The 57,671-nt window shown below is 34.5% G+C and carries 54 protein-coding genes; 51 read left to right on the forward strand and 3 right to left on the reverse strand.

Annotated features, from left to right (window positions below; all coding sequences use genetic code 11):
* Window positions 1-869 precede the first annotated feature (869 nt).
* From ACNQGN_RS06620 to traN, 13 genes are all read left to right on the forward strand, one after another.
* Window positions 870-1,148 carry a helix-turn-helix domain-containing protein gene (locus tag ACNQGN_RS06620; protein WP_417987055.1) on the forward strand — a complete coding sequence of 93 codons (279 nt, stop codon included), beginning with the start codon at window positions 870-872 and terminating at the stop codon, window positions 1,146-1,148.
* A 1,164-nt stretch (window positions 1,149-2,312) separates the two neighbouring features.
* Window positions 2,313-2,801 (forward strand): hypothetical protein, encoded by a 489-nt coding sequence (locus ACNQGN_RS06625; RefSeq protein WP_417987056.1) that lies wholly within the window; start codon window positions 2,313-2,315, stop codon window positions 2,799-2,801.
* A gap of 202 nt (window positions 2,802-3,003) precedes the next feature.
* On the forward strand, window positions 3,004-3,270 hold the full coding sequence (locus ACNQGN_RS06630; RefSeq protein ID WP_417987226.1) for a DUF4134 domain-containing protein: 267 nt from the start codon (window positions 3,004-3,006) through the stop codon (window positions 3,268-3,270).
* Between the two features lie 108 nt (window positions 3,271-3,378).
* Window positions 3,379-3,696 carry a DUF4133 domain-containing protein gene (locus ACNQGN_RS06635; RefSeq protein ID WP_417987057.1) on the forward strand — a complete coding sequence of 106 codons (318 nt, stop codon included), beginning with the start codon at window positions 3,379-3,381 and terminating at the stop codon, window positions 3,694-3,696.
* A gap of 39 nt (window positions 3,697-3,735) precedes the next feature.
* Complete coding sequence (locus ACNQGN_RS06640; RefSeq protein WP_417987058.1) at window positions 3,736-6,204, forward strand: TraG family conjugative transposon ATPase; 2,469 nt, start codon at window positions 3,736-3,738, stop codon at window positions 6,202-6,204.
* Between the two features lie 56 nt (window positions 6,205-6,260).
* Window positions 6,261-6,953, forward strand: coding sequence for a conjugal transfer protein TraI (locus ACNQGN_RS06645; protein WP_417987059.1), 693 nt, complete (start codon window positions 6,261-6,263; stop codon window positions 6,951-6,953).
* A gap of 12 nt (window positions 6,954-6,965) precedes the next feature.
* Complete coding sequence (locus ACNQGN_RS06650; protein WP_417987060.1) at window positions 6,966-7,595, forward strand: hypothetical protein; 630 nt, start codon at window positions 6,966-6,968, stop codon at window positions 7,593-7,595.
* Window positions 7,592-8,227: a TerB family tellurite resistance protein gene (locus tag ACNQGN_RS06655; protein WP_417987061.1), complete on the forward strand. Its 636-nt coding sequence runs from the start codon at window positions 7,592-7,594 to the stop codon at window positions 8,225-8,227. Before ACNQGN_RS06650 ends, ACNQGN_RS06655 begins: the two co-directional genes overlap by 4 nt.
* 144 nt (window positions 8,228-8,371) lie before the next feature.
* Window positions 8,372-9,433: a conjugative transposon protein TraJ gene (gene traJ / locus ACNQGN_RS06660; protein WP_417987062.1), complete on the forward strand. Its 1,062-nt coding sequence runs from the start codon at window positions 8,372-8,374 to the stop codon at window positions 9,431-9,433.
* 18 nt (window positions 9,434-9,451) lie between these two features.
* Window positions 9,452-10,072, forward strand: a complete 621-nt coding sequence (gene traK, locus ACNQGN_RS06665; protein ID WP_417987063.1) for a conjugative transposon protein TraK — start codon at window positions 9,452-9,454, stop codon at window positions 10,070-10,072.
* 13 nt (window positions 10,073-10,085) lie between these two features.
* A complete protein-coding gene (locus tag ACNQGN_RS06670; RefSeq protein ID WP_417987064.1) occupies window positions 10,086-10,583 on the forward strand; it encodes a hypothetical protein in 498 nt (165 codons plus the stop codon).
* 4 nt (window positions 10,584-10,587) lie between these two features.
* On the forward strand, window positions 10,588-11,889 hold the full coding sequence (traM, locus tag ACNQGN_RS06675) for a conjugative transposon protein TraM (protein ID WP_417987065.1): 1,302 nt from the start codon (window positions 10,588-10,590) through the stop codon (window positions 11,887-11,889).
* Between the two features lie 21 nt (window positions 11,890-11,910).
* The gene (traN, locus tag ACNQGN_RS06680) at window positions 11,911-12,756 is read left to right on the forward strand and encodes a conjugative transposon protein TraN (RefSeq protein WP_417987066.1); all 846 of its coding nucleotides are present in this window, start codon (window positions 11,911-11,913) and stop codon (window positions 12,754-12,756) included.
* A 225-nt stretch (window positions 12,757-12,981) separates the two neighbouring features.
* Here traN and ACNQGN_RS06685 read toward each other — a convergent pair whose 3' ends face one another.
* Window positions 12,982-13,722, reverse strand: coding sequence for a tyrosine-protein phosphatase (locus ACNQGN_RS06685; protein WP_417987067.1), 741 nt, complete (start codon window positions 13,720-13,722; stop codon window positions 12,982-12,984).
* A 191-nt stretch (window positions 13,723-13,913) separates the two neighbouring features.
* Between ACNQGN_RS06685 and ACNQGN_RS06690 the strand changes: the two genes are divergently transcribed.
* The 38 genes from ACNQGN_RS06690 to ACNQGN_RS06875 all read left to right on the forward strand — a co-directional run bounded on the left by ACNQGN_RS06690 (window position 13,914) and on the right by ACNQGN_RS06875 (window position 55,366).
* Entirely contained in the window at window positions 13,914-14,783 is an 870-nt protein-coding gene (locus tag ACNQGN_RS06690) for an ABC transporter permease (RefSeq protein ID WP_417987068.1), read from the forward strand.
* Window positions 14,784-14,840: 57 nt separating this feature from the next.
* Window positions 14,841-15,725 (forward strand): FkbM family methyltransferase, encoded by an 885-nt coding sequence (locus ACNQGN_RS06695; protein ID WP_417987069.1) that lies wholly within the window; start codon window positions 14,841-14,843, stop codon window positions 15,723-15,725.
* Between the two features lie 26 nt (window positions 15,726-15,751).
* Window positions 15,752-16,600: a glycosyltransferase family 2 protein gene (locus tag ACNQGN_RS06700; RefSeq protein ID WP_417987070.1), complete on the forward strand. Its 849-nt coding sequence runs from the start codon at window positions 15,752-15,754 to the stop codon at window positions 16,598-16,600.
* 143 nt (window positions 16,601-16,743) lie between these two features.
* The gene (locus ACNQGN_RS06705) at window positions 16,744-18,006 is read left to right on the forward strand and encodes an ABC transporter ATP-binding protein (protein ID WP_417987071.1); all 1,263 of its coding nucleotides are present in this window, start codon (window positions 16,744-16,746) and stop codon (window positions 18,004-18,006) included.
* 9 nt (window positions 18,007-18,015) lie between these two features.
* Window positions 18,016-18,771, forward strand: a complete 756-nt coding sequence (locus tag ACNQGN_RS06710) for an FkbM family methyltransferase (RefSeq protein WP_417987072.1) — start codon at window positions 18,016-18,018, stop codon at window positions 18,769-18,771.
* A complete protein-coding gene (locus tag ACNQGN_RS06715) occupies window positions 18,771-19,838 on the forward strand; it encodes a DegT/DnrJ/EryC1/StrS family aminotransferase (protein ID WP_417987227.1) in 1,068 nt (355 codons plus the stop codon). The genes ACNQGN_RS06710 and ACNQGN_RS06715 overlap by 1 nt, the downstream gene beginning before the upstream one ends.
* Before the next feature lie 6 nt (window positions 19,839-19,844).
* Window positions 19,845-20,591 (forward strand): dTDP-4-amino-4,6-dideoxyglucose formyltransferase, encoded by a 747-nt coding sequence (locus tag ACNQGN_RS06720; RefSeq protein WP_417987073.1) that lies wholly within the window; start codon window positions 19,845-19,847, stop codon window positions 20,589-20,591.
* Complete coding sequence (locus ACNQGN_RS06725) at window positions 20,584-21,435, forward strand: glycosyltransferase family 2 protein (RefSeq protein WP_417987074.1); 852 nt, start codon at window positions 20,584-20,586, stop codon at window positions 21,433-21,435. The genes ACNQGN_RS06720 and ACNQGN_RS06725 overlap by 8 nt, the downstream gene beginning before the upstream one ends.
* 6 nt (window positions 21,436-21,441) lie before the next feature.
* On the forward strand, window positions 21,442-22,287 hold the full coding sequence (locus tag ACNQGN_RS06730) for a DUF5672 family protein (RefSeq protein ID WP_417987075.1): 846 nt from the start codon (window positions 21,442-21,444) through the stop codon (window positions 22,285-22,287).
* Window positions 22,288-22,298: 11 nt separating this feature from the next.
* Window positions 22,299-23,078, forward strand: coding sequence for a glycosyltransferase family 2 protein (locus tag ACNQGN_RS06735; RefSeq protein ID WP_417987076.1), 780 nt, complete (start codon window positions 22,299-22,301; stop codon window positions 23,076-23,078).
* 1 nt (window position 23,079) lies between these two features.
* A complete protein-coding gene (locus ACNQGN_RS06740) occupies window positions 23,080-24,006 on the forward strand; it encodes a glycosyltransferase family 2 protein (RefSeq protein ID WP_417987077.1) in 927 nt (308 codons plus the stop codon).
* Window positions 23,996-24,826, forward strand: coding sequence for a glycosyltransferase family 2 protein (locus ACNQGN_RS06745; RefSeq protein ID WP_417987078.1), 831 nt, complete (start codon window positions 23,996-23,998; stop codon window positions 24,824-24,826). Before ACNQGN_RS06740 ends, ACNQGN_RS06745 begins: the two co-directional genes overlap by 11 nt.
* Window positions 24,823-25,758, forward strand: coding sequence for a glycosyltransferase family 2 protein (locus tag ACNQGN_RS06750; protein ID WP_417987079.1), 936 nt, complete (start codon window positions 24,823-24,825; stop codon window positions 25,756-25,758). The genes ACNQGN_RS06745 and ACNQGN_RS06750 overlap by 4 nt, the downstream gene beginning before the upstream one ends.
* A gap of 93 nt (window positions 25,759-25,851) precedes the next feature.
* Window positions 25,852-26,796, forward strand: a complete 945-nt coding sequence (locus ACNQGN_RS06755) for an NAD-dependent epimerase/dehydratase family protein (protein ID WP_417987080.1) — start codon at window positions 25,852-25,854, stop codon at window positions 26,794-26,796.
* A gap of 10 nt (window positions 26,797-26,806) precedes the next feature.
* Window positions 26,807-28,054, forward strand: a complete 1,248-nt coding sequence (locus ACNQGN_RS06760) for a glycosyltransferase family protein (protein ID WP_417987081.1) — start codon at window positions 26,807-26,809, stop codon at window positions 28,052-28,054.
* A gap of 11 nt (window positions 28,055-28,065) precedes the next feature.
* Window positions 28,066-28,977, forward strand: a complete 912-nt coding sequence (locus tag ACNQGN_RS06765) for a glycosyltransferase family 2 protein (RefSeq protein ID WP_417987082.1) — start codon at window positions 28,066-28,068, stop codon at window positions 28,975-28,977.
* 227 nt (window positions 28,978-29,204) lie between these two features.
* Window positions 29,205-29,918, forward strand: a complete 714-nt coding sequence (locus ACNQGN_RS06770; RefSeq protein ID WP_417987083.1) for an FkbM family methyltransferase — start codon at window positions 29,205-29,207, stop codon at window positions 29,916-29,918.
* 90 nt (window positions 29,919-30,008) lie between these two features.
* Entirely contained in the window at window positions 30,009-31,037 is a 1,029-nt protein-coding gene (locus ACNQGN_RS06775) for an N-acetylneuraminate synthase family protein (protein ID WP_417987084.1), read from the forward strand.
* A gap of 75 nt (window positions 31,038-31,112) precedes the next feature.
* Window positions 31,113-32,270 carry a UDP-N-acetylglucosamine 2-epimerase gene (neuC, locus tag ACNQGN_RS06780; RefSeq protein WP_417987085.1) on the forward strand — a complete coding sequence of 386 codons (1,158 nt, stop codon included), beginning with the start codon at window positions 31,113-31,115 and terminating at the stop codon, window positions 32,268-32,270.
* A 1-nt stretch (window position 32,271) separates the two neighbouring features.
* Window positions 32,272-32,970 (forward strand): acylneuraminate cytidylyltransferase family protein, encoded by a 699-nt coding sequence (locus ACNQGN_RS06785; RefSeq protein ID WP_417987086.1) that lies wholly within the window; start codon window positions 32,272-32,274, stop codon window positions 32,968-32,970.
* A complete protein-coding gene (gene asnB, locus ACNQGN_RS06790) occupies window positions 32,970-34,712 on the forward strand; it encodes an asparagine synthase (glutamine-hydrolyzing) (protein WP_417987087.1) in 1,743 nt (580 codons plus the stop codon). The genes ACNQGN_RS06785 and asnB overlap by 1 nt, the downstream gene beginning before the upstream one ends.
* An 82-nt stretch (window positions 34,713-34,794) precedes the next feature.
* The gene (locus ACNQGN_RS06795; protein WP_417987088.1) at window positions 34,795-36,231 is read left to right on the forward strand and encodes an MBOAT family O-acyltransferase; all 1,437 of its coding nucleotides are present in this window, start codon (window positions 34,795-34,797) and stop codon (window positions 36,229-36,231) included.
* Complete coding sequence (locus ACNQGN_RS06800; protein ID WP_417987089.1) at window positions 36,232-37,116, forward strand: hypothetical protein; 885 nt, start codon at window positions 36,232-36,234, stop codon at window positions 37,114-37,116.
* 228 nt (window positions 37,117-37,344) lie between these two features.
* The gene (locus ACNQGN_RS06805) at window positions 37,345-38,316 is read left to right on the forward strand and encodes a glycosyltransferase family 2 protein (protein ID WP_417987090.1); all 972 of its coding nucleotides are present in this window, start codon (window positions 37,345-37,347) and stop codon (window positions 38,314-38,316) included.
* A 95-nt stretch (window positions 38,317-38,411) separates the two neighbouring features.
* Window positions 38,412-39,809 carry a hypothetical protein gene (locus ACNQGN_RS06810; RefSeq protein WP_417987091.1) on the forward strand — a complete coding sequence of 466 codons (1,398 nt, stop codon included), beginning with the start codon at window positions 38,412-38,414 and terminating at the stop codon, window positions 39,807-39,809.
* The gene (locus tag ACNQGN_RS06815) at window positions 39,802-40,890 is read left to right on the forward strand and encodes a glycosyltransferase family 4 protein (protein ID WP_417987092.1); all 1,089 of its coding nucleotides are present in this window, start codon (window positions 39,802-39,804) and stop codon (window positions 40,888-40,890) included. The genes ACNQGN_RS06810 and ACNQGN_RS06815 overlap by 8 nt, the downstream gene beginning before the upstream one ends.
* A 31-nt stretch (window positions 40,891-40,921) precedes the next feature.
* The gene (locus ACNQGN_RS06820; protein ID WP_417987093.1) at window positions 40,922-42,355 is read left to right on the forward strand and encodes an MBOAT family O-acyltransferase; all 1,434 of its coding nucleotides are present in this window, start codon (window positions 40,922-40,924) and stop codon (window positions 42,353-42,355) included.
* Between the two features lie 127 nt (window positions 42,356-42,482).
* On the forward strand, window positions 42,483-43,358 hold the full coding sequence (locus ACNQGN_RS06825) for a hypothetical protein (RefSeq protein WP_417987094.1): 876 nt from the start codon (window positions 42,483-42,485) through the stop codon (window positions 43,356-43,358).
* A gap of 3 nt (window positions 43,359-43,361) precedes the next feature.
* Window positions 43,362-44,546: a glycosyltransferase family 4 protein gene (locus ACNQGN_RS06830; RefSeq protein ID WP_417987095.1), complete on the forward strand. Its 1,185-nt coding sequence runs from the start codon at window positions 43,362-43,364 to the stop codon at window positions 44,544-44,546.
* On the forward strand, window positions 44,518-45,327 hold the full coding sequence (locus ACNQGN_RS06835) for an FkbM family methyltransferase (protein ID WP_417987096.1): 810 nt from the start codon (window positions 44,518-44,520) through the stop codon (window positions 45,325-45,327). Before ACNQGN_RS06830 ends, ACNQGN_RS06835 begins: the two co-directional genes overlap by 29 nt.
* Window positions 45,328-45,331: 4 nt before the next feature.
* Window positions 45,332-46,867, forward strand: a complete 1,536-nt coding sequence (locus ACNQGN_RS06840) for a glycosyltransferase family 2 protein (RefSeq protein WP_417987097.1) — start codon at window positions 45,332-45,334, stop codon at window positions 46,865-46,867.
* Window positions 46,864-47,856 (forward strand): glycosyltransferase family 2 protein, encoded by a 993-nt coding sequence (locus ACNQGN_RS06845; RefSeq protein WP_417987098.1) that lies wholly within the window; start codon window positions 46,864-46,866, stop codon window positions 47,854-47,856. The genes ACNQGN_RS06840 and ACNQGN_RS06845 overlap by 4 nt, the downstream gene beginning before the upstream one ends.
* A 21-nt stretch (window positions 47,857-47,877) precedes the next feature.
* Window positions 47,878-49,161, forward strand: coding sequence for a hypothetical protein (locus tag ACNQGN_RS06850; RefSeq protein WP_417987099.1), 1,284 nt, complete (start codon window positions 47,878-47,880; stop codon window positions 49,159-49,161).
* Window positions 49,162-49,195: 34 nt separating this feature from the next.
* A complete protein-coding gene (locus ACNQGN_RS06855) occupies window positions 49,196-50,317 on the forward strand; it encodes a glycosyltransferase family 4 protein (RefSeq protein WP_417987100.1) in 1,122 nt (373 codons plus the stop codon).
* A gap of 8 nt (window positions 50,318-50,325) precedes the next feature.
* Window positions 50,326-51,336, forward strand: coding sequence for a glucosamine inositolphosphorylceramide transferase family protein (locus ACNQGN_RS06860; RefSeq protein WP_417987101.1), 1,011 nt, complete (start codon window positions 50,326-50,328; stop codon window positions 51,334-51,336).
* Window positions 51,303-52,397 (forward strand): glycosyltransferase family 4 protein, encoded by a 1,095-nt coding sequence (locus tag ACNQGN_RS06865; RefSeq protein WP_417987102.1) that lies wholly within the window; start codon window positions 51,303-51,305, stop codon window positions 52,395-52,397. Before ACNQGN_RS06860 ends, ACNQGN_RS06865 begins: the two co-directional genes overlap by 34 nt.
* Complete coding sequence (locus tag ACNQGN_RS06870; protein WP_417987103.1) at window positions 52,394-53,746, forward strand: O-antigen ligase family protein; 1,353 nt, start codon at window positions 52,394-52,396, stop codon at window positions 53,744-53,746. The genes ACNQGN_RS06865 and ACNQGN_RS06870 overlap by 4 nt, the downstream gene beginning before the upstream one ends.
* A 225-nt stretch (window positions 53,747-53,971) precedes the next feature.
* A complete protein-coding gene (locus ACNQGN_RS06875) occupies window positions 53,972-55,366 on the forward strand; it encodes an exopolysaccharide biosynthesis polyprenyl glycosylphosphotransferase (protein ID WP_417987104.1) in 1,395 nt (464 codons plus the stop codon).
* Between the two features lie 3 nt (window positions 55,367-55,369).
* Here the strand turns inward: ACNQGN_RS06875 and ACNQGN_RS06880 are convergent, their stop codons facing one another.
* Together ACNQGN_RS06880 and ACNQGN_RS06885 are read right to left on the reverse strand one after the other, a co-directional pair.
* Complete coding sequence (locus ACNQGN_RS06880; RefSeq protein WP_417987105.1) at window positions 55,370-56,509, reverse strand: lipoprotein N-acyltransferase Lnb domain-containing protein; 1,140 nt, start codon at window positions 56,507-56,509, stop codon at window positions 55,370-55,372.
* A 56-nt stretch (window positions 56,510-56,565) separates the two neighbouring features.
* Window positions 56,566-57,636, reverse strand: a complete 1,071-nt coding sequence (locus tag ACNQGN_RS06885) for a putative type IX sorting system protein PorV2 (protein WP_470303622.1) — start codon at window positions 57,634-57,636, stop codon at window positions 56,566-56,568.
* Window positions 57,637-57,671: the final 35 nt, after the last annotated feature.

The raw sequence follows: 57,671 nt of genomic DNA on the forward strand, positions 1-57,671 counted from the left end.
TAACCCAAAAAGAATCAGGTACCAAAAAGCCGAACCACCCTTGTAAAATGAAAATTTATTCATAATATTGGTATAGTTAAATGAAACGTTAGTTTTGTTAGCGATGGTCCTCTATTCTAGCTTGCAGGCGGGTTAGAGGGCCTTTTTTTATTTGTTTTTTATTTTGTCATAGGCGAGCGGTTTTTTGGGTTAATTTATGGTTGTTAGGATAATTAAATACCCTGCACCTTTTAACAAATTCAAATTAAATTAACTAGGTGTTCAAAGACCTTTCGGTGCAGGTGTTTATAATTATGAATACTTAGATAATCATAGGCGGTTTTTTTTAGTTTTCAGGCATTGTTTTTAGTTGGAATTAGGCATAAGTGTTTACTGCCGAATTAAGAAAGTGCTTTTTTCTGACGGTGATTTTGCGGTTTACTAGTTGAAACCACTGGTAACGCTGAGCGTGTGGCTGTTTTTAAGTGTGTCTTTTTATTTTACTCATAGGCATGCGGGTTTTAGCGGGTTAAACTGCTGCGAGACTATGAAAAATGAAGAAAGAGACGCTAAGAATATAAGGCAGTTAATGACCAAGAGAATAAAAAATGGCGCAGAACTCAGCTTATATCGTTTTTCAAGGTACTGGTATACCCTACGCACGAATAAGTGAGCCCACGCCATGGGACGTGAGCATCTTACTTATCATCTCGAGCGTTTAAAAATTACCAGTTTTTGAAAACGAGATTCTAAGCGAATGCTTCAAATATTTTATATGAAGAATCGCAAAAATAATACTAATTCTAATAGAATGAGGGTATAAAGATAAAAAATAAAATGACAAATACGTCATTGTGTGAAAATATTTTTCTGATTCAATTTGAAATACCATGGAACAGATAAAAAATGAAAGATTATTAAGTGCAGTAAAGGTAGTTTTAAAAGAACTTCGTGCTAAAATTGGTTTGACTCAAGAGCAAGTAGCAAACAATATAAAAGCGAATAGAGATTTGTCAATTCATATTGGTCGTAATGAAACCGGAAATCAGAATATGACTGTTAGTACTCTTTATGAATTGTGTGAGTATTATAAAGTGCCAATATCTGAGTTTTTCAAACGAGTTGAAGAAGTTGACAAAGGATTAAAAATAAAAGATATAAATAAGTAAGATGCTGAGAGGCATCTTTTTTGTTTTGTAGAGATACCGAATACTTATCAATACGGAATTAAAGCTTATCCAAAATGGAATTTTTGATTTAATGCCGAAACACAATTATTTTAAAAATACTGATTATTCCTTCTGCGTGAATAAACTAGTCCTTCATTTTATCATTAGCAAATCTTTTTACTTCTACAGTGCCTTTCTCAGTTTTTTACATACTTAAACAATAATGCCACTATTATGGCAAAGTCCCAACAAATGGGGTGAATTTAAATTGGGTCTGATATTTTCTCGTTTAAAATAATCTATGCATTCCTTAAATAATGCTATTACTTCATCAGTATTTTATATAGGCAATACTATAATGTCACTTTAGGTTAAATACCTGTCAGTTTTGGAAATAAATTAATTGTAATTAGAAATTGTCTAATGCATAATTATGCTTTTTCTGAGCATAAAATACAATTCCCTTTGTAAGATAAACGGAACCGATTAAAACATTATTCCTTGATTTTTTTAGTGTAGATAATACTGTCTGCATAGACCAGTTTTAAATTTTCGCACTGACTTTTCCTAAATCAACAGCGCACTCAAACTTGGTTCCCTAAGCAAAGAAACAGTAAAAATCGATACTTTTTTATCATTGGTAAAATAGGAAATAGGACTATTTTCTCTACAAAATCCTCTTTTAACGCAGCGAAAAGCCTCCGAAAACTGTCTTGGAATTTTTTTTCAATAAACAAGACAGAATGAATCGTAAGTAATTTATAATGAAGTGTTTGGTTAAAATAATGATGTATGGATTTCCATGAATAATGGTATGGATTTCCACGAAATCCATACCTAATGTGTTGCGAGATAGAAATTTGAATTCTAGTTTTACCCTTGAATTCAAAAACAAAAATATTAACCATCGTGCCAAATTAAAGTTTTGCTTACCCGGGTAAAATGGACTGACTGAAAAAGTACTTAATGGCATTTAACACATTTTTAATCATGAAAAATATTTTCTTTTTATCGAGTTTGCTGGGGGTACAACAAAAAGTTGTACTTGTGGAGCTTTACAGGCTATCGTTTCTTTGCCCTTTGACGAGAAAAATCTGGATTTTGGATACGTCCAATTATCCCTGATGAAAGAATTAATGTAGAACAATAAAAAATGAAGAGCGTATGTTTACAAACATTTCATGGGGCAATTATACAACTGTAGTTGTCCTGGTATTACTAAGTTGGTATTTGTTTATTGGGTTGCGATTTTACTTTGTAGAACTTAAAGACATCCTAACAGGAAAGCAGAAGTTTCTATTCCGTAGTATTGGCAATAAAGGGAATCCAGAAATCCCATCTAATTTAGATTATCAGGAATCTCCTGATATCATTTCATCTCAATCTTATGTAGAAGAATCCGATCAGACCTTTCAGGAGATTGAGATTCTGCTAAAAAAAATGAGAAATGTTGTCGCAGATGCGGCGCAAGGAAAACTTCTTAAACAGGAATTTATGGATGAAGTCGGACAAGTTCTAAAGGAATATCCATCCATAAAAAATTCTTCTTTTCGCTCCTCAATCAGCGAGGTGATTGTCTCTGAATGTGACAAACTCGAATCAATCCATTTAACCGAAGAGGAAGCGGAAGCTTTGTGGGATGAAAAAAACTAATACAACATAGCGGAGGAGGTACGCCCCGTTTCCTCATGCTGTCTGCTTTTATGGCATAGGAAAGAGAATTGAGACAGTGGTGAAACCTCCGCTTTTTTTATCTAATTATTTGAATTTTAAAATAGGTGTTATGAGAAAATGTATCTGGAATTGTAGAAAATTAACCCAACCAAAACTGGGTATTGCCATTGCCATTGTGGTAATGGTGGGCTTTAATTATCAAGTCTTTGCCCAAGACGGGCTTGCCGGAATTAATGAGGCCAATCAACTAGTGCGAAGCTACTTTGATGCAGGGACTGAACTAATGTATGCCGTTGGCGCCATATTGGGATTGATAGGTGCGGTCAAGGTGTATCAAAAGTGGAATGCGGGTGACCCTGATACTGGTAAAGTTGCTGCCGCCTGGTTTGGAAGTTGTGTTTTTCTGGTTGTTGTGGCAACTGTGATTCAATCCTTCTTTGGTATTTAAGTGTTCGGAAGGAAAAAAAACAGAATTGTTGCTTAAGAAGCGATTAGCTGCTCGATTGAAAAAACTTTTTTAGCAGCTTTAGAAGAATGAACCTTTAAAAATAGTGTAATGAACAACAGTGTGTATCAAATCAACAAAGGAATTAATCAAAGTATTGAATTTAAGGGCCTTAAGGCGCAATATATTTGGTATTTGGGTGGTGGCATTGTATTGCTTATGATTCTTTTTTCTGTGATGTACATCATTGGTTTGCCGTCACTTGTCTGCGTCGGCATCATCGGTGTTTCAGGAACACTATTGGTTGTGAAAGTTTATAGGATGAGTCATAAATATGGCGAGCATGGTATGATGAAAGCCTTAGCTAAAAGACAGATTCCTAAGGCCGTTAGAACGCAAAGCAGGAAGATTTTCAAAATGGAAAAATAGTATTTGTTAAAAATTATGAACAAGTAAATAGACTTAAAGATGGAAAAAAGAATGGACGATATTTTACCGATTATGGATGTGGAGCACGATTGTATCCTGTCTAAACAGGGTGATGTAACGGTAGTATTTAAGGCGGAACTACCGGAGATCTTTACTTTGTCAGACCAGGAGTATGAAGCATTCCACCAGACGTGGCTTAAGGCTATAAAATTACTTCCAAAGTTTAGCGTGTTCCACAAACAAGACTGGTTTATTGATAGCAAGTTTCAGGCTGACTTTACCAGTGAGGACACTAGTTTTCTTACGCGCAGCAGTGAGCGCTTTTTTAATGAGCGTCCTTTTCTGGATCATTCCTGCTATATTTTGCTGACCAAAAAACCAGCGGGCAGGAAAACATCCAGTTCCCTATTTTCTAATTTGCTCAAGAATTCAATAGTTCCCGAAGAAACATTAAAGGCTCAACTGCGTCAGGAATTTATAGACAGTACCGGGCAGTTCAAGCGAATATTGGAAGACAGTGGTTTTGTAAAATTAACCCGTCTGGGTAATGATGAGCTCAGAAGTCATAGCAGAAAGATTGGAATTATAGAGCGGTATTGTTCACTCTCTGAAAAAGAAGACTCTTTTATTTTCAAAGATATCGCTTTCAATGACGGTTTGCAGGTAGGGGATAAGCATTGTCAAATTTATACACTGGGTGATGCAGCTGACCTGCCTGCGCTTTGCGGTTCCAGAATCAACTATGACCGATACTCCACCGACAAGACCAAATTCAGTATAGGCTTTGCATCCACACTAGGACAGCTTCTTTCCTGTAGTCATATTTACAACCAGTATATCTTCATAGAGGATGCGCAAAAAACGTTACAAAAGCTAGAAAATAAAAGATTGAGATTGCAGTCCTTATCTGCCTATAGCAGAGAGAACCTAATTGCGCGCGATGCTACCAATGATTTCCTGAATGAAGCGATCAGTCAGCAACGACTGCCCGTAAAGGCCCATTTTAATGTATTGGCGTGGACAGAAGATACCGAAGAACTAAAAAATATAAAAAATAAAGTTTCTTCAGCACTGGCGCAAATGGATGCGGCTGCCAAGCAGGAAACCGTTGGAGCTGCCCAAATTTATTGGGCAGGCATTCCCGGCAATGCCGCCGACTTTCCCATGAATGACACCTTTGATACGTTCGCGGAACAAGCGGTCTGCTTCCTGAATATGGAAACGGGATACCGTTCGTCACTAAGTCCCATTGGAATACGTCTGGGCGACCGCCTGACGGGCAAACCGGTACATGTGGATATCAGCGATGAGCCGATACAAATGGGAATATGTACCAATCGGAACAAATTTATACTCGGACCTTCGGGAAGCGGAAAATCCTTTTTTACCAACCATATGGTCAGAAGCTATTATGAACAAGGAACCCATATTGTACTGGTAGATGTTGGACATAGTTACAAAGGCTTGTGTGATATGGTGGGCGGTTACTATTTTACCTATGATGAAAAGAATCCTATCCGGTTCAATCCTTTTTATATCAGTGAAGGGGACAGTCTGGATACAGAAAAAAAGGAAAGTATAAAAACCTTACTGCTGGCCCTTTGGAAAAAAGATACTGAAACCTTTAACCGAAGTGAGTATGTGGCTTTGTCCAACGCACTTCAGTTATACTATGAAAAGCTCGAAGCAAACAAAGAGCTGTTTCCATGTTTTGACAGTTTTTATGATTTTCTGAAAGGTGATTTTGTCAAGGTGTTAGAAGGAGATAAGGTAAAGGAAAAGGATTTTGATATCAATAATTTTATGTATGTATTACGTCCCTATTATAAGGGCGGAGAATTTGACTATCTGCTTAATGCCACGGAAAATCTTGAATTATTAAGTGAACGCTTTATTGTGTTTGAGTTGGATAATATCAAAGACCATCCGATACTTTTTCCGGTGGTGACGATCATCATTATGGAGGTCTTCATCAGTAAGATGCGCAAGCTTAAAGGGGTTCGTAAAATGATCTTAATTGAGGAAGCCTGGAAAGCAATTGCTAAGGAAGGTATGGCAGAATATATAAAATATTTATTCAAGACGGTAAGAAAGTTTTACGGAGAGGCAATAGTGGTTACACAAGAAGTAGAGGATATTATTTCATCTCCTGTGGTCAAACAAGCCATCATCAATAATAGCGATTGCAAGATCCTTCTGGACCAGAGTAAATACCAAAATAAATTCGATCAGATTCAGGAACTGTTGGGGCTGACGGAAAAAGAAAAAGCATTGGTGCTTTCGGTCAATAAAGCCAATGACCCTGATAAAAAATACAAGGAAGTATTTATCTCCCTGGGAGGAATGCTCTCTAAAGTGTATCGTACCGAAGTATCCCTTGAGGAATATTTGGCCTACACCACAGAAGAAACAGAAAAAGTAAAAGTACAGGCCTATGCTAAGAAATTTAATGGCGATATCAAAAAAGGAATAGCGGCACTGGCTAATGATTTGCGTGCACAAGCTTGAGGAAAAAAACATAACACTTTAAAATAAATACGAAATGGAAACTAAAATAAAGAATTATGAAAGCAAAGAAAAAAATGATAGTCTGCTTGCTGTGTCTTTTGCTGCTAAGCACTCCGGCAAGACCGGCAGCAACAGTTGCTGTTTTCCCAATACTAGAATTAATTAGGGAAGCCGTGAAGCAAGTCATAATAGCAATTGATCTTCGGATCCAAAGACTGCAAAACAGAACGATATGGTTGCAGAATGCTCAAAAGAAATTAGAAAATATACTCTCCAAATTAAAACTGGATGAGATATCGGAATGGACACAAAAACAAAAAGACTTATACAAAAATTACTATGATGAACTGATGAGAGTTAAATCCATTATTACCTATTACCAGCGCATCAGGGATATCACCCAAAAGCAGGTGCGGCTTGTGAAGGATTACGAAAAGGCCTGGAAGCTGTTTCGGCAGGACGATCATTTTAGTAAGGAAGAATTAGGCTATATGCAAAAAGTATACTCCGGTATATTGAATGAAAGTATAAAGAATATCGACCAGATCTTTTTAGTTCTGGATTCTTTTACCATACAGATGAGCGATGCCAAAAGGCTTGAAATCATCAATGCCGCAGCGGACAGGATTGATGATAACTATAATGACCTTTCGCTGTTCAACAGGCAGAACATACTATTAAGCCTTCAAAGAGCGAAAACGAAAAACGATGTGAATGCAGTAAAAAAATTCTACGGAATTCCCAATTAAAAACGTAAAGTCATGAAAAAAATAGTGCTATTGCTGCTGTTTGCAGGATTTTTAAATGGAAACATTTACGCACAGGAAAAACAAAGAGAAGCCCTCCTGAAACAAATTGCAGCGTTTAAAATGTATATCGAATACGCTCAAAAAGGATATTCGATCGCTCAAAAAGGCCTCAGAACAATAGGTGATTTCAAACGAGGGGAATTTAATCTTCATACCGATTATTTCAATTCGTTAAAAAGGATTAATCCGAAAATAAAAAACTATAGCAGAGTAGCTGAAATTATAGTTCTTCAGGTAAAAATCTTGAAAAGTTACAGTCGAATAATAAGACAAGTCCGGAAAGACGATTTATTTCACGGCAATGAGGTAGCCTATATCAAAAGGGTTTTGGAGCGCCTGATTGAAAATTGTGATGGTACTTTAGAGGATCTTATTGTAATAATAACAGCGGGAAAGCTTGAAATGAAAGATGACGAGCGAATAAAGCGAATTGATGCGTTGTATCAAAATATGCTCGAGAGTTATGCTTTTTGCGAGGATTTCAGCAAGCAAACCAGACTGATGTCCTTATCAAGAGGCAAGGAGGTTAGGGATGTTAAAACCAGCCGTGCGTTGCAGGGCTTTACTAATAATTTACCATGAAAAGGCTACTGATTTTAGGAATCATTCTTATGGGAATGTTATTCCCCTGTAACGTTTCAGCGCAATCACAGGAAATGCAGCAGCTACTATTGAATATCGAAAAGCTGGCACAGTTCAAGCAGATTCTTCAGGATATGAAAAAGGGATATGAAATTCTTAATGGAGGATACAATGCCGTTAAAAAGCTATCCCAGGGAAATTTTAATATCCATGAAACATTCCTTGATGCGCTGATGCAGGTAAGCCCTACGGTTCGAAATTACAGAAGGGTTGGTGATATTGTCAAGTACCAGCTGCTTTTGGTAAAAGAGTACAAGACCGCATTTAACCGCTTCAGGAATAGTGGCAATTTCAATGCAGATGAAATTGCCTATCTCGAAAAGGTGTATGCTAAACTGTTTAAGCAGAGTTTACGGAATCTGGATGAGCTGGCCTCCGTCATTTCAGCCAATAAACTGCGAATGACTGATGATGAAAGACTAGCAGCCATTGACAAAGTCTATGCTGATATGCAAGATAAGCTCTTGTTTCTACGAAGCTTTAATAACAATACATCAGTATTGGGAATCCAGCGAGCAAAAGAACGCACTGAGGTACAGGGGATGCGTGGCATCTACAAAGTAAATAACTAAATACATAATGACATGATAAAAAGGAGCAAGGCTGCATTATTTGCAGCCGCAGGGATGGTAGTGCCTATTGCGAGCCATGCGCAGGGTTTGGCGAATGATATGAACAGTCTGCATGGCGTGCTGGATCAGTTATACGACGAGATGATGCCTTTATGCAGTAACCTGTTGGGAGTTGGGCAGGGAATAGCAGGATTTGGAGCTATCTGGTATATTGCCTCGAGGGTTTGGAAGCATATTGCTAACGCAGAACCAATCGATTTTTATCCGCTTTTCCGTCCATTTGTGATTGGATTCTGCATTGTGATTTTTCCTTCGGTACTAGATATGATCAACGGGGTTATGAAGCCTACCGTTACAGCAACCGCTTCGATGGTTGAGGGCTCGAACAAGGCTATTGCAGTATTGCTTCAAAAAAAGGAAGAAGCAATCAAGACTACCGATGCGTGGCAGATGTATGTTGGTGAAGACGGAAGCGGAGACCGGGAGAGATGGTATAAGTACACGCATGATGATGCCAGCCCTTCTGATGAAGGCACCTTTGAAGGAATAGGCAATGATGTGAAGTTCGCTATGGCCAAGGCTTCATTCAATTTTCGCAATTCAGTTAAGGAATGGATGAGTGAAGTATTGATGGTTTTCTTTGAAGCGGCTGCACTTTGTATTGATACCCTTCGCACTTTTCAGCTTGTAGTGCTTTCTATTTTGGGGCCACTGGTTTTTGGTATATCAGTTTTCGATGGTTTTCAACATACACTTACGGTGTGGCTGGCGCGCTACATTAATATCTACCTATGGCTTCCGGTGGCTAATATTTTTGGCAGTATCATCGGAAAGATTCAGGAAAAGATGCTGCAATTGGATATAGGACAGGTCAATGATTATGGAGATACTTTTTTTAGCAGAACCGATATGGCTTATATGGTCTTTATGATTATTGGAATCGTCGGTTATTTCACTGTTCCATCCGTCGCTAATTATATCGTGCATGCAGACGGTGGTGGAGCTTTAGGTCAAAAAGTGACCAGTATTTTCAACAACGCTACAAATTCAACAATAAATACTGCTGCCGGTGGAGGGATGGTCGGGGATGTTATGGGTAATGCTTCAGGACGTATGTCTCAAAGTATGTCCGGATCCGGTAGTTCCGCTCCTTACTTCAAAGACAAGGACAGTTACATGGGCGATAAATTAAAAGGCAATTCTTAACCTCTAAAAAAACGTAATATGTTTAGCAAAATGAAAAATATTGACACGGCCTTTCGGCATGTTCGTGGATTTACAATGTTGGTGGTAGGAGGAAGTATAATAATGAGCTGTTTTGCCCTCTATAAGAGTTTTAGTCTGGTGTCACAAATGCAGGATAAGGTCTATATACTGGCAAATGGTAAAGCACTGGAAGCGTTTGCTTCGGACAGAAAAGACAATATACCGGTTGAGGCAAGGGATCATGTGATGACCTTTCACAAGTTATTCTTTACCCTTGATCCGGATGATAAAGTGATAAAGACGAATGTTAGCAAGGCACTTTACCTCGCCGACGGCAGTGCGAAACGGATTTATGATGATTTAAAAGAGAACGGGTATTATGCCGATATAATTTCAGGAAACATCAGTCAGACGATACAGATAGATAGTGTTACGGTTGACATCAATAAATATCCTTACCATTTCAGATGCTATGCTACTCAAAATATTATCAGAACTACCAGTATGACGCATCGCAGCCTTTTAACAGAAGGAAATCTTCGAAATGTTTCCCGCAGTGACAATAACCCGCATGGCTTTTTAGTCGAGCGATGGAATACTATCGAGAATATGGATTTGAGTACCGAAAACCGAAAATAATAAACCTACTAATATGCTATTTACATTTAAAAGAAACAATAAAAAAGACTCCGATACGCCTGATTGTTTTAAGGGATATCTATGGCGAAAATTAGATGAAGCCAGTCTTCGGCTGCGATTCAAATGCGCGCTATGGCTGGAGCGCAAAACAGCGCATTTGTCACGTAAAAATTGGATGTTGATTCTAATAAGTTTCACCTTGTTTACAAGCGGTTACTGTATATACCTGATTGTTGCAGGTTTTTCGCAAACCACAACCGATTCGATAACTATAACACCGATTGCAAAATCAACAAATGCGATGCAAAAAGGAAAACAAATGATCGACAGCAACCTTTCTATAAGTAAAATCGAATTGGAGAGAATTGTTCACTTTCGCAGGTACATCGATAGTTTGGATCGCAGCCCGACAGGCAAAAAAATGCGAGACAGTATCATGCAATACCATCCCGGATTGCTGGACAGTCTTTCAATAGTAGAAAATCAGTATCACTCACAATTTAAAAATTAAAGTCATGGAACAAAGAAAGAAATCACCAAAAATGCTAAAGCAACGCAAGCTATTTTTAGTAATGCCAGTACTGGTACTGCCATTTATCACTATTCTGTTTTGGGCATTGGGCGGCGGGAAAATGGATGCTGCTAATGCTACGTTAGTTGAAAAAGAAGGATTTAATATAAAGCTTCCCGGTTCAAACCTGAAGGAAAGTAGTGCTTTGGATAAAATGAGTTACTATGAACAGGCAAAGCTTGACTCTACAAAGTTAGAGGAACTTATAAAGAAGGACCCAAACTATCTCAGCCAGGCTTTTCCGGGAGATTCACTAGAAGCTGTTAGTGGCTCGTCTTATAATCGAAGTAGTTCCAGAAAAGGTAGTAACGGCTTAAATACCACAATGTATCGTGACCCAAATGAAGAAAAGGTTCATGAAAAGCTGGAAGCGTTGCAAAGAGCCATGAATACCCCTGCTCCTTCAAGGCAAAATCCCGATTTTGATAACTATGCAAAGGAAAGTACAAACGCAATGCATTCCGATGATGTTGACAGGCTGGAAGAAATGATGCAGTCTATGAACAGTCAGAACAATGACCAGGATCCTGAATTGAAGCAGCTTAGCGGGATGCTTGAAAGCATACTGGATATTCAGCACCCTGACAGGATGCAGGAAAAATTGAAAAAGGTTTCCGAAGCACAGCGTGGGCAGGTATTTGCCATTGCTACTAAAACAACGGAAGATAATATTTCTTCCTTGCAAATTACAAGAACAAATCCGATTGATGGGCAATCCAAAAGCAATGCCTTTTATTCCTTAGAAGATCTCTCCAATGCAGACTATGATCAAAATGCAGTAGCGGCAGTAATTCATGAAACACAGACTATTGTAAATGGTTCGACTGTAAAACTGAGGCTTTCCAATGCCATTTTTATTAACGGGGTCCAGATTCCAAAGAATAATTTTTTATTTGGAATCGCTTCCCTAAAAGGAGAAAGACTGATCATTAAGATAAATAGCCTGCGATTTAATAACTCCTTATTCCCGGTTGAACTGGCGGTTTACGATATGGATGGACTTAATGGAATCTATATTCCGGGAGCAATTAACCGAGATGTTGCCAAGGAATCTGGAGACCGTTCCATGCAGACGCTCGGCGTTGCAAGTCTTGATGATTCTTGGGGAGCACAAGCAGCCGGAGTGGGAATTGAGGCAGCTAAAACCCTGCTCAGTAAAAAAGTGAAGCTTGTTAAAGTGGTAGTGAAGGCCGGCTATCAGGTATTGCTTCGTGATGAAAAACAAAAACAAAATGATTCCAATTGAAAACTAAAAAAAAATATAGATATGAAAAAATTTAATGTATTGGTTATTGTATATATGGTACTCTTTACCATTGGCGCATTTGCACAACAAACAAGTAAAAACCACTTTACTGAAATTGAATCGGATTCTGTGGCGATTGGATATTCAAAAACAACAAATATTGTATTTCCATATGCTATTAAGAGTGTCGATCGTGGCAGTCAGGATATACTCGTCCAAAAACCCATAGGACTTGAAAATATATTACAGATTAAGGCAGCACAACAAGGGTTCATTCAAACCAATCTTACTGTGGTTACTGCTGATGGTAAACTGTATTCCTTCGTTCTAAATTATGATGAACAATCACCTCAATTGAATCTCTCTTTTAATGAGGCAAAGCAGGAAGCACAGGAAATTTTTTTTTCATCCGAAAGCAGGAACGAGCAGGAGGTAGAGCAATATTCCAAATTAGCTTTTTATGACAAGGGAAAGATACGAAGTGAAAAGGAAAACAAATATGACATCAAATTTCAGCTAAATGGAATTTTTATCCGAAATGATGTGATGTATTACAGAATCTTTGTTAGAAACAATTCTACAATAAGTTATGATGTTGACCAGCTTCGCTTTTTCATTCGTGACAATAAGAAAGTAAAACGCACCGCTTCACAGGAAATCGAAGTTGTACCGGTCTACGTTCTTAATAATGTAGCTGCAATTGACGAAGAATCACAAAACACCTTTGTATTTGCCCTGCCAAAATTCACAATTCCCGAGAAAAAATACTTGGCCATACAGCTCATGGAAAAGAATGGAGGTAGACATGTGGAATTAAAAGTAAAGAATAAAAAGCTTTTAAAGGTTAGTGTGCTACCTAAACTTTAATTATTTATTTAAATTAAAGAGTTATGAACGAGGAAAATTTTTGATTACATGGGTGAGTCAAATCAAGAGAGATATCTTTTTTGTTTGCTTCGAAAATTTACTCCTTGTATTCTATTTAGGATTTTCCTTTTTTTCATTCCTCTAGTTATGCAAGCTTCGGATAGTACTTCAAGCTCGTGTAGTCAAATAAATCAGTTTATAGCAATAACAGTTGAATATTAAGAGTTATTCAAACTTAAAAAACTGGTTGTTAGCGATTGCTTCTTTCAATGGCACTAAATCTTTTAGCTTTACTTTTTGATCAAAGGACCTGATATGATTGTCATGATGTACATCAGAACCTACATAATTGTACATTCCTTTTTGTAGCAATTGCTCAGCGATTTTAGTGATTTCGCCCCCATAATATCCTACTACTGATAATAAATTTAATTGAAACAAGCAACCGGCTCTTTTTAGTTTTAGGTATTCATTAAAATTATTGTGGTAAAATAAGTAGCGTTCAGGGTGGGCTAAAACGGGAATGTATCCTGCTACCTGCAAGTCAAACAATATCGAGTACAACTGTATGGGTGCATTGATGTAGGACATTTCAACTAATACATAGTTGTCTTTTAGCGTCAGTAAATCATGAGATTGAAAAAGTCGAACAAATTGATCGTCCATCAGGTATTCAGCAGCTGCCTTGAAAGGAATTGCAATGTCTTGTTTTTTTAGGTCTGCTACTGTTATTGTGGCATTGGACTGGATTTCTTCGTGTGTATTGTCCCAAACGTGTTGAATAATGTGCGGGGTCGTGATAAACTGCGTCACCCCATGTCCTTGAAGGGCTTGGGTCAGACGTAACGTGTCCTTAAAAGTTCTGGCACCATCATCAATACCCGGCAAAAGATGCGAGTGAATATCGATATGGTGATCCGGAATTAGATCTTTTAAAACTGGTTTATTTTTAAAAAAAGAGAACAATAGTATATATTTAGAAATTGCTATGCAAAGTAAATAAATATTCAGCAATACTAATCCTAAATTAGATACAATACTTCGAGCAAATTATTATATTTGCCCTATAACGATACAGTTGTAGAAAACAAAAAAGAAAAGATCTCGCGACTGTGCTCGAAAAGACAAAACCAACACTAGGATTTTAGCTTAAAACGATGAGTAACAACGAAAATACAGATACTGCTTGGTTGTTTGAGATAACGCCAAAAAATAAATTCTTCTCGCTAAACCTCAAAGAAGTTTGGCAGTATCGCGATTTGCTTATGCTTTTTGTAAAACGAGATGTAGTGACAGTCTATAAGCAAACCATCTTAGGACCTTTATGGTACTTGATACAGCCTTTATTTACGGCTATAACCTTTACTTTGATTTTCAATACGGTTGCGGGAATTGAAACAGGTGCAGTACCTCCTTTTTTGTTTAACTTGGCGGGAATAACGATTTGGAATTATTTTACGGCTTGCCTCACGGACACTTCGGATACCTTCAAAAGAAATGCGGCCATATTTGGTAAGGTTTATTTTCCTAGGGTGATAATGCCTCTTTCTATTGTCATATCTAATTTGTTAAAATTTGGAATTCAATTTTTAATTTTTATTGCGTTTTATATTTTTTATTATACTCAAGGGGCTGCCATTAGCTTAAATGCTGTCACAGTGTTTTTTCCTTTGCTGGTCGTTTTAATGGGTGTTTTGGGATTAGGATTGGGGATGTTTATTTCATCATTAGTAACTAAATATAGGGATTTTAGTTATTTGATCAGTTTTGGCGTCCAGTTGCTAATGTATTTATCGGCAGTAATGTATCCCATGGAACTGATCAAAAACAAGATGCCCGACTACGCCTGGTTGGTGCAATACAATCCTTTGGCTTATGTTATAGAAACCACGCGTTACATGCTATTGGGTATAGGAAATGTTTCTGTTTGGGGATTGGTTTATACTGTTAGCGTAACCCTCATTGTGTTTTTTGTGGGATTGTTAATTTTTAACAAAACGGAGAAAAGTTTTATTGATACAGTATAGTATAGTAATGACTCAAGTGAAATCGAATTTAAACAAAGTAAAGCTTAAAGTAAATTGATGAAAAAATACATCCATAAAATACTAAAAAAACTAGGTTACAAAATTTCAAATATAGCACAGGAGGAAAAAAAATTAAAAAAATTAGTAGAAGGTTTTGCAGTCAAAAACGACAAGTATAATTTAGTAATTAATTCAGCTCCTTATTTATTTGAAATTAAAAAACAGTTCCCGGAACTAGTGTTGGAGAGTCATAAAGATGGTGTTCTGACCAGTTTTAATGATTTAAAATTATACATAGAAACGTCTGAAGAATTTTTCATATTGAAGGAAGTATTTGTTGAAAAAGATTATAATTTATTGTCTAAGGAAAACCTTGTTGTTTTTGATATAGGAATGAATATTGGCATTAGTTCTTTATTTTTTGCCTTAAAAAAAAATGTATCCAAAATATATTCTTTCGAACCTGTAGATACAACATACAATCAAGCGCTTTATAATTTTGGATTAAATAAAGGCTATTCCAATAAAATTGAAACCTTCAACTATGGGCTGGGCGGTTCAACCCGAAAGGAGAAAGTGCTTTACGATCCCCTAGCAAAAGGGAATTGTGGCATACGATTAGATTTAAGCCTTGTCATAGATAGAAATAAAGCAAAAGAAATCGAAATAGTTATCGAGAGTATCAGTGACCTACTTCCTGATTTGATAGCAAAACATCCAGAGCAGAAAATTGTTTTGAAAATTGACTGTGAAGGAGCAGAATATGAAATAATGCAAAAATTGAATTACAGTAATTTATTGAAGGATATTGACATATTGTTAATTGAATGGCATGATAAAGGAGCTAAAATACTGGAAAACATATTGATAGAAAATAACTTTATGGTGATTTCAAGGTTTTTGACTCCGATTACCGGGATGATTTATGCTTTTAAAAAGTAAAACCTAAAGTTGTAAAATGTATGCAAATGTCCAAAGTCTCTATAATTGTTCCTTGCTATAACCAAGCCCAGTACTTGGATGAATCCTTGCAATCTCTGTGTGACCAAACCTATACTAATTGGGAATGTGCTATTGTAAATGATGGCAGTCCAGATAATACGGAGGAAGTTGCTCGAAAATGGGAGGATAAAGACCCTCGTTTTACCTATTTATACAAAGAAAATGGAGGTGTTAGCAGTGCCAGAAATTTAGGGATTGAAAAGGCAGAAGGAGTATTCGTTCTAACCTTGGATGCCGACGATAAGTATGAAGCCACTTTTATAGAAAAGGCTCTAAATGTACTAGTTAATAATCCGGAAATAGGAATAGTGAGTAGTTGGGGAAAATATTTCACAAACGACAAACAATTGCATGTATTTAAAACTACGGCTAGGTCTATTACTGATTTTTTGTTTCATAATGCTGCCAACATGGGTTCCTCACTCTATCGTAAAGAATGTTGGGAGAAAGTGGGCGGGTATGACGAAGACCCAAGAAATGGCTATGAAGATTGGGAATTTTATTTAAGAGTGTGCAATTTGGGGTGGAAAGTCCATATTATTGAAGAAGTCTTGTTTTTTTACAGGCAGAGTATTGGTTCCAGAAGTGCGGGAATGAATCAAATTCATAAAGAGACCAAGAAATACATTTACATCAAGAATAAGGATGTTTATTTTAGGCACTATGAAGCGTTGATTGATCAGTTTTTAACAGCTTCTGATTTAGAAAAAGTGGAGATTAATAAATTTAGAAATACAATTGATTATAAATTAGGTGCGGCAGTATTGAAACCATTGCGAAATATAAAATGGTTTTTCTTGAATTTTTTCAAGTAACATCAATTCAAAATAGCTAAAATAGGGAATAAATCAAATTGCTCTTTAAATTTGGCGAATAGCAGTTGTGAGTCATCTGTTCATTGTTAAACGTTTAATTGTTTAACCAAACCTATTAACCCATTAACCCAATAATACATTACTTGAAAGACATTATATTAAAAGCCGAAAATATCTCCAAGCAATATCGCCTCGGACAGGTAGGTACTGGTACATTGACTCATGACTTGAATCGTTGGTGGCATCAGATGCGTGGTAAAGAAAACCCGTATTTAAAAATAGGTGATGCCAATGAACGAAGTACGAAAGGCGAGAGTGATTATGTTTGGGCCCTAAAGGATATTAATTTTGAGGTGGAGCGTGGTGAAGTATTGGGTATTATAGGCAAAAATGGAGCAGGAAAATCGACACTGTTGAAGATTTTATCACGAGTTACGGCACCAACCACAGGCAACATAAAATTTGGTGGGCGAGTTGCCTCTTTGCTCGAAGTGGGCACAGGATTTAACGGGGAAATGACAGGGCGAGAAAATATTTATTTGAACGGTGCCATTCTTGGAATGACCAAGAAAGAAATCGCGTCAAAGATCGGCGAAATTATTGCATTCTCCGGTTGTGAGCGTTACATTGACACACCGGTGAAACGCTACAGTAGCGGAATGACGGTGCGACTGGCTTTTGCTGTGGCGGCATTTCTTGAGCCCGAAATATTGGTGATCGATGAGGTGCTGGCCGTGGGCGATGCCGAGTTCCAGAAAAAAGCCATTGGCAAGATGCAGGATATTTCCAGAAAGGGAGGACGAACAGTTTTGTTTGTAAGTCATAATATGGCAGCGGTGAAAAGTTTGTGTACCAAGGCTATTGTTTTGGAGAACGGAATAGTAACAAAATTAGATACAGTTGAAAATGCCATAAGTTATTATCTTAGCGGTGATTCAGAATCAGAAAACAGAAAAATATTCTCATCAGATTATGATAAAAAGGAATTTACGCTTCACGAAATTAGTTTAAACCCTATAGGTAAATCTTATGATGAACCATTGGATGAATATCAAATAATAGAAATTAACACCTCATTTACTTTAAAAGATAGCACTAGAGAATTGCACGTAACATTTGTTTTAAATAATGATTCCGGGGAACCGCTTTTTACTATTTCTCACGCTAATAATAATTTAAAATTAAAAGAGGGGATAAATAAAATAAAGTGTACTTTGCCGGAAGGATTTTTAAATGTAGGAACTTATCACTTGTCCTTTTATGTTATAGAGGATGCCAAAACCACTTTGTTTATAGAAAAAGACATTATGGTTTTTACTATTCAAGAAGGAGAAAGGTTCATTGGATCTTGGATGGGAAGAGAGCCGGGTTTTATAAAACCTAAATTTGATTGGTTGATAGACTAATATTAAAAAATGAAGAAATTATTAAAAAGAATAATTAATAAACTGGGATACACTTTAAAAAAAGTTAATACAGAAAAACTGATAGTAAATACTAATAATAAAGATTATTTATTATTTAATTTTTATGATACGTTAAAAAAAATCGGTTTTACTCCCAGTCATATTGTTGACATTGGCGCTAATCATGGAGCATGGACAAGAGAAGCCTTACGTCATTTTCCAGAGGCTTATTATACTTTGTTGGAACCACAAAACTGGCTTAAAGATTCCTTTCAACATATTTTAGATGTCAACTCGAAAGTTCAATTTTATCCAGTTGGAGCGGGAGAAAAAGAAGGCTCCTTTCCATTCACGATTGTTGATAGAGACGATAGCTGTTCTTTTAGATATACCCAGGAAGAAGCAAAAGTTGCGGGATTCAAGCAAATAGAAATTCCTGTGGTTACCTTAAATGGTCTATTGTCAAATAGTGAATGGCCAATCCCTGATATTATTAAGATTGATGCCGAAGGATTGGACATTGAGGTATTGAAAGGAGCAAGTGACTTTTTCGGGAAAACTGAAATATTTATGGTAGAGGCAGGAGTGGTAAATAAATCATTTGACAATAGCTTTTTGAAATTGATTAACTTTATGGACGAGAACAACTATAGGTTATTCGAAATCACAGATATAAATAGACCGTTTCAACTAAAAGTACTGTGGTTGGTGGAATTAGTGTTTGTAAAAAAGGATGGATTAATAGATTCTCAAGTAATAGTATGATGATAAACGTAACCAAGACTTTTTTACCTCCTATAGCAGAATACAACAAGCAAGTACAGCGGGCTTGGGACAATCAATGGCTTACAAATAGGGGTGAGTTGGTTTTGGAACTAGAAGAAAAACTACGAAATTATTTATGCGTATCGAATATCATTGTAACCAATAACGGAACTATACCTTTACTAATAGCCTTGAAATTGTTGGGAAAACAAGGCGAAATCATCACCACGCCCTTTTCTTATGTAGCAACGACAGCTTCGATAGTTTGGGAGAATTGTACACCCGTTTTTGTAGATATTCACCCAGAATATTTAACAATTGATGAAACTAAAATTGAAACGGCTATAACGGATAAAACAACAGCAATTTTAGCCACCCATGTTTTTGGCAATCCTTGTAATGTAGAAGCTATTCAAGCTATTGCAAAAAAGCACAACTTAAAAGTGATTTATGATGGGGCGCATTGTTTTGGAGTGACCTACAAAGGCAATTCACTCTTTGATTATGGAGATATAAGCAGTTGTAGTTTTCACGCAACAAAACTTTTTCAAACAGGTGAAGGTGGTGCAATGTTTACCAATGATAAAGCATTGTTCCACCAATTGTTTTATAGTCACAATTTTGGACACAATGGACCTTTGGATTTTTACGGCTTAGGAATTAACGGAAAGATGTCTGAATTGCAGGCTGCAATGGGTTTGGCAGTTATACCTTATATGGAAACCGTATTAGCAGAAAGAAAAAAAGTAGTCGATTATTACAATCAGAATCTTGATTTTTCAAAACTACAAGTACTAAAAATCAGGGATAATACCCATTGGAATTATGCATATTACCCCGTAATTTTTGAAAGTGAAGCGCAACTTTTAAGAGTGGAGAAAAAATTAAATGATAATGAAATTATTCCTAGACGTTATTTCTATCCCTCTTTGAATACAATTGAATACACAAGAGGTTTTTTGATGCCAATTTCAGAAAATATTGCAAGCAGAATTTTGTGTTTACCTTTGTTTGTGGGGTTGTCAATAAGAGAACTAGATTTAATATGCGCTTTGATAAATAAATAATTAGTTATGTATAAAGATGTACTTATAATCTCTGATAATTTTTATTTGTGTAAAGGATTTCTTGAAATAATTGAAAGGAAAAAAATACCTAATTGTTTTTTTACTTTTTCAATTAGTTCGTTTTCAAATAAAGAGGATTTTAATGTTTTAAATCATGATATCAAGGTTTTTGATTTGAAAAAGCAGAAGCATATTGATTATATCAAAAATAATTATGATCTAATTTTTTCAATCCATTGTAAACAAATTTTTCCAGTTGAGTTAACAAACCATTTGAAATGTATAAATATTCATCCAGGATTTAACCCAATTAATAGGGGTTGGTATCCTCAAGTTTTCTCAATAATAAAAAAAATGCCTATTGGAGCTACTATTCATGAAATTGATGATAAATTAGACCATGGTCCTATTATTGAGAGGGGATTAATCACGAAAAACAATTTTGATACTTCAGAGACTCTTTATAATAAGATTTTGGAGAAAGAGCTGAAACTGCTAGAAAATAATATTGAAAATATAATTAACAATAATTACAATGTAATTGAACCAGAAGATGAAGGTACTTTGCATCTCAAAAGAGATTTTAATGAGTTGTTGGAGTTAAATTTAAAGGAGCAAGTTTTGGTTGGAGATTTAATAGATAGGTTAAGGGCATTAACTCATGGTGATTTTAAAAACGCTTACTTTATTGACCCGGATACTGGAAAAAAGATATTTGTAAGTATAAAGTTAAATCCTGAAGACCATGAATAAAATGAAAATTTCAGCTTGTATTATAACATACAATCACGAGAATTTTATTAGAGAATGTCTTGAAGGGGCAATAAATCAAAGCGTTAATTTTGAATATGAAATTGTAATAGGAGAAGATAATTCTTCCGATAAAACAAGAGAAATTTGTTGTGAATATGCGGAAAAATACCCAAATCTAATAAAATTTTTCCCTCGAGAGAAGAACATAGGAATGATTGGAAATTGGACTAAAACGATTCAAAATTGTCAAGGAAAATACATTGCACTATGCGAAGGAGATGACTACTGGACAGATCCATTAAAACTGCAAAAACAAGTTGATTTTCTGGAGGCAAATGCCGATTATGTTATTTGTTTTCATAAGGTAGATGTGTTACAAGACGGAGTTATCGAAGAAGAGACCATAACTGCAAAAGTTCCTGAAACTACTAGCATTAATGATTTAGCCAAAGGCAATTATATGCATACTTGTAGTGTAGTTTATAGAAATAATTTATTTTCTGAATTGCCAGAGTATTTTAACCAATCACCAGTGGGGGATTATTTTTTACACCTTCTCAATGCACGATATGGAGCCATAAGATGTTTTGACGAAATAATGGGGGTGTATCGGGTGCATGGAACTTCAGTTTGGTCTTCAAAAACTCAAGAAGAACGAGAGTCGATTTGGGTGCCTTTCTTGAAAAATATTAAACCCAATTTTGATAAAGAAGTTCAGGATGTTTTAAATGCACAAATAGCTTTCTATACAAAATCAGAAGAAAAGAAAGATTTTGTATGGAATGCGAGAAACATTAAAAATAAAATCATTCAAAAACTTAAGCGCTTGATTCAACTTTATTAGTCCAATATGAATAAAAAAGAAATTTGTATCGTAATACCTATTTACAAAAAAACTTTAAATTCCTTTGAGATTCAATCTGTTGAGCAATGTATTAAAGTGCTTTCAGATTATATGATTCATTTTGTTTGTCCTAAAGGATTAAATGTTGATTTTTACAAAGAAAAATTTATAGTGATTGAAAATTTCACTTATTTCGACAAACACTATTTTGAAGATTTGTCAGGCTACAATCGGTTGATGTTAAATGTTCATTTTTATAGGACATTCGATAAATACAAATACATGCTTATTTATCAAACGGATTGTTATGTTTTTAGAGATGAATTATTGGATTGGTCAAACAAAGGATATGATTATATCGGAGGTGTTTGGTTTGAAGGCTTCGTTGGGAATCCTTATTTAGGCTCTAAATTATGGCAAACAGGAAATGGTGGTTTTTCTTTAAGAAAGATAGAATCTATAATTAGACTCTTGACATCTAAAAAGCCTATAAAACCTCTGAAGCAGTTAGTACTCGAGAAAAAAAAAATGTATGAAAAAAGTAAAATTAATTTTTTTAAGGAGTTGTTTTTGTTGCCTCTAAATGTTTTTGGATATAAAAATAATTATAATTATAAAGCAGAAATACACAGTTTAAATGAGGACATTTTTTTTATCGAAGCATATTCAAAATTTAATGGATTAAAAATACCTAATGTTTACGATGCCATAAACTTTTCTTGGGATAGATGTCCAGCTTTTTTATATGAAAAATTTGGTCAGCTTCCATTTGCCTGTCATGCATGGTTTAGAGAAGATTTTCCCTATGAGGGAAATAGAGTATTTTGGACTAAACACATAAAAATAAAATAGTATATATTAAGATGTCTAAACTATCGATCATCACCATCAACTACAACAATCTCGAAGGTTTGAAAAAAACCATGGAGAGCGTTGTTAATCAGACTTGGCGCGAGTTTGAGTATATCATTATAGATGGTAGTTCTACTGATGGTAGCGCGGCTTATATTGAAAGTCAAAGAGGTAAAATAGATTACTGGATAAGTGAGTCCGATACAGGTGTTTACAATGCCATGAACAAGGGGATTTTAAAGGCTACCGGAGAGTATTTGTTATTTTTGAATAGCGGAGATCATTTGTATAGTAATACAATATTACAAGAAAATGTAAAACATTTGCAAAATTATGATTTAATCTATTTTAGTATTGAAGTCACAGGTGACAATACTTCAGAAATAGTTTCGTACCCTGAAAAATTACGGTTTTCAGATTTTTATTATGGAACGTTATGTCATCAATCCACCTTTATAAAAACTGATCTTTTCGGCAAATTTGGTTTATACGATGAAAACTTGAAAATTGTATCCGACTGGAAATTTTTTATTTTAGCATTATTTAAGTATAATTGTAGTTATTTCAAAGTTGATGCAATCCTTGCAACTTATTATTTAGATGGCATAAGTTCTGATGTGGCAAATATAAAAGTGTTGTATGAGGAAAGGCAAGAAGTTTTTAATTCTGATTTTAAAGGTTATATCGAAGATATAAACCAATTATTCGAGTTAAAAACAATGGCTTTAAATTTAAGAAAATCAAGAAAAATAGGGTTGTTGGTCAAATTGGGTTTATTGAATAAGTTTTAAAATGAGTATTCCACAAGTTTCCGTAATTATTCCCACTTACAATCGAGCGCATCTCATTAGCGAAACCCTCGACAGTGTTATTATGCAAACTTATACGAACTGGGAATGTATAATAGTTGATGATAGATCAAGTGATAACACCTTTGAGGTCGTTGGGAATTATTTAAAAAAAGACAGTCGTTTTCAATATTTTGAAAGACCTATTGAGAGACAAAAAGGTGCAAGTACTTGTAGAAATTTAGGTTTTGAAATATCAAAAGGGAGCTATATCCAATATTTGGATTCTGATGACCTGATTTCAGAAAACAAACTTCAAGAACAAATGGCAATTTTAAAGAATGCTTCATCTAATTCAATTGCTACTTGCAAATGGGGAAGATTTTCGAACATTTATAATGACAAAATAATTTTCGACAATTTTGAATCGTATCATTCATTTGATTCAGCCCAAACTTTTTTGACTGCTTTGGCAAATTCAAAAGGATATTTTCCTATACATTCCTATTTAATAAAAAGAAATTTGATAGAAAACTCAGGAGGATGGAATGAATATTTATCTTTGAATGACGATGGTGAATTTATGATGAGATTGATTGTTAATGTTGAAAAAGTTTGTTTTTCCTCGAAGGCTTATGCGTACTATAGATTTGGAGATGCCTCTAATTTGAGTTCATTTAACCAAGAGCAGAAAATAGCAGATATGATTAACAGTTTTAGAATGATTGAATACTTGTTTAAAATTAGATTTAAAGTTAAGTCGGTGTATTATATTGAAAAAATGAAGGAAGGACTGTTTGATAATATAATAAAAAGTTATCCTAATTTAATTATTGAAAATAAAGATTTTTTTATTAACCAATTGAATGATAGATCGCTAGTGGAAAGGGTGAAGAAAAGACTAAGAATATATTTTAAGTATGGAAAATGATATTTTAATCTCAATAATTATTACTTGTTATAATGATGCGAAATATGTAGAGCAATCAGTACTTTCGGCCTTGAACCAAACTTATCGCAATAAAGAAGTCATTATTGTGGATGATGGATCTAATGCAGCAACAAAAGCAGTCTTAAAAAAGTTAGAACCTAAAATCACAAAATTAATAACGCAAGAGAATAAAGGACAAAGTAAAGCTAGAAATGTAGGTATTGAAGCTTCAAATGGTAACTATATTCTAATATTAGATAGTGACGATTATTTTGAATCGACTTTTTGTGAAAAGGCAATATTGGTTTTAGAAAATGAAACAATAAAGTTAGTGACCTCATATACGAAGAGATTCAATTATTCCTGTAGTCAAAGCTATTACCCGAAAGGTGGGGAGGTAAGAGATTTTTTAATGTACAACCAAGCAACAGGGAGTGCTATGTTTAGGAAAGCGGATTGTATTATTGTAGAAGGATATGATGAGACGATGCGATTCGGTTTTGAGGATTGGGAATTTTACATTCGATTATTAAAAAATGGAGGAAAAGCATTTATTATACCTGAGTTTTTATTTTATTACAGGTTAAAAGAAAACTCTACAACATCAAGAGCTAATAAAATCAAATATCAGTTACAGTATTTTATTTATGAAAAACATAAAGATTTGTATATTTTGTATTTTCAAGATTTCATAAGTCATTTGTTGCATAGGATTGAAAGAGAGGAAATTGAAAAAAATAAAAATATGGAACGCTTAGAATTCAAAATAGGGAAGGCTGTTTTGAAACCTTTGCGATATATTATCTCTGTACTAAAATGAGCATAATTCCCAAAGTAAGTATTGTTATGGCAACTTACAATAGAGCGCACTTCATTTTAGAGACGTTACGATCCATAATAAATCAATCTTTTACCGATTGGGAATGTTTGATTATTGATGACGGCGGTACAGATAATACAGAAGAAGTTATAGCTTTATTTCTGGAGCAATATAGTAGATTTAAGTATACAAAAAGACCTGAAGGGTATATTAAAGGTTTGTCAGGATGTCGTAATTATGGCTTGGACTTAGCTAAAGGAGAGTATGTTATTTTTTTTGATGATGATGATTTTATACATCCTGAGAATTTAAAAATAGGTCTCGAGGTCATAGAAACAAATAATGTAGATTTTTGTAATTATCAAAAATTGTCTTTTGAAGTACAAAAACCCACAATTAAGAATTATCCAATTACTATAGTAAAATCACTTAATAAGACTGATATTAAGAAAGTAGTTACTCAAGAAATTGGATTGGCTTCTTGTACCGTATTGTGGAAAAAGAAATGTTTTACCTCAATACGATTTAACGAAACGTTATTGTATGCGGAAGAGTGGGAATGTTATAGTAGAGTCATTTTAGAAAATTTTAAAGGATTAATAATTAGCAATGTTTTGTATTATAATAGAAAACATCCGGACTCTAATACAGGAGAGTTCTATAGAAATAATGCAGATCGCAGAGAGTCGTACACAAAAGCTATTTTGTTGGTGATAAGAAATCTTAAAGAGAAACAGTTACTCTCGCCTTCTTTAATCCGTTATTTTGTGACCATTTCAAAAGATTTCGTCGAATATGAATTATTTAAAGCTGTTTTAAGTGTTCTTGAATTGCCTATATTTGAAAAATTGAAATGGCAGCTTTTTCATTGGACATTACCTTTACGTTTGTCACTTTATAAAAGAAAAAAGCAATTAAAGAGATATAATTAATGAAAATTATAATATTTTTCGGTACACTCCCAGCAGCCACGTAAAAGATAAAATTACACAATGAATTTAAAAAAAAAACAAACTTATTTCTAAATGACATTCAATAATTCAAAAATATTAATAACTGGAGGGTTTGGTGCCCTTGGCTATAATTTGATAAAATACTTGACAGCAAACTACAGTTGCACCATTCAAGTTATAGACAATTTTAGTGCAGGCCACACCAATTTTTCTAATCAAGTTTCCTTTTCTTATATAGATATTGGGAATACAGAAAAACTAAATACTTTTTTCAAAAATTATCAACCCAATTTTATTTTTCATTTAGCAGCTCATTTTGCCAATCAAAATTCAGTAGATCATCCTTTGTCTGACATAAACACTAATGTTAAAGGAGTTGTTAATCTATTTGAAACTCAAAAAAATAATAAGGACTTGAAAAAAATTATATTTGCAAGTTCCAGTTGTGTCTATGGGAATAGTGAAATAATGAAAGAAGATGTACATGTTTCTCCTTACGATACTCCTTACGCAATCAATAAATTTGTAGGTGAATTATATTGTAAATATTATGCAGAGATACATTCTATTCCTATAGTTAGTGTTAGGATTTTTAATAGTTTTGGTCCCGGGGAAATGCCTGGGCAATATAGGAATGTGATACCTAACTTTATTCAAAAAGCATTATTAAATCAAACGATAAAAATTACAGGTTCAGGAGAAGAGACTAGAGATTTTACGTATGTTGAAGATACAGTAGATTTGTTTTTAAAATTGGCTATTTCAAAATATAAACGAGCAGAGGTTTTTAATGGCGGGACAGGAACTAGGGTGAGTATAAAAAAACTTGCAGAGGAAATAATATTTTTAACAGGTTCAAAATCGGAAATTAGTTATACTGCTCCGAGAATATGGGACCACGTTAAAGATAGATGCGCCAATATTGAAAAATCAAAAAAACTTTTAGGCTACAATCCAAATCATGATTTTAGATCAGGTTTAGTAAAAACTATAGATTGGATAAAAGAAAAATTGTAATTATTAATTAATGGATAATAAAAAAATAGTAATTATTACTGAATCTATAGATAAAAATGACAGCAGTTGTTCAAAGGGAAACATTGCATTAATCGAAAATCTAAAGAAATGTGGTTTCGATATAAAGGTATATCATTATACAAGAAAAAACATTACACTAATGGGTATTGATTGTCGGCCCATAAAAGAAATTAAGTGGAGTTTTAATTATCTTTTGAGTAGAACTCAAAGAATTTTACAGCGGAATCTAAATATATATATTCATACTTTTTTAGAAAGTATATTTGGTTTTTCTTTTACTTTTTTTAACGATGTAGATTCAATAAAATTAGTTATAAATGAAGTGAAAAAATTCAATCCAGATTTAATAATAACTCTAAGTAAAGGAACTAGTTTTCGTCCTCATTATGCAATGTTATCATTTCCGGAATTATACAATAAATGGATTGCAAACATACATGATCCCTATCCTTTTCATTTTAATCCAAGGCCCTATAATTGGGTGGAGCCAGGATACAACAAAAAAGAAAATTTCTTTCGAGAAGTTTCCATTAATGCTAAATATAGTTCGTTTCCCAGCTTGTTGCTTAAAGAATGGATGGGAAGTTATTTTACCAGTTTTCTAAAAACAGGAATTATTATTCCTCATCAAAATTCTAATTATTTAATTCAAAATCGGAATTTACCGGACTATTTTAATGTAGCAAAATTCAATCTACTGCATGCCGGTAATCTCATGGAACAAAGATCTCCTAAAGGTTTAATAGAGGGGTTTAAACTGTTTTTACAAAAAAATAAGAGCGCAAATAAAGAATCGAAACTCTTTTTATTAGGACCCGCTTCCAGCTATGCCCAAATGCTCGAAGAATATCAAGAAAGTACTCCTGAGATTTATATTTACAACGGAAATGTTGATTTTGATGTTGTATATAATCTTCAAGTAAACGTTTCTATAAACATTATTTTGGAATCAAAATCTGAAATAAGTCCCTTTCTTCCAGGCAAATTTCCGCATTGTGTCAATGCTAATAAAACCATTCTTTCATTGTCGCCTTTTTATAGCGAAACCAGAAGATTGTTGGGCAACGATTATCCTTATTGGTCAGAAGTGGACGATATAGAAAAAATTGCCGCACTAATTGAAAAATTGTATCATTTGTGGAAAGAAAACCCCAATAATTTGCTTTTGAATAGAAATGATTTAGAAGAATATTTATCTGTAAATTATTTGAAAAATGTTATTAATGATTTAAATTAAATTAATGAGCCATGACAAACTCCACTTTTTCTATACTAATCACCACCAAAAATCGTAAAGCCGATTTGGCTTTTACCTTGAGTAAAATCAGATGTCTTTTGGAAGATAGTAGAATGAAATGTGTGGTTTTTGATGATGGCTCTACGGATGATACTTATAACTTCGTAAAAGAAAACTTTCCCAATATACAACTTGAAAGAAATCCCATTTCAAAAGGCTATATTTTTTGCAGAAACAAGATGTTGAATGAAACCGAAGCTGATTATGCTATTTCATTGGATGATGATGCTCACTTTGTAACCAATGATCCATTAGGATTTATACAAAAACATTTTGAAGAATATGCTAATTGTGGCTTGATGGCATTTCGTGTTTTTTGGGGACTCGAAGAACCCATTTCGAAATCATGCAATGAAAAATTACATAGGGTGCAAGGATTTGTTGGCTGTGCGCATGTTTGGAGAATGTCGGCTTGGCGTACTATTCCCAATTATCCAGAATGGTTTGTTTTTTACGGAGAAGAAAACTTTGCTTCCTATCAATTGTTTAAAAAAAAATGGGAAGTGTACTATTTACCCGAAGTCTTGGTTCATCATAGAGTGGATGTAAAATCAAGAAGAAGTAATTCTGATTATTCTCTTCGATTACGGAGGTCTTTACGTTCTGGTTGGTATCTATTTTTCTTATTTAATCCCATTGCCGCAATTCCACTAAAAATAGTCTATTCCCTTTGGATCCAATTTAAACAAAAAGTGTTCAAGGGAGATTTTAAGGCCTTTCAAGCTGTTGTTTTGGCATTACTGGATTTGGTTTGGGCAATCCCTAAAATAATGAAAAATAGCAACCGCTTGTCAGATCTAGAATATGATACGTTTAACAAACTGCCTGAAACTAAAATATATTGGCTTCCAAAAAATAGCTAACGGTAAATGAATCAGTAAACGGATTTTATAGCAATAAAAAGTAGTCACTTGGATTAAATTATTTTTTAATGACATTTTTCCGTCAGTTCGAGTTGTTTTTGGTAGAAAATCGAACAAGAAAAAATAATTAAAAGCAACTCTCTATATGTTGTTTGTTCCGTTTTTATGGGCACACGCCATCAAACGAGGGGTAATAATTAGACGAATGGGATAATAATAAAACACATATGAAAAAAATTATAAAAAGAATGTTGCGATCTACTGGTTATAAAATTTCAAAAAAAAGCAAAATTTTGCTGCTGGATGAAGATCCATTTAGGGCAATCAAAGATAAATTAGTAGGGACTGATATTGTTTATTTTGATATAGGTGCTAATCTAGGTCAAACAATTAATAAGATGAGTAATCATTATCCTGACGCGAAAATTTATGTCTTTGAGCCAAGTAAAAATTGTTTTGAATCTTTAACACAAAATTTCAAAAAAAATAATATAAGTCTTCATAATTTGGCGGTCGGTTCAAGTTGCGGTCACCTAGAATTTAACGAATATTCGTGGAGTGCGTTAAATTCTCTTTTAAAACGAGCTTATGGTAGTGCAAAAATCATGGAGACGTATTTAGTAGATGTCGTTACAGTTGATGAGTTTTGTAAAAATAATTCAATATCATATATCAATTTATTAAAAACAGATACTGAGGGTTATGAACTTAACGTCTTGAAAGGATCTTCTCTAATGATGGAGCAAAATAGAATTCAGTTTGTATATGTTGAGATATTTTTTAACGAAAACTATGTTGGACAATCTTCCTTTGGGGATATTTATAATTTCTTGTTGGAAAATAGATTTGAATTGGTTCGATTTTATGATGTTCTTTATACGGATGAAGGTATGGCTTCAAAAACAGATGCGCTGTTTATTAATAAAAATTTTAGGAATTAGAATATTTATAATGAGTTGATTATTGAAACTAATATATATTGGCAATTGTAAAAATGAGTATTTTTGTTAGTTAAGAAAGAAAATTAAAATATGTTGTCAAAAAAATCTCCCTATTTAATTGCCGAAATCGGTCAGGCACACGAAGGCAGTTTAGGTGTTTTATATTCCTATATAGATGCTCTTGCCCAAACAGGAGTTGATGCCTTAAAGTTTCAAATGCATATTGCAGAAGCCGAAAGCAGCGAGCACGAACCATTTCGGGTTCAATTCTCGCTAGAGGATAAAACGAGATTTGATTATTGGAAAAGAATGGGTTTCACTTTATCGCAATGGAAAGACATTAAACGGCATTGCGAGAGTTTAGGGCTCGATTTTATTTGTTCCCCATTTAGCAATTTAGCTGTCGATTGGCTCGAGCAAATTGGCGTAGAACAATACAAAATTGGTTCTGGCGAAGTAAACAATTTCTTGATTTTGGAAAAAATTGCCCAAACTGAGAAACCCGTGATACTGTCATCAGGAATGAGTTCATTTGCTGAGTTAGACAAAGCTGTAGAATTCCTTAAAGCAAGAGGGGTTTCTTTTTCCATTATGCAATGTACTACTGCATATCCTACATTCCCGGAACAATATGGATTAAATGTGATTCAAGAATTGCAAAAACGATATGATGTTCCAATAGGATTTTCGGATCATTCCGCAAAAATTGAAACGGGCATCGCTGCAATCGCGTTGGGAGCCACTATTTTGGAATTCCACGTTGTTTTTGACAGGCAACTCTTTGGCCCAGATTCAAAATCTTCACTTACAATTCAAGAAATTACGGATCTGGTGAAGGCTGTCCGGAATGTAGCCACCGCATTATCAAATCCCATTGATAAAAATAATAATGATGCTTTTTCTTCACTGAAGCAAATTTTTGAAAAATCATTGGCGGTCAACAAAGATTTATCAAAAAACCACATCATAACTTTTGATGATTTGGAATCCAAAAAACCAAAGGGTTTTGGGATTGATGCTTCTCATTTTCAAGAAATAATTGGAAAAACTTTGAACAAGGATTTGAAACAATGGGATTTTTTGAATGAGAATGACTTGATTTGTAAAGACTCAGTATGACAACTGAACGCTAAAATATCTTTTTACTTTTTCCTCTTTTTTACCTACTTTTAACCCAAGAATAATAAATTCAAAATGCCAAAAAGAAAAATAGTCGTGGTCATTACGGCACGTCCTTCTTATAGTCGCGTGAAAACAGTTTTGTCATCTATTCAGGAGCATCCAGATTTGGAATTGCAATTGGTTGTGGCTGCCTCGGCTTTATTGGATCGGTATGGTTCTGCTGTGAATTATATTGAAAAAGATGGTTTTGCCATTGCCGCAAAAGTATTTAATGTTTTAGAAGGAGAGAATTTGACCGCAGCAGCCAAGACCACGGGAATAGGTATTTTGGAGCTATCCACCGTTTTTGACAACCTAAAACCAGATATTGTCGTCACCGTAGCCGATAGATTTGAAACGATGGCTACCGCTATAGCGGCTTCTTATATGAACATTCCTTTGGCACACATTCAAGGAGGAGAAGTTACTGGAAATATTGACGAAAAAGTACGTCACGCCATCACGAAGTTATCCGACTACCATTTTGTGGCTTCGGAGACAGCAAAAAAAAGAGTCATTAGATTAGGCGAAGATCCAACTATGGTTTTTAACACTGGTTGTCCTTCCATCGATTTAGCAGATGAGATAGTTAATAGCAAAACACTTCCCTTCGACCCGTATCAAAAATATGGTGGCGTGGGAGCAAAACCGGATTTGTCGAATGGCTATTTGGTAGTGATGCAACATCCAGTAACCACAGAATACAAGGATTCTCGCATACACATTGAAGCAACATTGGAAGCGATTTATAAACTAGATAAACCCACGCTGTGGTTTTGGCCTAATGTGGATGCAGGAGCCGATGGGACTTCAACTGGCATTCGCGCTTTCCGGGAGCAGCACCAATTGCCTAATGTTCATTTTTTTAAGAATATGGAAGGAAAAGATTTCTTGCAATTATTACAACATAGCGATTGTCTTATTGGGAATTCAAGTGTAGGAATACGGGAATGTGCCTTCTTGGGAGTTCCCGTGGTAAATATAGGTTCGCGTCAAAACAGGAGAGATAGGGGCGGAAATAGTGTGGATGTGGAGTATGCGCAGAATCAAATAGAATCTGCTATCATAGAATCTATACAAAGAGGGAAATCTACCTCTTCGCTCATTTATGGAGACGGAAAATCAGGTACTTTAATAGCTGATTTGTTAGCCAAATTGCCATTGCAATTTCATAAAACCATTATGTATTAAGATGAGAATTTTAGCCATAATTCCCGCGCGTGGAGGATCTAAAGGTATTCCCAGAAAAAACATTAAGTTTTTAAACGGAAAACCATTATTGGGGTATACTGCTGAAATTGCCTTGCAATCGAAGTATTTTACAGAGGTGATTTTGTCGTGTGAGGATGAAGAAATTATCGAAATTGCAAAAAGGCTGGGAGTTAAGGTGCCTTTTACTAGACCGGAGGCTTTGGCACAAGATAATACGCCTACTATTGACGTTATTATTCATGCCTTGCAATGGTATGAAAAAAAAACAATTTTTTTTGACGCGGTCTGTCTCTTGCAAGTGACTAGCCCATTTAGAACGCTAAATTTTTTGGATAAAGCCGTCGAAAAATTTATAGAAAGTGGCTGTGATTCTTTGGTTTCTGTGCAAAAAGTACCACACGAATACAATCCGCACTGGACATTTGAAGTAAATGGAGAAGGAAATTTAAAAATTGCCACAGGAGAAGTCGAAATCATCAGCCGCAGACAAGAGCTTCCAACTGCCTTTCACAGGGACGGAAGTATTTATATTACCAAGACAGAAGTCCTTTTAAAAGAACATTCCTTGTATGGAAAGAGTACTGCCTTTATCGAATCAGCGCCGGAGTACTATATTAATATTGACACTTTTGCTGACTGGCAAAAGGCGGAAGAAATGATTAAAAATAATTTAAAATAATGTGTGGTATTGCAGGTATACTAGGCGATTACAAAGATCTTCAATTGGATGCGATGCTCACAAGCCAACATCATAGGGGACCTGATGCAACGGGAAAGTATGATGATGTAGGATTTGCCACTTTTGGTCACAATCGTTTGGCAATTATTGATTTATCAGTTCAAGCTAACCAGCCTTTTATTGATGCTTCGGGGCGGTATGTTTTGGTATTCAATGGTGAAATTTATAATTATATTGAACTTAAAGCGGAATTGAGGGATCGATATGATTTTAAAACTGAATCGGATACCGAGGTTTTATTGGCCGCATTTATAGCTTATGGAACGCGATGTCTTCAAAAATTGAATGGAATGTTTGCCTTTGCTATTTGGGATAATCAAGATAAAAAAATGTTTGCAGGCAGAGATCGATTTGGGGTAAAACCTTTTTATTACAGTATCTCAAATAACTCGTTCTACTTTTCGTCAGAAATAAAAGCATTACATGCTGCCGGAGTTTCGAAAGAACCTAACGAAAAAGTTTGGGCATCTTATTTTGTCTATGGTTCTTATGGCAATCTCAACGAAACTTTTTGGGAAAGCATTTCACAATTACCTGGTGGGCATTTTTTGGAATACGAAAATCATAATTTAACTATAAAAAAATGGTATTGCTTTGAAGAAGAAGTGGCCAAGCAACCCAAAAATCGGACCTACAAGCAGGCAAAAGAGCAGTATGTTTGCCTTCTAAAAGATAGCATTAATTTACGATTCAGGGCGGATGTTCCTGTTGGGTTCAATATTAGCGGCGGACTGGATAGTTCGGTTTTATTGGCTATGGTCAATTTGCAAAAGAAAGGCAATAACCATGGCGAGCTTGTTGAAGAATGTCATCCTTTAATCAATGCATATACATTCTACACCAATAATCCAGACTATGACGAGTTACCTTGGGTAGAATCGATGATTTGCAAAACCACAAATCCATTGACGAAAGTGCTTTTAAAAGCGGATGAAGTTCCTTTTTTTGCTGAAAAAATGGCATTCCAACAAGAGGAACCTTATGGAGGTATCCCTACCTTGGCATACGCCAAAATCTTCGAGCAAGCGCGAAAAGATAAAGTTTTGGTGTTGCTCGATGGGCAAGGGATGGACGAGCAATGGGCGGGATATGATTATTACACGCAAGAAAATGATGCGATAATCCAAGGAGTTATAGATTCACCCTTTAAAACAAATATACTTTCGGATTTTTTCTTGGCAAAAGCCGAAAAACCATCGTATCCAAAACCTTTTGAAGATGAAGTATTAAACAAACAATATAGGGATTTGTTTTATACTAAGATTCCTCGAGCGCTAAGGTTTAATGATCGAGTATCTATGGCTTATTCCACAGAATTAAGAGAGCCCTTCCTAGATTATAGATTGGTGGAATTTGCCTTTTCCTTACCGTTGGATTTTAAAATAAAAAATGGGGTTTCTAAATTTATGTTGCGCGAAATAGCCTCGCAATATTTGGCAGAGGATTTGGTTTTTGCGCCTAAAAGAGCCTTACAAACTCCACAAAGAGAATGGTTGGCAGTCGATTTGAAGGAATGGGTAAGCCAATGTTTTGTAGAGATTGCAAATTCGTCTTACTCCAATTGGTTTGATAAAGAATTCTTAGATAAAGAACTAAAAAGCTATTTTGATGGCAATATTCAATCCAGTTTTCATATTTGGCAAGGCATTAGTTTATATGAGATACTGAAACTTATGGATTAGTTTCCTTGAATTAATTTCATCAATCAGATTCATCAACGATATTTGGAACATCAATCACCAGAAACAATTTAGAGATAGATAAATGCTTTTTAATTCTTTCCAATTCCTAATATTTCTCCCCATTGTTTTTGCCATATATTGGTGGACCAATAAAAAAAGTTTACAATTGCAAAACCTTTTGCTGTTGTTAGCTAGTTATTTCTTTTATGCATGTTGGGATTGGCGTTTCTTGTTTTTATTGTTGTTTTCTACAGCTCTAGATTACTTCACTGGAATAAAAATGGAGGAAGCCAAAAATCAAGGCAATAAAATTTTTTGGTTTTGGTTGAGCATCATCATAAATCTTGGTTTTCTAGGTGTTTTTAAATATTATAACTTCTTTGCCGATTCTTTTGCTGACGTACTATCTGGACTAGGAATACAAGCTAATTTCTGGACGCTGAAAGTGATATTACCTGTCGGGATTTCCTTTTATACCTTTCATGGTCTCTCTTACGTTATTGATATTTACAAAAAGAGAATACAACCGGAAAGAAATATAATCACCTACTCACTTTTTGTTGCCTATTTTCCGCTATTGGTTGCGGGGCCTATAGAAAGGGCCACCCATCTATTACCGCAAATAAAGAAGCGACGTTTTTTTGATTATAGTAAAGCGATAGACGGTGTGCATCAAATTATCTGGGGATTATTCAAAAAAGTGGTCATAGCAGATAATTGTGCCTTATATGCCAATGATATTTTTGACAATTATGAATCGATGAATTCGTTGTCATTGTTTTTAGGAGCTGTTTATTTTTCTTTTCAAATTTATGGAGATTTTAGTGGGTACTCGGATATTGCTTTAGGAACTTCTAAACTTTTTGGAATTGATTTACTCCGCAATTTTAATTATCCTTATTTTTCACGGGATATAGCCGAGTTTTGGCGCCGTTGGCATATTTCCTTGTCGTCATGGTTTCGAGACTATTTATACATTCCCTTAGGTGGAAGTCAGGGCGGAATGATGATGAAAATTAGAAATACCTTTATTATTTTTCTGGTTAGTGGGTTTTGGCATGGAGCCAACTGGACATTTATTGTCTGGGGTGCACTACACGCTGTTTATTTTTTACCACTTTTGATAACCCAGAATAATAGAAATAATATAGAAAGTGTTGCAAAAGGGAAATCTTTGCCGACATTTAAAGAATTTGTGAATATGCTGTTAACGTTTTGTTTAACCGCTTTTGCCTGGATCTTTTTCAGGGCTAAAACGGTCTCGGATGCCTGTTCTTACATAAAGAATATGTTTAGCTTTAATTTTGAAGGGAAAATTCAATTTTTAATTTTCGAACGATATACAATTGAATTACTTTTGATGCTAGGGTTGTTTGTGGTTTTGGAGTGGAACGCAAGAGAACGAGAACATTTCATTGCAGGAAAATTTGCAGCACTTAAAGCAGTATCAATAATAATGATGATCTTGGTTTTTGGAGTTTTTTCCAGTCCTAGTGATTTTATTTATTTTCAGTTTTAGATGAAGAAGTTTTGTGTTTATATAGTTGGTGGTATATTAGTGATTTTGGCAATGATCTCGTTGTTGGACGTTGTCTACACTAAAACATACGAGACTTCCTATCCACGAACTAAATTTCAGTATTTGAGAAGCTTAAAAAACAAAAAAGTAGATTATATTTTTCTAGGTTCGTCAAGGGTAGAAAGTGGAATTGTACCTTCAATAATTTATAATAAAACAGGTAAGCTAGCAGTTAATCTGGGATTTCAGGCTGCTAAATTAGGAGATATTTATACTTCTTTACAATTAATAAAAGCCTATAACATCCATTTTGAAAAAATTTTAATACAAGTGGACTATATTTACAATTATACTGATGGTAATTCCAATATTTTTCAATACGAAATGACTCCTTTTCTAAGAGAAAATTCAATAACAAAACAGTATTTTGATAATTATGGCGAAGATCCAATCGCTAATTATTACATCCCTTTTTACAGGTATTGCTATAATGATTTAAAATTGGGGTTCAGGGAGGTTTTTGCCAATGTAATTCATAAAAAAAACAACGTACTGATGGACAAGGGCTATGGTGCTAATTATGGAAATACGAAAGAATTGAGAGGAGTGTTACCGGTTGCGATTTTGGATAGCAACATAATTTTGGATAGTATAGCGTCCTTTTCAAAACAAAATAATATTGAAGTTGTCTATTATTGTGCCCCGTTTTGTAAAAAAATCAAAAATATAGATTTCATATGGAAACTGAAAAATAAAATCCCAGAATTAGAAGATTTTTCAGAAGCAGTTAATGATGATAAAATGTTTCTCAATTGTAATCATTTGAATGATAGTGGAGCAAAACGATTTACTGAAATCCTTACGAAGAAGTTGTTAACAGAGTAATTTTACATAGTGCAATAGTAAAAATATTGATTGATAAAAATGGAATATTGAATGGTAAAAGAATATATTCTTAAAATTTAGAAAGCAGATTAAAAAATGAAAACTAAGTAATTTTAATTTTTAGGTACGCATTAGTTGTGAAAAAAAGAACTTTCTTTGTAAAGGCTGATTTCTAGTCTATCCAATAGAATTATTCCCGTATCATTAATTTTATAACTATTTATTATAATGAATCCTGAGATAAATATAATCATCCCATTATATAATGAAGAGAAAGTATTTCCATTACTAATAACGAGAATCATTGAACTACTAAACAATAGCAGTTTTTTAATTTCAGTTATACTTGTAGATGATGGAAGTAGTGATAGTACTCCTATGTTGATGAGAGAGTTGTCTTCAGGGGATGAGCGCTTTTCAAGTATTATTTTATCTCGGAATTTCGGTCATCAATTAGCCCTGACTGCTGCGTTGACGATGGTCAATGCTTCCGAAGCAGTAATGATAATTGATGGGGACTTGCAAGATCCACCTGAATTAGTAGAAGATTTATTTCTATTATACAAGGAGGGTTACGATGTAGTTTATGCAATAAGAGAGTCCAGAAAAGAAGTTTTTTTTAAAGTAGTATTTTATAAATTATTTTACCGCATATTGCAAAAAATTGCTTCGATAGACATGCCTTTAGATTCAGGCGATTTTTCACTTTTAAGTCGCAGAGTAGTAGATATTATGAATACTATGCCAGAGGAAAGCAGGTATTTGCGTGGAATGAGAAGTTGGATAGGTTTTAAGCAAATCGGTTTTAAATACAGTCGTCCTGACAGGCATGCGGGAAAGACGCAATATTCTTTAGGGCAACTTCTTAAACTTGCCATGAATGGCATTTTTAATTTCAGTGAATTCCCAATTAAATTTATTACCTTCTTAGGAGTTTCCACGATGTCAATAAGTCTAATTTATTTTTTTATTACATTGGTAAAAAGATTCACAAGTGGTTATGTTCCGGAAGGATTTACGGCTATCATTTTTTTAATTATTCTCTTCGGCGGGGTTCAGTTAATTTCTATTGGTATTATTGGGGAATACTTGATACGTGTTTTTTTTCAAGTGAAAAAGCGCCCTTTATTTATTATTAAAGAATTAATTGTTGATAAAAAGGAAATCAAAAATAATGATTTTAGTTCGAAATTATTCTAATTAGTACTTTATCAATTATCGGTTTCATTTGTATAAAAGTATATACTTTTAAAGAGTTATAAATTAGGAGTTAAAATAAAAAATAGGTTTGTGAAATGAAAAAACTAGGAATAGTTATAACGGACGGAGTTGGTTATCGTAATTTTATCATGAGTAATTTTTTGACGGAAGCCGCACAACAATTTGATTCAGTTACCCTATATTCAGGCTTGCCGATAAGTGCTTATGATAATATTCCCCAATCCAATATAATTATCAAAGAATTAGATGTTTTTGTGGAAGGAAAAGTAACATGGTTTTTTAGAAAATGGAAGGAAGTGGCGCATTTAAAACAGTACTGCTCTTTTTACGGAATGAAAGACAATTTGGCTGTAGGCTATCCGAAAAATAATTCGGCTCGTTCCCTCTTGATCAAGATTATATATTTTTTTACCCGTTTTATTCATTCTAATGGCAGTATTTTGTTGGTCGAAAAATTGCAATTCGGGTCGTTTTCTAATCATAAAATCACGAAAACTTATTTGCAATTACTTCGGGAAGACAAACCAACACATCTCTTTTTTACGCATCAAAGGCCTCCATTTTTAGCGCCTTTTTTATATGCAGCACAACAATTAAAAATACCCGTGAGCACTTTTATTTTTAGCTGGGACAATTTGGCTTCTAAAGGACGAATGCTGGGTTCTTTTGACTATTTTTTGGTTTGGAGTAATTTGATGAAAGCCGAATTGATGTTTTTTTATCCCAACGTGGAAAAGGAAAATGTGAAAGTGGTAGGAACCCCACAATTTGAGCCTTATGTAATGAAGAAGTATGAAACTACAGCTGAAGACTTTTACACAAAATTCCAATTGGATGCTAATGTTAAGACCATTTGCTACAGCTGTGCCGATGTTTCCTTAGGTAAAAATGACCCCATAGTTATAGCAGCTATTGCCAAGGCAATAAGAAATAATGCCTTGATAATTCCAAGCCAACTTATTGTAAGAACTTCTCCCGCCGAAGACGATGCCAGATTCAAAGACATCAGGGAAGAATTTCCGGAGATAATTTGGAATGTTCCGAAATGGATGTTGACTCGGGAAAATCATGCCGAAACCTGGTCGCAACGAATTCCCACCGAGGACGATATTACGGATTTACGGTCCCTGTTGGAACATGTCGATTTGAATATCAATATGTGCTCGACTATGAGTCTGGATTTTATGTTGTTTGACAAGCCTGTAATCAATACCGTTTTCGGTAATCCAGAAAATGGCTTGTACGATGATCAGAGGTTTTTAAATTATGATCATTTTAAAAAAGTAGTCAACAGTCATTGCGTGACCATTGCTAAAAATAAGGAAGAATTGATAAGTCAAATTAATGACGCCTTGATTAATCCTAAGTCTAGAATAACAGAAAGAAAAGCAATGATTGACTTGCAGATTAGTGAACCCTTATTGCACACCAGCAAAAGAATTGTGGAAACCTTATCCAAATTTCATGATTGAACATCGAAAAATAGCTGTACTCTGTAATTATGAACTGTTGTCGGAAAGGGTAGGTGGAATGGACTACTTTTTTTGGCTTTTTGATCAACAATGCAAAGAAAGAGGCATGCAGATTGACTGGTTTTTCCCGAATTTATCCCATCATGGAGAGTATTCTAACCTGAGTATTTATGACTGTAGTTATAATGTGGAGATTTTTTTTATTGATTTTTGTAAGGTAAATAAAAAAGGTTATTCCCATATTATAACTCATTTCTTAGAACTGTGCACGCCTTCTTTTTATAAAATAAAGCAGTTTTCTAAAGCTAAAATTATTGCAATAGATCACAATCCAAGGCCTTTAAACGGTTATCCGCTGAAGAAGAAAATTGAAAAAAAAATTAAAGGGATTTTATTTTCAAGATATATTGATGTTTTTGTTGGGGTTTCTCAGTATACTGTAAATGAAATTTTAAAAGATTTTGGAAATCATTTGAAAAAGAAGACCAGAACTATTTATAATGGTGTTGTAATTGAAGGTATTATTGAAAGAAAATATCGTGATATTGTAAAGCCTGTTTTTTTAGTAGCATCGCATTTAAGAGAATCCAAAGGGATTCAAGATCTGATTGTTGCTGTTTCTCTTCTTCCTATCGAAATAAAAAATGACATTAAAATAGATCTTTACGGAGATGGCCCTTATAAAAACAATTTGATTGAAAGCATAGACCAATTTAATTTACAAAATTGCTTCACTTTTATGGGCAGTAAGCCCAACTTAAAACAATTGTATTCGAATTATGATTATATGTTACAGCCTAGCCATATGGAGTGTTTCAGTTTGTCCATACTCGAGAGCCTTGCCGCCAATGTACCGGTAATTACAACAAATGTAGGAGGTAATGAAGAGGTAATTGCTGATGGTGAAAACGGATTTATTTTTAGAGCAAATGATATCCATGAATTGAAAGATATTCTTGAAAAGGTTTATTTAGGACAAAAAAAAATTGAAGGTAATACAAGATTAGCGGTGGAGAATTTTTTTTCATTAACAAAAATGGTTGCCAATCATTTGGCTTTGGTATTGGAGAATAAATCTTAATTTTACATTCTTAAATTTGTTACATTAGTCTATGTTTTTTAATTCCTTATCTTTTGCTGTTTTCCTGCCCATAGTATTCTTGCTATATTGGTTTGTATTTAATAAAACCAAGAGTGCACAAAATGCAATCCTCATTGTAGCGAGTTATTACTTTTATTCCTGTTGGGATTGGCGGTTTTTGTTTCTATTGGTTTTCTCCACTTTTTTGGATTACTATACCGGTATTAGAATCGAGAAGGCTAAGACCGAAACTGCTCGAAAATTTTGGTTTTGGTCGAGTATTATTATGAATCTGGGATTTCTGGGTATATTTAAATATTATAATTTTTTTGCTGCTTCTTTTTCGGAATTGTTGAACGGTTTCGGATTGCAAACGAGTCCGCTATTGTTAAATGTTATTCTTCCTGTTGGTATCTCTTTTTATACTTTTCACGGATTATCGTATGTGATTGATATTTATTTGAAACGAATTAAAGCCGAATATAATTTTGTAGATTACTCCTTGTTTGTTAGTTATTTTCCATTGTTGGTTGCGGGGCCAATTGAAAGAGCCACTCATTTACTGCCACAAGTAAAAGTAAAAAGAACCTTTGATTTTGAAAAAGCCAAAGAAGGTGTTTATCAAATCATCTGGGGATTAGTGAAGAAAGTGGTCATTGCCGATACTTGTGCGACTTATGCTAATGCCATTTTTGATAATTATACTTCAATGAATTCCTTGTCGTTGATATTGGGAGCGGTGTATTTTGCTTTTCAAATTTATGGTGACTTTTCTGGCTATTCCGATATGGCATTAGGAATGTCCAAATTGTTCGGATTGGATTTGTTACGAAATTTTAATTATCCTTATTTCTCAAGAGACATCGCCGAGTTCTGGCGTCGTTGGCATATTTCCTTGTCTTCCTGGTTTCGTGATTATGTTTATATTCCTTTGGGAGGAAGTAAAGGAAGTAAACTGAAACAGGTTCGTAATGTATTTGTAATTTTTTTATTGAGTGGTTTTTGGCATGGCGCCAATTGGACTTTCATAGCATGGGGTTTTATTAACGCTCTTTATTTTTTACCATTATTGCTTCGAGATAAAAATCGTTCTAATATTGAAACGGTTCAGTTGCAATGGGATTTTAGTTCACTAAAAGTATTGGGGAGTATAGTTACAACTTTTGCTTTATGTTGCTTAGCTTGGGTGTTTTTTAGGGCGAAATCCATAGAAGCTGCATTTGATTATATAGGACGTATTTTTACCGATATAAATTTTCAAGCACAATACTTAGAAAATGAGCGCTACAGCTACGAAATCCTATTGCTGGTTGTTGCTTTTGTTGTAGTGGAATGGAATAGCAGGACTAAAATTGAACCTATATCGGGAAGATATAGCGCGTTGAAAGTAGCATTATGTATCATGGCTATTGTCGCTTTGGGTACTTATTCTGATTATAAGGAATTTATCTATTTTCAATTTTGATTTAATTAGGTGAGGCCGAATGCTTCATCTCCGCTTAGTATAAACTTAAGAAGTGACAGCGATTAATAAAATACTGTCGTAAAACAGTGCTTTCATTAGTACAAACAATAATAATAGAAATTTAAAAATGAAATCTTTTTTACTTTTTACTGCAAAATTACTGCTGATTACCTTGGTAGTTCTAGGGTTGTTGGATGTGCTTTACACTCTGGTTTATAAACAATCCTCCAGTAGGAATAAAATAGCCTATGTTTACAATTCAAAAGCTAGAGATTATGATGTAGTGATTTTAGGTTCTTCTAGAGCGAATAATCATTTTGTAGCACCGCTATTTGAAGAGAAAGGATTAAAAACGTTTAATTATGGAATGAGTGGAGGCCATTTGTTTGAAGCTTCTTTATTATTGAAGCTAATGGTAGAACGCGGATATCACATAAAAAATGTGATTCTGGAAGCTGATTTGAATTTGTCTAATGAGCAACAATCAGAGAGTGTAGCAGCTAAATTTTTGCCTTATATTCACCAGTCTAAAACAATTAAAAATCATTTTTCAGAGCAGAACCATTTTTGGGCATTGTACTATATTCCTTTTTACCGCTACATTACTTTTGAACCGCGTATTGGGTTTAGAGAAATGTATGACACAGCGAGAAACAAACCATCGAATGTTTTAGAGCGTCTAGGGTATTATCCTTTAGGTATTAAAAAAGGGAATATGAAAAATAACCTTACCAATTTAAAACCGTTACATAATAAATACTATGAAGAAATTAAGCAAATTTGTAAAGCCAATAATATCAAATTGATTGCGGTTATGACGCCCATGTGCTCTAATACTAAAGGATTGGATTATTTTCACAAAGTAAATGCAATCTATCCTGAAATTCACAATTATGAAGGTGTCGTTCAAGGGGATCAGTATTTCTCTTCCTGCGGACATTTAAATGATTCAGGGGCAAGGTTGTTTACAAAGATAATTTTAAAAGATTTTTTCAAAAAGTAAGATATGAAAATTGCCTTTTTAACACCAGAATATCCACACTCTAAAACCGGAACCTCCGGTGGTATTGGTACCAGTATCAAGAACTTGGCTTTAGGGCTTTTACAACAAGACTGTTCGGTTCGGGTTTTAGTTTATGGACAAAAGGAAGAGGGTATTTTTGATGATAATGGTGTTTGTATTCAACAAATAAAAAATGTAAAACTAAAAGGATTATCCTGGTATCTTACGCGGAAAAAGCTCCAGGAAATTATCGATAGCTTATACAATGAAAAAGAAATTGATTTGGTAGAAGCGCCTGATTGGACTGGTATTACTTCTTTTATCTCCCCTAAGAAATGTCCAATCGTTATTAGGTTGAATGGTTCGGATACGTATTTCTGTCATTTAGATCAGCGACCTGTGAAATGGTTTAATAAATTTAATGAAAAAAGAGCATTGCAGAAAGCCGACGCCTTGATTTCAGTAAGTCAGTTTACAGCTGATAAAACAAATGAAATTTTTGTATTAGAAAAGAAATTCACGATTATTCCAAATTCGATTGATATAGGGCTGTTTAGTCAGAGTAATAGTGATAATGAAAAAAATAAAGACAGTAATACTATTCTTTATTTTGGTAGCTTAATCCGGAAAAAAGGATTGTTGGAATTACCCCTTATTTTTAATGAAGTAATAAAAAAAAGACCCGATGTAAAATTAGTATTGGTTGGTAGAGATGTGTCTGATATACTATCCGGAAATGTTTCAACTTGGGAGATGATGCACGAGCTTTTTACGGAAGAGGCAAGGAAATATGTAAACTATTTGGGAAGTGTGCCCTATGAAGACGTAAAAAAGCAGATTAATGCAGCAACACTTTGCGTTTTCCCTACATTTGCTGAAGCACTTCCAGTTTCCTGGATAGAAGCGATGGCCATGCAAAAACCAATTGTAGCTTCCAGCGTAGGCTGGGCAACTGAAGTGATTGATGATGGGATAGATGGTTTTTTAGTGCATCCAACTGATCATATTGTTTATGCAAATAAAATTATTGACTTGCTTGAAAATAAAGAATTGCAAAAAGAATTTGGCCTAAAAGCAAGAGAAAAGGCAGTCCTGAAATTTAGCATGGAAACAGTGGCACAACAGAGTATTTCATTTTATAATAGTTTAACCGTAGCAAATGAAAAAGCAATTAAAAAAAATCATTAGTACCCTTTTTCCAAAAGGCAATTTCAAGGAAAGGGTGAAATTGTTTTATTACAGTATTAATACACCAAGCCAAACTTCCTATGAGCTAATTAGTACAAGTGAAAAGAAAACGGTTTATAAAACGATTTTTCAGGATTTGTCGTTGATTACAAACGAAGCCTTGTATTTTGTTGCTCCTGATTTTAAGTACTATCAGCATTTTTATAAAGTAAAACGCAATGATGTCATTGTTGATGCAGGAGCAAATTGTGGACATTTGTCAATATTATTCTCAAAACTAACAGGTGAAAAAGGAATTGTTTATGCCTTTGAACCCGATACGTTTAACATCGCGAGAATTCATACTAATATGCAATTAAACAAGGAACTGCCTGAAAACATCAAAATCGAGGAGTTGTTGTTATGGAATGAAAATGAGTTGGTTGATTTTTACGAGGCTGGAACAGTAGGCTCTTCCGCTGTTTGGATTCCCGACACCGACAAATGTGTCAAAAAACAAGCAATACGGATTGATGACTGGGTGTTGAATAATAATATTAAAAAATTGGATTTTGTTAAAATGGATATCGAAGGTGCCGAAATTGAAGCTTTGGACGGATGCATAAAAACTATTCAAAATCTTTCTCCAAATTTTGCTATTGCTTCCTATCATATTGTAAATGGTGAGCCAACCTATATTAAAGTCGAAGAATTCTTCAAAAAAATGGACTATCCATATAAAACGGTACGATTTAGAAAGAATGAAATTATAACCTTCGCCGGAGCATCAATAAAAAATTAATTCTATGATAATTATTTATCATAATGGACCTAAAGTTGTAGCATTAAGTAATTCATATCGTATAGATAAACTTAATAATTTATCTATAGTTGGATCTCTTATGCTGTTAGCCAAAGCATATCCAGATGCTATTTTGGTATGGTGTCATGCCAGTTTAAGAGAACAGTTAAATATTTTGGAAATTGAAAATTTATTTCATCATCAGAAATTATTACTTTCTTATAATCCGTCTGATACTCTTTTTTTAGACAAAAGTATTGGCTATGTCGAAGAATCTCCATTTATAAAGATTAATAAGTCAGTAACTTTTCCAACCTGGCAAATGAGTAGTGTAGTTGGCGCAATTCATTCTTCTGTTTTATTGGCTTTAAAAGATGAAGTTCGATATGATAAAAATTTTGATTATTTTTTATGTTCATTGGCCAAGTTGGGAATGCGAAAGGGATTGTTATGCTATTCTGAACCTAAACTTTTAAAAGAGAATTCCAATAGCCTTTCAATAAAAACCAATGCCTATATTCTTTTTCGTTTTGTGAAACAGCATTATAAAACACAATGGACATTTTTATTGTTGTTGAATTTACTGTTGTATGAAAGAAAATTTCCGGTAGTACCTTTTATTTGTTCGCTTTTTTATAAGAATAGGAGTAAGGCGAATATTGACTTGGATAGTGTTACGGCTCGATCATCGAGGAAAATTATAGAGAAGGTAACTGTCGATGTCATTATTCCTACTATTGGAAGAAAAAACTATTTGTATGATGTTTTAATGGATTTAAAATCACAAACCCATTTGCCAACTAATGTCATTATAGTTGAACAAAATTCAAACGAAGGAAGTGAATCAGAATTGGATTATTTAATCGATGAAATTTGGCCGTTTATTATAAATCATACTTTTACCCATCAAACGGGTGCCTGTAATGCAAGGAATATTGCTTTGCAACAAATATCAAGTGAATGGGTTTTCTTTGCTGATGATGATATTCGGATAGAGAATAATTTGATCCAAAAAGCATTAGAAGAGATAGAAAAATTTGGGGTTAAAGCAATTTCTATAAAGTGTTCTCAAAAGAAGAAAGACCCGAAAGAGCGTGTTGTTTTTCAATGGGTAACATTTGGTGCCGGTTGTAGTTTTGTATTTTCGGATAGTTTGAAGAATTGTAAATTTAAGATGGGCTATGAATTTGGCTTTGGTGAAGATGGTGATTTTGGTATGCAGCTGCGAAATCAAGGTTGTGATATTTTGTATTTACCAGAACCTGAAATACTGCATTTGAAAGCTCCTGTTGGTGGTTTTAGAACAAAACCTGAGTTGCAGTGGCAAAAAGATTCTATTCAACCCAAACCTTCTCCCACCATAATGTTGTATCAGATTTTAAATCATACCCAAGAGCAAGTTCGAGGTTATAAAACAACTTTGTTTTTCAAGTATTATAAATATCAAACCATAAAAAATCCAAGCCGTTATTTTATAAATTATAAAAAGCAATGGAAAAGAAGTGTTTTATGGGCTAATGAACTGAAAAAAGCAGAATGAAATTTACACTAATTATATGCACTTATATGCGTCCTCAGCCTTTGCTGCAACTGTTGCGGTCGGTTCAGGAGCAAACCGTATATCCTGATGAAATCCTGATTATTGATGGATCAAAAAATAATGAGACTGAAATTGCTCTGGAAGAAAATCATTTCGAAAATCTATCTTATTTTCTTGTTCCATCGACTCATCGCGGTTTAACCAAACAAAGAAATTATGGTATTGAGAGAGTTGGAAATGATGTTGAAGTTGTTTGTTTCTTGGATGATGATACAGTTTTAGAAAAGGATTATTTCGAACGCTTATTAAACACCTATCAAATATATCCGGAAGCCTTGGGAGTAGGCGGCTATATTATCAATGATACAGAATGTGAATGGGTAGGGTCTGATTATCAAGCTAAAGCAGATGAGTACTTTTTTGATGGATGGAAGCGAAAGGATGGAAGTCGATTTATATTGAGAAAAAGATTGGGCCTAGACAGCGACTGTTTGCCAGGATTTTTACCGTTATTTTCCCATGGAAGAAGTGTAAGTTTTTTACCTCCTAGCGGAAAAATTTATGAAGTTGAACAATTGATGGGCGGGGTTTCTTCTTTTAGAACGAAAGTTTTTAGAACGATACAATTCTCTTCCTATTTTGAAGGGTATGGTTTGTATGAGGATACAGATTTCACCTTGAGGGTAGCCAAAATAGGTAAATTATATGTGAATACGGCAGCTAAATTAAGTCATTTTCATAACGCATCAGGGAGGCCTAATCAATACCAATATGGGAAAATGGTAGTGAGGAATGGTTGGTATGTCTGGAGAATCAAGAACTCGAAACCAGACTTTGAAGCAAAATTGAAATGGCATAGCATCACGCTGCTGTTAACATTGATTCGATTCAGCAATAGCTTTACCTCCAGTAATAGAAAACAAGCATTCACTGAGGCTACAGGCAGAACAGTGGGCTGGTGGAGTTTGTGGTTTAATAGACCGATTTAATCAAAATAAAAAAATTGAAGCATGAAAAGAATAGTTGATTTTGTAATTAAACATCCAATTAGCATAACTGCCTTGGTCTGTTTTTTATTCTATTTTTTGCCTTTTAAACCTAAACCTTTTGGTGATGGAGAATACCATGAAGGTACAATTCAGTTAATAGACTATATTGTAAATGGTTTTGATGGAAATGTGCGTGTTGACAAAGGGTTGTTTACCTTGTTTTATTATTTTGTTCCTTATTCCTTTGCTTATGTTTTTCATAGCGACACTCTTTATTATCTTTTTGGAATTATTTTCAATTCGGTTGTTACCTGTTTTGCTATTAAATATTTATTCGCTTCTCTTGATTTAATGAACTTCTCTATCAAATCAAAGTTTTGGGTAATAGTAGTTATGACTTTATTTCCCATACATGTCTATTATGCCTATGGAATTTTGGCGGAAAGTGCCGCTTTTTTGGCCGTTACTCTTTTTATATATAGTTGGGTGAAAATTACTACTAATTCAACTTCTGTCAAATATTTTTTAATTCTAGCACTGTCAATGATGATGTTAGAAGGTACTAGGCCTAATTTATTGCCCTTTTTAGTGCTGTTTTTACTTTATGTTTTGATTACAAAGATTGAATGGAAGAATAAAATAATTTTTATTTCGACATTGGTTCTAATGCTGTTTTTATTGACAACTGTTGAAAGTAAAATTAATAATACCGATAGAGTTTATAAAAAAGACATGTTTAGAAATCAGTTGCTTTGGTCAAGATTTGAATTGCGGGATGAACCATTCAATTGGTTGCCTCAGCACGGTCAAGATGAATTTGCTTCTTCTGATTATCGTAATAATCTTTTAAAAAGAAAGGAATTGGATTCTATTTGCGATGCCAATAAACAGGATAAAACGACTTACTTTATCAATTGGGTTACGAATGATATCATCGATAATCCCGGACTGACGGTACGACAATATGTATTGAAATTTTTTCAATCGCAAAGTTTTATTATTTCTCCATTAATGAAATCAAATAAGAGTAATTTTGTTAAATATGGGGTTCACATTTATATCAATAGTATCAATTATGTCTTAGTTTTAACGTCACTTTGGGCAATGTTTCTGTTGGTGAGAAATAAAGAGTATCAATTGTTCTTCCCGATTTTATTTCTGTGGGGCTCGAGTTTAGTCTTTGTCTTTCTCTTCCATTCGGAGCAACGGTATATGTTTCCGATGCGTCCTGTTTTAATGTTTTTGTTTGCTTATTTTGTTAATTATTATTATCATGGAAAATCGCTTTCTGTAGTAGTTTCATAAGAATTTATTTTTTTGAAATTTTAAATAAAAACAAATGAATTTTACCATCATTACGCATGTGCCTCATATCCTGGACCAACGCAATTATTTTGCTTATGGTCCTTATGTTCATGAAATGAATATTTGGGTAAAGCAGGTCGATAAAATAATTATTGTAGCGCCAATTAGCGTGTCCACTAAAACAGTTATTGATACTTCCTATGAGCACGAGAATATTGCATTTAAAGCTATTGATAGTTTCGATATCTTAAGTATGAGAAGCATTTTCGGAACTATTTTAAAAACGCCAAGAATCAGTTGGCAAATTTATAAGGCCATGAGAAAAGCCGATCATATCCATTTGCGATGTCCGGGAAACATCGGTTTATTAGGGTGTCTGATTCAGATTTTGTTCCCTAATACTCCCAAAACAGCTAAATATGCTGGTAACTGGGATCCAAATTCAAAACAACCCTGGAGTTACCGTTTACAGAAATGGATTCTGAGCAATACATTCCTCACCCGAAATATACAAGTTTTAGTCTATGGTAAATGGAATGGAAGCTCCAAAAATATAAACCCTTTTTTTACTGCGACTTACTATGAAATTGACAAGCTACCCATTCTCATTAGAAATCTAAATGGGGCCGTTCGTTTTGTTTTTGCAGGGGCTTTAGTTAAAGGTAAAAACCCTTTGTACACCATTCAATTAATTGAAGTTTTGTTCAATAAGGGATATAATGTTACTTTAACTTTGTATGGGGAAGGAATGGAGCGCAATATGCTGGAGAAGTATATTGCGGATAATCGGTTAAAGACAATAATTCAATTACAAGGAAATCAATCGAAAGAAACTATTCAAAAGGCGTATCAGGACAGTCATTTTGTGGTTTTGCCTTCCGATAGCGAAGGTTGGCCAAAAGCCCTTGCCGAAGGCATGTTTTGGGGATGTGTTCCACTAGCAACATCAGTATCTTGTGTTCCGTTTATGCTGGATTATGGGAAAAGAGGAGTTTTACTGGAAATGGATTTGCAAAAGGATGTTGTAGCCATAGAAGCACTTTTAAAAAATCAAATGGATTTTGATTTTAAAAGTGAAAGTGCCTCAGCTTGGTCCAGGCAATATACTTTGGATGTTTTTGAAAAGGAAGTTATCGGTCTATTAAGTAAAAACTAAATTAGCAAATGAAAAAAAAGTGCTTAGTAGCGCTCCTCTTTTTTGTTATTGCGGTGGTCGCAATAATTAACTATAGAACTCCTTTTGTTCAACAAGACAAGGGGGGGTGGTCTATAGGGTACGGTGCGTCGACTCGTTATCCAGAGAAGATTGAAGTAGCTAAAAATACTATTTATTCTATCGAAAAGTTAAAAGCTCAAAATGATAGTACTCTTTTTCTGGCAGATCCTTTTTTTCTGAAAGAAAAGGATACTTTTTATCTGTTTTTTGAACATAAAAAGAACAAATCAAATGGAGATGTTGGTTTGCTAACCTCTGTAGATGGAAAGAAATACCAGTATAGAGGAACTGTTTTAACACAAAAATTTCATTTGTCTTATCCTCAGGTTTTCAAATATAAGAACGATTTTTATATGGTACCGGAGACTAAGCAAGCTAATGCATTGCTCTTGTATAAGGCACATCGGTTTCCTTATGATTGGAGGATTTGTGATACTTTGGTTAAGAATGTTGCACTCGTGGATCCTTCTATCTATTTGTCGGATTCGCTAAATGTTTTAGTGGCGACGGATTATGAAAAAAACATGTATTTATACGAGGCAGACTCCTTATTTGGAAAATGGAAATTACATAGAAAACCAATTGCTTTGAGGGGTACAGAAGCGAGGGCCGGTGGACGTTTTTTTGCGGATAAAAACGGATTAATTTTACCGGTACAAAATTGTACAAAAGGCTATGGGTATGGAGTATCTTTGTATCGTTTCACCTTTATAGACGGAAGTTATGTTGCGGAAAGAGAAGCCCCCTTTTTTTTAATGGCAAATGAAAATATAAAAGAATTTAATGCGGGAATGCATCACTTGGATATTCAGCGTTTAGATGCCACGCATTACTATTATGTTTATGATGGGAATCGCCTAGCCAGTAATTCCACATATCTAAATTTCAGAGGGCCGTTAAAGTGGAATTACATGGATTTAAAAAGTTGGATTATAAGAAAATGGGAATACTTCAATTAATAGATAGTTTAGAAGCTGGAGGAGCAGAGCGCATGGCCGTAAATTATGCTAACGCTCTCGTTAATCATGTTTCTTTTTCGGGATTGGTAGTGACTCGAAAAGAAGGGCCATTGCGTAATCAGGTCGATGAAAAGGTGTCGTATCTGTTTTTAAACAAGGAAAGAACACTCGATTTCAAAGCGATACTTAGACTCCGAAAATATGTATTACAGAACAAGGTATCGGTTGTCCATACGCACAGTACTTCTTTTTTTTTAGCTTTTCTTTTAAAACTAACGCTTCCATCGCTTCAATTAATTTGGCATGATCATTATGGCAATAGTGAATTTTTATCAAAAAGACCGATACATGCTTTAAGAATAATAATTCCTTTTTTTAGTGGGGTTATAGCGGTAAATCAGAACTTAAAAAGATGGACCGAAGAAAAATTAAGTTTTAAAAAAGTGATCTATCTTCCCAATTTTCCATCCGAAGAAAAAGGCGTCGATGAACAAACTATTTTAAAAGGGATTGCAGGAAAAAGGATTGTGTCTTCGGCAAATTTGAGAGTGCAGAAAGATCATTTTTTATTGTTGGAAGTAGCCAGAAAGTTAAAAGTTTCTCATCCCGACTGGACCTTTCATTTGATCGGAAAAGATTTTAAAGATGAGTATTCCCAGCAAATTAAGGATTTAATAGTTACCTTCAATTTAGAAAAAAATGTGTTTCTTTACGGCACTAAATCGGATGTGAAAAATATTTTAGAAGAAGCAACAATAGCAATTTTAACCTCTCAATCTGAAGGTTTGCCCGTAGCACTTTTAGAATATGGATGGTATAAAAAACCTGTTGTCGTGACTGCTGTAGGTGAGATTTCGGCATTGATTCAAAATGGCAAAAATGGTTTCATTGTAGCTGCTCGGGAAAGCGAATTGTTTTACGATGCGCTTGTTGCATTAATAGAAAGTAAAACATTACAAATGAATTTTGGGAATGCATTTTATAAAACCATTGTCGAAAATTATTCAGAAGAAATCGTAATAAAAAAATATTTAAATTGGTTGCTTAATAATTGCAAATGAAAAAAGAGGATCAATCCTATCTCTATTTAATCCTGCTCCATGTTGTTATTGGGCTTGTGATTTATGTAGCACCTTTTACCTCAAAAATTTATGGCTATTTTATTTATTTATTTTTGTTTTTGTATATCATTAAAAAACAAAATAAAAATAATGAAGCGCTTATTGCAGCAGCTTATGTGGTGGGAAGTGAGGTTTTCTTGAGAATGACGCAAGGGAACCCTTTGTATGAAATCTCCAAATACGGAGTAATGATTTTTCTTGTAACCGGGATGTACTTTAGCGGTTTTTCAAAAGGTGCCGTGCCGTATTGGTTGTATTTATTATTATTAGTTCCCAGCTTGGTGCTCACTACTTTTGTGTTGAATTTTGATACCAACATCAGAACAACCATAGCTTTTAATATTTCGGGTCCCGTATGTCTAGGATTAGCCTCTTTGTACACTTTTAGGCGAAAAATTCCATTAGATCAAATGAATAATGTCTTGTTAAGCATGGGTTTGCCTATTATTAGTTGTATGGTCTACTTAACATTTTATACACCAAATATTAGAGATCTTATTACCAGTACCCAATCCAATTTTGAAACTTCTGGAGGGTATGGTCCCAATCAGGTAGCCACCATTTTGGGCTTGGGCATGTTTATTTTTTTTTCCAGAGTCATATTAGAATCACAAACCAAATTTTTATTATTCGTAAACTTACTTATTGCCCTAAATATAACTTACCGTGGGATGCTTACCTTTTCCAGAGGGGGTATGATTACTGGTTTTATGATGATTGTTTTGTTATTGTTCTTTTTGTATTTTAAATCTAATTTTAGAGGAAAAGTAAAACTTAATTATATTATTGTCTTTGTTACGCTGGCTATGATAGCAACTTGGAGCTATACTTCTTTTCAGACCAGTGGATTGATTGACAAACGTTATGCTAATCAGGACGCAAAGGGAAGAGTGAAAGAAAGCAAATTTACAGGGAGAGAAGAAATTGCACAAGATGAAATTAATCTTTTTCTGAAGAATCCTGTTTTTGGGGTTGGTGTCGGAAAAGGCAGGGAAGCCCGGGAAGTCGAAACAGGAGACGCTTCTTTATCACACGATGAAATCACTCGAATGCTTGCGGAACATGGGTCTTTGGGTGTCATGGCCTTGTTGATCCTGTTTTTTACACCGTTGGCTTTGTATTTGGAAAATAAGTTCAACATGTTTTTGTTGTGTTTTGTCTTGTTTTGGTTTTTAACCATTAACCATGCGGCAATGCGTACTGCGGCACCTGCTTTTGTGTATTCTTTGTCTTTGCTTAATGTGCAGTTGGGGGGAGGTTCTAAAAAAGAAAGTAAATTAACTAGTTAGAGAAGGTCTGTTTTTATTGATGGCGCTGTTCTCGATACTATTTTTATTTCATTTTGAGTAAGAAAAATCTTGAAGAAGCAGCACTGATCGAGGGTTGTTATCTAATTAGGTCTAAGTTTATCAGATTAATATGTTAAAAAGAGAATTTTGTTAAAAAAATTAACATATCTTAAATTTACTTCACGGCAAAAGCACTAAATTGCACCAAAATCCTAAATACCATCCATGTTTTCAGTTGACAAAATGCATTTTGAGATATCGGAGCGAATGATGATTCTTCGTTTCTTTGATATTTTTTTTGTTTTGGGAGCCTTGTTCCTGGTGGGTTATGTATTTGATTTTGATTATTTCACAATCTCCACTACTAATCGCTATTGGATTATAGTTTTAGGAGTTTATCTTAATCTTTTGGGGACTATATTCGAAATGTATAATCTTCAAGTAGCCAGCAATCAGTTTCAGGTGTTACGAGGTACTATTCTTACATCATCAACAACCGTTTTGGTGTATTTGTTAACCCCTTTCTTTTCTCCGGAATTGCCAACCAAAAGAATCGAAATCCTCTTGTTTTATCTGGTTGTATTCACGTCCTTGTTTTTATGGAGAATGTTTTATGTAGCATTTTTAGCTTCCAATAGGTTTCTTCAGCATGCCGTTTTGATATGTGATAAAGAGCAGGTAAAGGAGTTGATCCAAGGATTAGAGCATATTGATCCGCATTATAAAATAGTTGCGTTTGTAAATGCCAATCCTAGCGAAGATGAAATGTCGCATTACCACTATGTTCCAAGTATTAAAAGGGAAGAGTTGTTTGCCTTTGTAAAAGAAAATCCTATATCTGAAATTGTAATTGCCTCTCAAAAAACAGAAGGAATTACCACTGAATTGTATCAGCAATTACTTCGTTTACTGGAGTCCGGGAGCATTATTCGGGAGTATACCCAGGTGTATGAAAGTAAAACACATCGAATTCCGGTACATTATATGTCGAGAGATTTTTACCGATTTTTTCCTTTTAGCAGAAGCAATCACAATAAGTTGTATCTGTTAGGTGTGAGAGTTTTTGAAATAGGCACTTCGATACTTGGATTGGCTATTGGTCTGTTCTTATGTCCATTGATTGCAATTGGTAATGCAATCGGAAATAGAGGAAAGTTGTTTTATACTCAGGAACGAGTAGGCAAAGACGGAGTGGTATTTGAAATTTTAAAATTCAGAACCATGATCAGTAATGCGGAATCAAACGGTGCTGTTTTCACCACCCCAGACGACGCCAGGGTAACGGTATTTGGGAAGTTTCTAAGAAAAACAAGAATTGATGAATTCCCTCAATTTATAAATATTTTAAAAGGGGATATGGCGGTTATAGGTCCTCGTCCCGAACGCCCTTTTTTCGTCAAGGAAATAGCTGAAATAATGCCTTTTTATGAAACCAGACACATTATTAAACCAGGTCTTACCGGTTGGGCACAAGTCAATTATGCTTATGGGGTGACCATTGATGACAGCTTGATCAAACTGCAGTACGATCTGTATTATATCAAACACAGAAGTGTTTTTCTGGATTTGAATATTGCTTTTAAAACAATTACTACTGTATTGTTTTACAGAGGGCAGTAGTTTTTAAATGATGATTGGTATGCGTTTTTTATTCTGAATGGCCAGTCTCACTAAAATAATTCCACTTGCAATTACCAAAGGCAGTACAATAAACAAGTGCGCTTTATTGATTATAATGATCAGGTAAATAAGTACCGAGAGGATATTGAATGCTGCCAGGTTGTAAATCCCTTTTTTGTTTTTTGTTGCGTAAAAATAAAGCAGTCCTAATAGGGTTGGATTAAACAACAAAATATTATAATTATAGGCTAATTCTTTATGAAGTGAACAAAATCCCACAAACGCGAAGAATAGACCTAATAACCCCATGATAGTAAGGTAAAACAAATCAATACTTTTCTTATTGATCAGGACAACGAAACCAAGAAGTAGGATATAGCTATAGCTGTTATTCCACCAAGAGCCGGAAACTTCTTTTTTGAATTCGATTATGGTTTTGTTTTCGGGAGCCAAGGGCTGATTCTGAAAAGAAACTTTTTTGAGGCTTTTTTGTAATTCGTAAGGCAGAAAGATTTGCGTTCCCAGTCCATCCACTTTTTTGCCGAAGATGATGCTCGTTCCTAATTTTTCGTAAAAGTGATTGTCAAAATAAGGATACAGTATTGTTCTATAGGTGATATCGGTATCTGCATTTTTAACAATTGCGACTGTGTCTAGTGTCTTATTGATGATATCAACCACCATTGATGTACAGTTTTTGTCAATAAATTTATATGTGTAATGACTTTCTCCTGAAGCTAATGAGGTGTTGAGGTTGTCGAATAATTGTTGTTTCAACGGTGAAGGAATATTCAATTCCTGCTCATAAACGGATCTTTTTTCATAGGTGTATTCATTGATGAAGTCAGCGTAGGGATGCACTACGGCAAAATACTGTAAATCTCCTTTGATGAATTTCATAACGAAATTAGGCGTATTAAAGTCGAAAGCGCCATAGTTATAGACTAGGTCGATCTTATTGGAAGCATCGCTGATCCTAATTGCGGTATGACCAAACATGGAATAGGATTCGTTGCCCGTACCACAAGTGAGCACGCTGACTTTTGCCTCTTTTGACAATAAAAGGTTTTGAGCGAAACTATGGTGTGTAGTTGCAAACAGGAATAGGAAAAAGGAAATTTTTTTTAATAAAGAAATATTCATGTGTCTTGCTGTTTTATTGTCCTTATGTTATTTTTAATGGTTTAAGATTTTTTAAATTAATTTCTAAACAACCCTAAATCTACTTTTACTGAAAAGATATTCGAATACAAAGCAGTACTCTGATTGCCTAAGTCAGTCAATGCATAATCAATCTGGATGCCTTTGTACTTAAATCCCAATCCAATATTGGGCTGAAAACCTACTTTTTCGGTGCTGTCCAGCTGTTCTACATTTTGAAAATTTCCCACACCTGCACGTACAAAGACCAAATCGGTATACCCAAATTCCAATCCTATCGCGGGATCGATACTTACAAAATCAGTCGAGATCAGGTCATTCGTTTTGGTAAATCGCATATTCATATTGGCTGCAGCCAAAAGGCTGTAGTCATACCTGATGATAAACTTTTTGGCGATGCCCAGCTGGGCTTTTGGGGCTGTAATTTCGCTGCTTTCCGGTAATTCCTGGTTTTCTCCGGGTATGGCATTGGCGATTTTTTTGTATTCCTCTTCGTCAATATTCCATACATTGTACGTAGTGGTTATATCACGTAGCATTAATCCAAATTGCCAGCTGTTTTTTTCGAATTGTAATCCAACATCAAAACCAAATCCCCAGGAGCTGGCAAACTTTCCGATGATTCGTCGTATTACTTTGGCATTTACGCCGTATTGAAATCCGGGAACGGGGAGTTCTCGGGCGTACGAAAAGGTGAAGCCATAATCAGCTGTTGAAAAAAGACTGATTCGGTTGTAGTCAATATTGCCTTGACTGTCGATTAATTCCGTGGTATTCAAAATATCATCCACGCCAAAACGGATTAACGAAATTCCCCAAGCGCTCCGATCGTCTAAAGGACTACCATAAGCGATGTAGTCGTATTGTGCAATATTGGCAAAGTAGTTGGCATGCATTAACGATACCTGATGGTCTTCCAGATGCAATAGTCCCGCAGGATTCCAATAGCCTGAATTGACATCGTTAGTGGAGGCCACAACCGTATTTGACATACCTAAGGCAGCTGCATCAACGCCGATATTCATAAACTCATTCGAGTATTTTCTGACCGCTTGACTGTAATTTAGGGTACTGGCCAAAAGCAATACAAATAAGGAGGCTTTTTTCAAGAGTATTGTTTTTACAAACTGAAAGTCTGTTTAAT

It is taken from the genome of Flavobacterium rhamnosi (assembly GCF_048286515.1).
Classification (GTDB): domain Bacteria; phylum Bacteroidota; class Bacteroidia; order Flavobacteriales; family Flavobacteriaceae; genus Flavobacterium.

Bases quoted from the DNA above. Each gene is read 5' to 3' on its own strand.
- ACNQGN_RS06625 (WP_417987056.1), top strand. From the start codon at position 2,313: ATGTTTACAAACATTTCATGGGGCAATTATACAACTGTAGTTGTCCTG.
- ACNQGN_RS06825 (WP_417987094.1), top strand. From the start codon at position 42,483: ATGAAATCTTTTTTACTTTTTACTGCAAAATTACTGCTGATTACCTTG.
- ACNQGN_RS06850 (WP_417987099.1), top strand. From the start codon at position 47,878: ATGAAAAGAATAGTTGATTTTGTAATTAAACATCCAATTAGCATAACT.
- ACNQGN_RS06710 (WP_417987072.1), top strand. From the start codon at position 18,016: ATGAAGAAATTATTAAAAAGAATAATTAATAAACTGGGATACACTTTA.
- ACNQGN_RS06695 (WP_417987069.1), top strand. From the start codon at position 14,841: ATGAAAAAATACATCCATAAAATACTAAAAAAACTAGGTTACAAAATT.
- ACNQGN_RS06725 (WP_417987074.1), top strand. From the start codon at position 20,584: ATGAATAAAATGAAAATTTCAGCTTGTATTATAACATACAATCACGAG.
- neuC (WP_417987085.1), top strand. From the start codon at position 31,113: ATGCCAAAAAGAAAAATAGTCGTGGTCATTACGGCACGTCCTTCTTAT.
- ACNQGN_RS06795 (WP_417987088.1), top strand. From the start codon at position 34,795: ATGCTTTTTAATTCTTTCCAATTCCTAATATTTCTCCCCATTGTTTTT.
- ACNQGN_RS06830 (WP_417987095.1), top strand. From the start codon at position 43,362: ATGAAAATTGCCTTTTTAACACCAGAATATCCACACTCTAAAACCGGA.
- ACNQGN_RS06745 (WP_417987078.1), top strand. From the start codon at position 23,996: ATGGAAAATGATATTTTAATCTCAATAATTATTACTTGTTATAATGAT.
- ACNQGN_RS06690 (WP_417987068.1), top strand. From the start codon at position 13,914: ATGAGTAACAACGAAAATACAGATACTGCTTGGTTGTTTGAGATAACG.
- ACNQGN_RS06670 (WP_417987064.1), top strand. From the start codon at position 10,086: ATGCTATTTACATTTAAAAGAAACAATAAAAAAGACTCCGATACGCCT.
- ACNQGN_RS06700 (WP_417987070.1), top strand. From the start codon at position 15,752: ATGTCCAAAGTCTCTATAATTGTTCCTTGCTATAACCAAGCCCAGTAC.
- ACNQGN_RS06840 (WP_417987097.1), top strand. From the start codon at position 45,332: ATGATAATTATTTATCATAATGGACCTAAAGTTGTAGCATTAAGTAAT.
- ACNQGN_RS06855 (WP_417987100.1), top strand. From the start codon at position 49,196: ATGAATTTTACCATCATTACGCATGTGCCTCATATCCTGGACCAACGC.
- ACNQGN_RS06735 (WP_417987076.1), top strand. From the start codon at position 22,299: ATGTCTAAACTATCGATCATCACCATCAACTACAACAATCTCGAAGGT.
- ACNQGN_RS06635 (WP_417987057.1), top strand. From the start codon at position 3,379: ATGAACAACAGTGTGTATCAAATCAACAAAGGAATTAATCAAAGTATT.
- traN (WP_417987066.1), top strand. From the start codon at position 11,911: ATGAAAAAATTTAATGTATTGGTTATTGTATATATGGTACTCTTTACC.
- ACNQGN_RS06815 (WP_417987092.1), top strand. From the start codon at position 39,802: ATGATTGAACATCGAAAAATAGCTGTACTCTGTAATTATGAACTGTTG.
- ACNQGN_RS06740 (WP_417987077.1), top strand. From the start codon at position 23,080: ATGAGTATTCCACAAGTTTCCGTAATTATTCCCACTTACAATCGAGCG.
- ACNQGN_RS06845 (WP_417987098.1), top strand. From the start codon at position 46,864: ATGAAATTTACACTAATTATATGCACTTATATGCGTCCTCAGCCTTTG.
- traM (WP_417987065.1), top strand. From the start codon at position 10,588: ATGGAACAAAGAAAGAAATCACCAAAAATGCTAAAGCAACGCAAGCTA.
- ACNQGN_RS06765 (WP_417987082.1), top strand. From the start codon at position 28,066: ATGACAAACTCCACTTTTTCTATACTAATCACCACCAAAAATCGTAAA.
- asnB (WP_417987087.1), top strand. From the start codon at position 32,970: ATGTGTGGTATTGCAGGTATACTAGGCGATTACAAAGATCTTCAATTG.
- ACNQGN_RS06760 (WP_417987081.1), top strand. From the start codon at position 26,807: ATGGATAATAAAAAAATAGTAATTATTACTGAATCTATAGATAAAAAT.
- ACNQGN_RS06810 (WP_417987091.1), top strand. From the start codon at position 38,412: ATGAAAAAACTAGGAATAGTTATAACGGACGGAGTTGGTTATCGTAAT.
- ACNQGN_RS06775 (WP_417987084.1), top strand. From the start codon at position 30,009: ATGTTGTCAAAAAAATCTCCCTATTTAATTGCCGAAATCGGTCAGGCA.
- ACNQGN_RS06835 (WP_417987096.1), top strand. From the start codon at position 44,518: ATGAAAAAGCAATTAAAAAAAATCATTAGTACCCTTTTTCCAAAAGGC.
- traK (WP_417987063.1), top strand. From the start codon at position 9,452: ATGTTTAGCAAAATGAAAAATATTGACACGGCCTTTCGGCATGTTCGT.
- ACNQGN_RS06875 (WP_417987104.1), top strand. From the start codon at position 53,972: ATGTTTTCAGTTGACAAAATGCATTTTGAGATATCGGAGCGAATGATG.
- ACNQGN_RS06655 (WP_417987061.1), top strand. From the start codon at position 7,592: ATGAAAAGGCTACTGATTTTAGGAATCATTCTTATGGGAATGTTATTC.
- ACNQGN_RS06620 (WP_417987055.1), top strand. From the start codon at position 870: ATGGAACAGATAAAAAATGAAAGATTATTAAGTGCAGTAAAGGTAGTT.
- traJ (WP_417987062.1), top strand. From the start codon at position 8,372: ATGCCTTTATGCAGTAACCTGTTGGGAGTTGGGCAGGGAATAGCAGGA.
- ACNQGN_RS06860 (WP_417987101.1), top strand. From the start codon at position 50,326: ATGAAAAAAAAGTGCTTAGTAGCGCTCCTCTTTTTTGTTATTGCGGTG.
- ACNQGN_RS06805 (WP_417987090.1), top strand. From the start codon at position 37,345: ATGAATCCTGAGATAAATATAATCATCCCATTATATAATGAAGAGAAA.
- ACNQGN_RS06715 (WP_417987227.1), top strand. From the start codon at position 18,771: ATGATAAACGTAACCAAGACTTTTTTACCTCCTATAGCAGAATACAAC.
- ACNQGN_RS06750 (WP_417987079.1), top strand. From the start codon at position 24,823: ATGAGCATAATTCCCAAAGTAAGTATTGTTATGGCAACTTACAATAGA.
- ACNQGN_RS06650 (WP_417987060.1), top strand. From the start codon at position 6,966: ATGAAAAAAATAGTGCTATTGCTGCTGTTTGCAGGATTTTTAAATGGA.
- ACNQGN_RS06640 (WP_417987058.1), top strand. From the start codon at position 3,736: ATGGAAAAAAGAATGGACGATATTTTACCGATTATGGATGTGGAGCAC.
- ACNQGN_RS06785 (WP_417987086.1), top strand. From the start codon at position 32,272: ATGAGAATTTTAGCCATAATTCCCGCGCGTGGAGGATCTAAAGGTATT.
- ACNQGN_RS06770 (WP_417987083.1), top strand. From the start codon at position 29,205: ATGAAAAAAATTATAAAAAGAATGTTGCGATCTACTGGTTATAAAATT.
- ACNQGN_RS06720 (WP_417987073.1), top strand. From the start codon at position 19,845: ATGTATAAAGATGTACTTATAATCTCTGATAATTTTTATTTGTGTAAA.
- ACNQGN_RS06880 (WP_417987105.1), bottom strand. From the start codon at position 56,509: ATGAATATTTCTTTATTAAAAAAAATTTCCTTTTTCCTATTCCTGTTT.
- ACNQGN_RS06800 (WP_417987089.1), top strand. From the start codon at position 36,232: ATGAAGAAGTTTTGTGTTTATATAGTTGGTGGTATATTAGTGATTTTG.
- ACNQGN_RS06755 (WP_417987080.1), top strand. From the start codon at position 25,852: ATGACATTCAATAATTCAAAAATATTAATAACTGGAGGGTTTGGTGCC.
- ACNQGN_RS06730 (WP_417987075.1), top strand. From the start codon at position 21,442: ATGAATAAAAAAGAAATTTGTATCGTAATACCTATTTACAAAAAAACT.
- ACNQGN_RS06645 (WP_417987059.1), top strand. From the start codon at position 6,261: ATGAAAGCAAAGAAAAAAATGATAGTCTGCTTGCTGTGTCTTTTGCTG.
- ACNQGN_RS06870 (WP_417987103.1), top strand. From the start codon at position 52,394: ATGAAAAAAGAGGATCAATCCTATCTCTATTTAATCCTGCTCCATGTT.
- ACNQGN_RS06630 (WP_417987226.1), top strand. From the start codon at position 3,004: ATGGTGGGCTTTAATTATCAAGTCTTTGCCCAAGACGGGCTTGCCGGA.
- ACNQGN_RS06820 (WP_417987093.1), top strand. From the start codon at position 40,922: ATGTTTTTTAATTCCTTATCTTTTGCTGTTTTCCTGCCCATAGTATTC.